The sequence below is a fragment of the Paenibacillus sp. 1011MAR3C5 genome (assembly GCF_003591485.1).
Taxonomy (GTDB): domain Bacteria; phylum Bacillota; class Bacilli; order Paenibacillales; family Paenibacillaceae; genus Pristimantibacillus.
This window is the reverse complement of sequence record NZ_QZCF01000002.1, coordinates 571,548-629,218: the sequence shown is the minus strand read 5'-3', so window position 1 is coordinate 629,218 and position 57,671 is coordinate 571,548. Positions and strand designations below refer to the sequence as shown.

The window sequence follows — 57,671 nt, the reverse complement described above, 5'->3', positions numbered from 1 at the left end:
CCGGCTCAGGGCTTGTATGCTTGTATGCTTGTATGCTTGTATGCTTATCCCCTTCTCTTCCGTTTCCACGGCGGTTCGCCATGCTCCTTCAAGCTCCTGGTGACGGCATTGAAGACAAGCGGGATGATGACCGTCAGTGCGGCGCATACGAAGCTTAATATTGAAGGCATCTGTCCGATCGTCGATAGCACACCTCCGCCCCCTTATCGTTTCTCCGTATTGTTGACCGATCCGATTCTTCTTATCTCCACATTCGTGACTACGTTAATTTCGCTTTGCGAAAAGGTATTGCGGCCGGTTTCCCATTCCTGCTCTAGCTGCTTCCACACCTTCGGATGCCATTCCTTCAGATGGTTGCCAAGCCCGAGCACATCCCGCTTCAATTGCTTCTGCGTTTTGTTAAGCGTCTCGTTCACGAGCCTCTGAACCGATTCCTTCACTCTTTCTTGAATTTCTTCGATAGTCGGCTGCTCCAGATAGTCCTTTCGCTCGAACGCCTCCAATATGCCTCCTTCCACCCAAAGCTGGATCGTAAACTTCGGTTGAGAAGGATCGGATAAATTTGCTTTCACTCTGCGGCTTACCTGTTCCACTTTATAAGCGACCAGATTATCGCCGACATCCACCTCCAGGACGCCTCCTTTAATCCCCTGCCGCAAAAAGTTGAACCCTGCCGTCTCCATTTCATCCATAAACCCGACCAGATTGTTTTTGACGCCATCCATGATGCTTCCGCCGATCAGGGAAATATAGCTGTCCTTGGACGTCACCTTCTGAATGACGAAGCTTTCCCGCTTAAGCAAATATTCGTGGATATCGCCTATTCTCGTCTCTGGAACCATCCGGTACGTATCCTGATTTTTGGAGATGGACTGAATGAACATGACGGGCGTTTTTTCGCCCTGCGGCATCGTGCTGAGAATGCTCTTGGCTTCTCCCTTCGCCACCATGACCGACACATTCCTCCTGGCGTCGTTGTTGCGGAGAAAGTAGTCCAGCACATTGGCAAAGCCATATTCCGATTGGGCGACCTTCTCTGAAATGACGATCAGCTTCAGATGCTCGAAGAAAGGCGTACGGCTCGTCATAGTCGACATCTTGGCGATAACGGACAGCATCGTCTTGCCCTCCAGTGTAATGTTGAAATAAGAATCGCCTGCAAGGGAGCTTCCGGAATTGCCATCCTGCTTCAGTCCGGCCGGTATAACCTCCTGAAACGTCACTTTGAAGCTTTGCTTGCCGTTCGTGTTCTTGTGATGGACCGGAGCGCTTCCTTCATCAATGGCAACGCCAATGACGAATCCCCGTTGCTCCAGCTCCATGCTGTCCCAGCAGCCCGCGAGCGGCAGCATGGCGGCCAGCAGCAGACACAGGACCGCACAGCGCTTACCCACGCGTCATCACCTCGCGCAGCTTGACCACAAGATAGAGAAGAACGGGGATAACCAGCGCCGTCACGATGCCCATATAGCTGACAAGCTTGCCCAGATTCGACAACTGCACTATGTTTTGCGGATACATGGATAGCAAGTATAGAATCGGAGCAAGCACGTACAACAGCTTCTTCTTGTCGATTTTGGTGAAGAAGCGCAAGGATTGGATCGACACGTCCAGTGCAATTGAGGTCGTCGCGAAGATGGAGACCAGCCAAAAGATCAAAAACAGGGACTCCAGTCTCTCGAAAAACTCGCCGGGCACGGTTACTTCACGCGCCAGCTCGATTGTGGGATACATGATGTTTTCAGTCACTTCATAGGAGAATACGGCAATCGTAAAGATATAGATCAACACATAGGTCACGATTGCGATTACGACCCCGATGATGGTCAGCTTCGGTGCTTTCTCCGGCTTGCGCATCAACGACGCATAGAAGAGCACACCCTCAAAACCAAGGAACGAGAAGATCGATTCCTGCACGCCGTTCATGATCGAACCCCAATCGGAATGCAGCACGGGCATCAGTTTTTTGAACTCGAACAAATTAATGCTCATCAGCAGGAAGATCCCCGTCACGAGCAGCACAAAGGGCAAGAACAGCACAGTCAAGCGGACCAAGCCGACCCTTGAGCCCGATACCGCATAGATGACCACCAGCAGGAAGCCCAGTGACACGACCTCCACCGGAGTCCGGTCGAACAAATATTGCTTCGTCAGCTCCGCAACAGAGCGTGTAATATATGAGGTGAAGGACAGGAAATAGATGAAAAACGCAATTCCGACTGCATATGCAACCGGCTTGCCCGTCTTATCCCCCACAAACTCCAGAAAGGTGCGGTTGCGGAACCGGATGCTCAGCTTAGCGACCAGCCATGCCATCAGCAGCGTAATTCCGCCTGCAATCAAGATAGATATCCATCCATCGGATGAGCTGGTTGCTTTTGCGACCGTACGCGGCAGCGTCAGGATGCCGACGCCGATCATCAGGGAGCTGATCGTAAAGACCGTTTCCTTCGGGCCGATTCGGTCATCCCCGTATTCCCATCTGCGCAGATTCGCCATGTCATCCCTCCTCTAATCGTACATTCTGTCTTCATCTTCCGTCTGTACCATCTGCGGCCGCTTTCTCAGGAACGTCACAGGTGCGCGAAGCACAAGATCCTTCCAATCGCGCGGCAGCATCGGCGAGATCGGAGCCAGGTACGGCACGCCAAAGCTCTTCAGATTAACAAGATGGATGCTTATCACCATGAACGCCAGAATGACGCCGAACAACCCCAACACGGATGCGGCCACCATGATGAAAAAGCGCAGGATGCGCGTGACTATTCCGAACGTGTAGGACGGGAGCGTAAACGAAGCAATGGCCGTGACCGCCACCACGATAACCATAACCGGACTGACGATCCCAGCCGATACAGCAGCTTCTCCGATTACCAGTCCGCCTACAATGCCGATGGTCTGTCCGATAGGCTTAGGCAGGCGAACGCCTGCTTCACGCAAAATTTCGAGTGTCGATTCCATAAGCAAAGCCTCGATAAATACGGGAAAAGGCACGCCTTCCCTTGCAGAAGCGATGGAGAAAGCGATATTGGACGGGATCATGCCGTGATGGTATTCGGCCAGCGCGATATAGAATCCTGGCAAGAAGGTTGCTACAAAGGCGGAGATGAAGCGAAGCAATCGGATCAGACTGGACACAAGCCAGTGCTGGTAATAATCCTCGGGAGACTTGAAAGCATCAGATATGCTGATCGGCATAATTAATTGAAAGGGCGTGCCGTCCACAATCAAGCCGATCCTCCCCTGCAGCAGCGATGCGGTGAACCGGTCAGGCCTCTCGGTATTCATGACTTGCGGAAAGGGGGACAAGAAGTTGTCGGTGATCCATTGCTCGATATATCCTGAGCCTTCAGTATCGTCAATCTCGATGGTCAACAGCCGTCGCTTAACCTCTTTGACCAACTGCGGATTTGCGATATCCTCCACATAGGCAACCATTACTTCACGCTTCGAACGCCTGCCGATCAAATAGGAATCCAATCGCAGATTCGGATCGACAAGCCTGCGCCTGATCAATGAGCTATTGGTTCGAATATCTTCAGTAAATCCGTCCTTCGGGCCTCTAATCGTCGATTCAGTCTGCGGCTCCTCAATCGATCGGCTAGCCCAGCCCTTTGATCCGATAACCAGCGCCTTTGCGGCCCCGTCCATGAAGAGACAGGTATCGCCGGACAGAATGGCAAACAACGCTTCATGCATCGCCGATATGGTGTGTATTTCCTCTAGCGGCAGCACTTCATCCTTTATTCGGATGATAGACGCTTGACCTTCCGACGGATCGAAAGCCGGGCCGTCATATTCCATAATGGGTTTCATTAGATGCTGATGGATCAGCGTCTTGTCGATCATTCCGTCAATATTGAGAATGACACAGGCCATTCCGGTTGAACCCAGTTCGAATTCCTTGGTCATGAGATCGCCGGGCGAATGAAGCCTGTTGTGGATATAATTAACGTTGCGCTGGGCTTCTGCCTCCAGCGGAAACTCGTCGCTTGTTTGGCCATCCTCGGGGATTCGCGTGATCTTGTTGCGCAAATTTCGTTTCATGGTGCGCCTCCTTTCCCTTGGCTTCCCATTCAGTTATTGCCTAATCCGGCGGAATTGAAACTACACATTTCGACAATACTCACGCTTATCTCTCTAAAAAAGCGCAAACCAGAGCTCCTATCATCCGCTCTGGCTTGCGCTATTCAAGAAAGTCACGATTCATTTTTTTGGCGGATAATGACGCATCAATCGGGTTTGCAAGCTTCGCGATATCGAGGCTGTCCACGATCGTTTTGTCGAAGTCTCTCTGAGTCGTATGAATCATAGACGACATGCCTAATTCCTATATTGTCCTTCTGTCCCGTTTATATGAATAAAGGTTTTCATTGCACCCTGAAATGAGTATAATCATATCTATTCATTCGCCTCAACCAAGGAGGAATCATAACATGGATTCAGCACATCAGCATGAAGGAAGCAGCTCGTATTATGCGGTTATTTTCACCAGCACTCGTACAGAAGGGGATAATGGATACGGGCGAATGGCGGACCGGATGGTGGAGCTCGCTGCCCGTCAGCCCGGATATATCGGAGTTGACAGCGTCAGAGACGCATCGGGTACCGGCATTACCGTTTCCTATTGGGAAAGCCTGGAAGCCATTCGCAACTGGAAGGCAAACGAGGCGCATCTGATCGCACAAGAGAAGGGCAAGCAGGATTGGTATAAGCATTATTCCGTCAAAATCTGCAAGGTTGAGCGGGAATATGGTTCAGTAGAAGGCTAGTGCTCCCCGTATATCTCAATAACGCCTGCCGGTGTCCAGCCCGGCAGGCGTTTGTATATAGAAGATAAGTCGTCGTCATGAGAACCTATGGCTTTATAATCTCAGTACTCCCGCTTGCGCTTGAACTTGCATCCGTCTCAACCGGCAGGAAGATGGAGAAGCGGCTTCCCTTTCCCGGCTCTGACTCCACCCGCATATAGCCGCCTTGTTTCGTTATAATATTGCGCGCCAAGTACAAGCCAAGCCCGACGCCTTCCGTCTGCTTCACTTCCCGTCCCCGATAGAAGCGCTGGAAGATGCGGTTATGCTCCTCCTCCGCAATTCCTATGCCTTCATCTTCGATATCCATTCTGACGAACAGCTCGTACTTCACCATCGACAGGCTGACTTGTCCGCCCGGCTCGGAATACTTGATTGCATTGTCCAGCACATTGACGATCGCTTCGGCCGTCCACTTGGGATCATGACTGAACGTAATATCGGCGCCGCCTCGATAGACAAGCTCAATGCCCTTAACCTCCGCAGCCGAATACACCTGCTTGATGGCGGATAAGGCCGTTCCGGCTAGGCTATGCTCCACGCCATGGATCGCAATAATGCCGCTCTCGAGCCTCGACATTCGGATCAGGCTGTCCAGCAGCCAGGTCAGCTTCTCGGTCTGATCCGCAAGTGTAGTATTCACTTCGCGGCGCTTCTCATCCGACATCCCATGATCCGCAAGCAAGCCAACATACATATTCAGATTGGCAAGAGGGGTCTTAAGCTGATGAGCAATATCGGATATGAGCGATTTCACTTCCTCGCTCTCCTCCTTACACCGCTGCTCCCTCCGTCGAATCATCCGGGACAGCTTTATAATCTGGTCCTGAAGCTTGGACAACAGACTGTCCTCGAATTCGGGGAACAGCCCTCTCTCCTGATGATCCATAAGCGATTGGATTGTCTCGGACAACCGATAGACAATGCTGTTCATTTGTTTTCGTACCGCCAGCATGAACGATACCAACAGCAAGGCCAAGATGACGGCGAATCCAATAGCTGTGAGTAACACTTCAGTTCGTGCATTATAGTGGATCAGCAGCACAAAAAACAGGCTGCATGCCATAACATACAACCCCGTGCATATCCCTATAGTCCGGGCAAAAACGTTTATCATCCTTTAGTCTCCCCAGGTGTAGCCGATGCCAAAGACCGTCTTGATATAGACGGGATGCTTCGGATTGTCTTCGATCTTGGCACGCAGCCGTCTAATGTTCACGCTCAGCGTATTCTCATCGACGAATAACCCATCCATATCCCATAGCTTCTCCAGCATGATCTCTCTGGTCATCACTTGCTTGCTGTTCTTGGCCAGCATAGCGAGAAGCTTGTATTCACTCGTCGTCAGCTTCAGCTCTTCCTGATGCTTGAACACTTTCATTTTATCATAATGAATCGTCAAGTCCTTGTACGTGAACAGCTCGGTGTTGCCAGGCGCTCCCCCTCTTCGCAGAACCGCCTTGATTCTCTGGCTTAACACCGCCATACTGAAGGGCTTCGCTATATAATCATCGGCGCCGGACTGAAAGCCGGCGATCATATCCTCATCGGTGTCCTTCGCTGTCAAAAATATAATCGGGACCGAAGACATCTTGCGTATTTCTTCGCACAGTACCCTACCGTTTTGTCCCGGCAAATTCACATCAAGAAGCAGGAGGTGAATGTCATGGCTGCGAAAGAGCTCCAGCGCTTCTTCGCCGGAATAAGCCGTTATCACCTCAAACAGCTCTTGTTTTAGGGCATACGCCAGTCCTTCGTTCAAGCTGCGGTCATCCTCCACAATTAATACTCTCGCCACGCCATTCTCCCTCCCTGTTCTGATTTAAGAGGCTTCTCTTAACCGTTCGACAATTGTTAGCCGCTTGAATTTCTGATAAGCCATTAGCGGAACCGCCATACATACCGCAAGAACTAGCACAAAGGCAAAGCTAAGCGGAAGGTATGGGTACGTAAATACGGCATAGTCGGCTTCCATGCTGAACAGCCGGAATGCCCCATAGCCTAGCAAAGTTCCAAGCGTAGAGATCAATAAAATCGACAGGAATGCATATCCTGCGCCTTCCCATACGAGCAACATTCTAAGCTGTTTCTTGGTCATGCCGATGCTTTCCATCACTGCCAGCTCCCGCCCGCGCACATAGACATTTGTGAACATCGTACCTACAAAATTAAGCAGGCCGATCAGCGCCAGGATAAGCGACAACGCACCGCCAAGCACATACATGGTCGTCTTAGCAGACTTCATCATAGACGCCCATTGCTGCTTCGAGGAAAGCTCCAGATTGGACATGCCTCCGGTCATGCGCTCCAGATTGGCCTGAATGGCAGGCCAATGCTCTTTTTGAGCCGACAGGCTCATTTTATAAGCAATAGGATCTTCTATCAACTGTTTCATGAATATATCGCTAACATAAACGCCGGGCGCAATCCCGACGGATGAAGTAAGGAATAACGAAGGAACTGTACCGCCAATCTCCAGCGCGTGCTCACCCGACTCCTGCAGCTTCATACCGAATGAATCGCCGTTGGAAAATGAAGCCGTATCGCTCCCAAGCAGTGCAATTTCCCCTTTTTCGAATCGTTCAACGTCGATAGCTGAGCCTGTTGTCGCATTCAGCTCCCTTACATAATCACTGTCTATGCCCATTAGCTTCGTCATGAACATGCCGTCTCTGCTTAAGGTTTCGTCCGTTGGACGGTCAGTGCGGTAGTTGCTGGCGAAAGCGTCGATATGACGTCCGAATACGGCCGGGTCGTATTCAAGCTCCACATATTCCATGAAAGTCGTACGAATATCAGTAATCCCCTGCATAGCCCGGATCTCTTCCATGATTGCCGCTGTTATGCGCTGCTTGGTCTCTCCTTGATATCCTAGTTCAAGTGTGCCGTTTGTAACCGCAAAATCATCCTCTACATATTGCTCAATGAAATTATCGGTATTCATGCTGATAATAATTGTATTGACGACCAGAAACGTGCTGAGTCCCAAAAATAGCGATGTAAACACTGTGAAAGCCCGCTTCTTGTCGCGGAAAATGTTGCGCAGAGCCATACGATGCAGCTTCGCGCCATGCCCGCCGCGTCGAACGGTCGCCCGCTCATACTTAGAGGCTTCGATTGGCGAAATTTTGGCTGCGAGCCGGGCAGGCTTCCGGTAGCCCGCCAAAGTCGTCAACAGCGCGAAAACGGCGGAGAAGCCGTAGATAGCGGGATGGAACGACAACTCCGCCTCTGTCTCCAGCGCAAGCATGTCCAGAAACGCCGGTACAGCCAGCAGCGAAGTAGCCGCGCCTAAGACCAGACCGCCTGCGATGCCGATCCAGGCCAAGCGGAGCGCTTCCCCGTTCACCATTCTTCTGATTTGCTTCCCTGTCATGCCAATCGTCTTCAGCAGACCGTAATACTTCGTATTCGTCGTAATCGAAATATACAGCATATTATAGATCAGCAGATATCCGCTGAACATGACAAATAGGATTAGGCCGATGACCCCGGCTGTTGTAGCCATCGCAGATGCGGAGTCGTTGTATTCTGCATGGCGATAGCCGGACAGGACTTGTCCATCACTTGGAGCAAGCTCCTTCTCCAGTCTCTCTATGTTGCGGTCCGTGCTTGCTCCCTTCCCGAAGAGCACGGAGGCAATTCGTACGTAGCTGGACCCTTCACCAGCAGTTACGAAGTCACTCGCTACAAGAATAGCTCCAGGTCGATCCGACCTGATTCCCGTATAATCGTCATACCATCCAGCCAGTTTCAACGTCTCGCTTTGCTCGACTTCTTGACCGCCATCCATATACCGATAGGATACCGGAATGTCCATCCCAATGAGCGGCTTGTCAATCCCCATCTGCTGAAGTACCCACGCCGGGAATATCGCTCCCCCCCGCTTCGACGGATAGTCCTTGGCATGCTTGCCTTGCAATGGCGCCTTCAGCGCCTCCCACTCTTCGGCGTCGTAGCGATGAAAGGCCGCTTCGAACCGCCCTTCCGATTCGGGTCCGTGAATCAACATGGCAACAACCGTATCCAATCCGACATTTGTTACATAAGGCAGCTCCTCTAGTTTGGCAAGCTGTTCCGCGGTTGGATTTGTAATATAGGCATCCGCTTTCGTCCCTATCAACCGCAGCTCTTGCAGCTCGAAGGACTTCATATAGCTCATGCCGATGCTGAACACACTCGTGAGCAGCCATGTGGTCAGCATGACCGCTAATATAATATAGCGGTTTCTGGATCGATTGAACTTTATGTTTCTACGGATCAGCTTCCGAATGATTGCCGCATTCGAATTTGGAAACATCATGGCCTGCTGCCTCCGATCACTTGACCGTCTCCAATTCGGATGACAGAGTCAGCCAATTGCGCGATTTCCTCATTATGCGTGATCATGACCATCGTCTGATTGAATTGCTTGCTCGTCAGCTTCAGCAAGCCGATGACATCCTGACTTGTACGGCTGTCCAGATTGCCGGTCGGCTCATCGGCCAGAATGATAGACGGCTTGGTGGCCAGCGCTCTAGCGATCGCAACTCTCTGCTGTTGGCCGCCGGATAACTGGCCGGGCAGCTGGTCAAGCTTGCCGGCCAGGCCAAGCGTCTTTACCAGTTTGTCGAGGTAAAGCTTGTCCACCCTGTTGCCGTCCAGCTCAATTGGCAAAGTGATGTTTTCATATACGCTCAGTATAGGGACAAGATTGTACTGCTGAAATACAAATCCGATTTTCCTCCTTCTAAAGACAGTAAGCTCGTCATCATTCAGATCGAAGATAGACCTTCCATTGATTATGACCTTTCCGCCTGTCGGACGATCCAAGCCGCCCAGCAAATGCAGAAGCGTTGACTTCCCGCTTCCCGATGTACCTATAATCGCAACAAACTCGCCTTCCTCCACTCCAATATTGACGTCATCCAGCGCCGGCACGCTTTGTGCTCCTCTCCCATATATTTTCGTCAATGCTATGGTCTCCAAGATAGCCATGAATTTGCTCTCCTTTATAAATCAATATGATACTAGAATTGTAATCTTCACTTCTTACATTCTTGTGACAACAATATTCCTTGACAGGAATATTCCTTATGAGGTATATTGGAATCACAACAAGTTCACGCTAGTTCTGGAAGAGAGGTGAGCGAAGTCGGATGAATACGACGACATTCAGCGCACTAGCCGAACCGAACCGCCTGCATATTGTAGAGCTGTTGATGGATGGCCCTCTGCCCGTAGGCGATATTGCGGAGAAGCTGTCGCTTAGGCAGCCGCAAGCCTCCAAACATCTTCGCGTCCTGCTTGAAGCGGGTCTCGTCGAGGTGCAGGCTGAAGCTAACCGCAGGCACTACGGGCTGCGAATGGAGCCGCTGCGCGAGCTTGACGCATGGCTCGACTCCTACCGCCGGCTGTGGAACGAGCGCTATGACAACTTGGACCGATACTTGGAATTCCTGCAATCCAATCCAAAAGACAACCATTAATCAGGAGGCGTTACCCATGACAAGCAAAATGAAAACTAAAGTTGAAGGCAATGTACTTACCGTTGAACGCGAATTCAATGCGCCGCGCAGTCTCGTATTCCAAGTATACTCCGATGCAGAGCATCTCAAGCAATGGTGGGGTCCTCGCGGCTGGGAGCTGACCGCATGCCATGTTGATTTTCGCCCGGGCGGCGTATGGCATTACTGCATGAAGTGCATCGACCGCAATCAAGGCGACTTCTACGGCATGGAATCATGGGGCAAGGGCGTCTACAGCAATATCGTGCAAGACGAGAAGATCGAATATACGGATTACTTCTCCGATGCCGAAGGCAATGTGCCGGAGGATATGCCGGCGTCGGATATTACACTGATCTTCGAGGAGCATGACGGGCGTACGAAGCTGATTAACATTGCGCGCTATGTATCCGCCGAAGCGTTACAGTCTGTGCTGGATATGGGAATGGAGCAAGGCTTCTCCGAGACGCTGGACCGTCTGGAAGAGCATCTGAACAACATCAAAAGCTAATTGGACTCATCACCAAAAAACCGTTCGCAAGCTGCGAACGGTTTTTTGGTATGGCTGTCATCCTATTCCGCATAGATCGTATGGATATTCCCTCGGGATCAGAGAAAAAGGCGGTCATATGTCCCCATGGCATCACGGTCGGCTCCTTGACCGCACCGGCACCGCAAGACAAGAGATGCGAATAGGCCGTGCGAACCGACTCAGGCGATTCCAGTCGGAAGCATAACTCTACCGCTTGTCCGGAGGGTGAAATCATGTAAGTCGGATGCCCTCCGCTCTGCTCCGTCATCAGATCTCTAGAGCTTAAAGAAAACCTCGTCCCTTCGTTCTCCAGCTCGGCATAATGCTCGGTGTCGACAGCAACCGCGAAGCCAAGCGCTTCTCGGTAGAAACGAGCCATCCCCCGCACATCGCTCGTAATCAACGTAACAACAGTCAGCTGCGCTTTCATGCCGCCTCTCCTTTCGCCGCCTTCGGCCCCGTATCGGATGCGTGCAGGAGGACGACTCCGCCCACAATCAGCGCAAAGCCGGACAACGTAAGCAAATTAAACGGATCCCTCCATAGAAGGACGCCGATGAGCGCCGTCAGCGCCGTACCTACTCCTGACCATATCGCATAAGCCATCGACAGCGGAATCGTGCGCAGGCAGATGGACAAGCTGTAGAAAGCGACACCAAAGCCAATCAGGACGCCAATGGACGGCAGCAGCTCCGTAAATCCGTGCGACAGCTTCAGCATGGTTGTTCCGAACACTTCAAATATGATCGATATGGATAACGCCACATACCCTTTATTCATGGATGTCCCTCCTCAGCTCATGTCCGTAGACAGCTTCATTATGATTACGCCTGTAATAATCAATAGAATAGCAAGCACCTTCTTCACATTCAGCGCTTCCTTCCATAACACGACGCCGACCACAGCCGTTAGGGCTGTGCCAACGCCGGACCATATTGCATATGCGACGCCAAGCGGCAGCTCCTTCAGTGTCTGCGACAGGAAGAAGAAAGCGGAGCTCATCCCCAGCAAGACGCCGATACTCGGCAGCCATTTCGAAAAACCTTTGGACAATTTAAGCATAGAGCTCCCGAATACCTCGCTTATAATTGCGAGCATGAGCAGGATGTAAGGATTCATGTGGTCTCTCCCTTTTCTGTCAGCTTCATCAGCCGGTCGATCACGGCGTCCAGATCTGCATCGGCCAGCGGCTTGATCTTGTACATATCGGAATAATAAAGTCCGTCTATCGCAAGTCGGATCAGGTTGACGGTGATGGGATCAAGACCGTCCTCGCTCATCTTTCCGAACCAATAGGCATAGCTGTTGTTCAAACTCTCCACGAATAGCGGCTCCAGAAGCGCCGCAGACATTACGCCGACGTTCAGAATACCGTCATGCTTCTTCAAATCCTGTCTAGAGGCTTGTATATACGCTCTGCACCATTTGCCGTGCTTGCGGCTGTCCTGATCCGCATAGGAATGGAACATCTCCGTGTACTGGTCAAAGATATGGACCGTTATGCCCTGCAGCAGCGCATCCTTGCTCGGAAAATGGTACAGCAGTCCGCCTTTGCTGACGCCCGCTTCCTTTGCTACGGCATCAAGCGTCAACGCTTTGAAGTCGACCGTTAAGATTAACTGCATCGCGGATTTCAAAATATGTTCCCGTTTGGACCTCGCCTTGGCACTCACCCGTTTTCCCCCTCCAACTTAATGTACCGTCTGGACGGTTTTTTATATGAATACTATACCGTCTGGACGGTTTTATGTCAAACCATTCATTTGTGCTTTCTAAAAGACCAAAAAACCTATGAAGGAAGTCCCCGCGACTTCTTCCATAGGCTCATCTCAGCTATCCTAATACTGATTTTATATTACGAGTGACTTGATTGTCCTCCGTCCACATGAAGCACTTGCGCCGTCACATATCTGGAGTCGTCCGATGCCAGGTAGACGAAGGTAGGCGCGAGCTCGAACGGTTGGCCCGACCGCTCCATTGGCGTCTCTGTACCGAAGGTAGCGACACGATCGGAAGTGAAGCTCGCCGGAATAAGCGGTGTCCAGATCGGTCCGGGAGCGATGGCATTCACGCGTATCCCTTGGCTAGCAAGGCTTTTGGCGAGCGCTCGCGTGAAGCCGACATTGGCCGCTTTGGTCGCAGTATAGTCAATCATGTATTTCTCGCCGACATATGCGACGACCGACGAGGTATTAATGATGGAGCCGCCTGCCTTCATATGGGGCAATGCAGCTCTTGTCGTATAGAAATGGGAATAAATATTGACCTTGAACGTATCGTCGAACTGCTCATCCGTTATATCCAGCAGACTGGTTTGCTGGAATTGAATGCCGACATGATTGCACAGTACATCAAGCCGCCCGAACGTCTTGACCGTTTCTTCTACAATCGCCGCACAGTGCTTCTTGTCACGGACGTCTCCGGGAATCAGCAAGCAACGCGTGCCGATCTCCTGAATTCGACTGCATGTTCGTTTTGCATCCTCATGCTCATTCAAGTAGGAGATCGCCACGTCGGCTCCTTCCTTCGCGAATGCAATGGCCGCCGCTGCCCCCATCCCGCTATCGCCGCCCGTAATTAGCGCTGCCTTTCCCTTCAGCTTCCCGCTGCCTGTATAGTGAGGATTTTCTACTATCGGCTTTGGCACCATAAAGCCCTCGTGTCCAGGCTGCACCAATTGCCGCTGTTCCGGATAAGGGAGCGGGATGTCCTTGTACTGTGTAATTCTCCCGTAATTCGGATACATCGGATAAGGCTCCGTCTTCTTCGCTTCTTCGAATAGTTGCTGGTAACGCCTGATCTCATCCAGTTGTTGATCGTTATTCATAACTTCCTCCCGTTGGCTTCATCATGAAATACGATATGTAAGATGGGCTAATGCCGTGCATGAATAAACACCTTGCATCGGTAATGGTACTGGCTCAGTACGATGCCATTGAACGTATGATGAAGGCATACATCTCGTTAAGGAGGATACGATGAATCCCATTCTATTCAGCCCAACCGTGCAGGTGTTGCTTCAGCCGCAGTCGAATGCAAGGCTGCCCATGCTGTACGATTCCAATCCTTATACATGGCCTGTGCCAGTAACCGGAATTAGGCCACCCTACTTCACGAATCCGCGATACGGCTGGAACTTCCCTGCCGCATAACGACTGTCCATCGAAAGAAGTCCGGCAATCTGGCTTATAGATGCCCGGGCTTCTTTTTTGTTATCCAGGCCCTTATCCCTTCCGGAAAAACCGTGTGTCAGCTGTTCGCCATATGGTAGAATAGCTTTTTGAAGGGAGATAACCATGATGTCAACACTACATGATAAACTGGCTGACTATATGAAATCATACACCGAACAGTATCCATTCAGCGGCAGAATTCTTCTTGCTCTCCACAATGAGCCTATCTATGATCAATCATTCGGCTACGCAAGCAAGGAGCATGGTGTACCCATTCAACCGGAGACGAAATTCGGCATATGGTCCGTCACCAAATCGTTCACTGCGATGGCAGTCGCCATGTTGGCTGAGGAGGGCCTGCTACGCTTCGATGACCCCGTCAGCGATTATGTTCCGTCGCTTAAGGCACATGGGCCTATGACCATTCGTCAGCTTCTGCAGCACCGCTCGGGGCTGCCCAACTTTACGAACATGCCAGAATACAATAAGCAGCTCAACAAATGGCCGCTGGACCTGGATCGGACACTGGCATTGCTGCGGGACAAGCCGCTCGATTACCCGTCCGGCGATTCATTCGCTTATAATAATACAGGTTATTTTATGTTAGGCCTTATCATCGAGAAAGTATCGGGCATGACCTTCGAATCCTTCGTCGAAACCCGTATCCTGCAGCCCCTCGGCATGATGGATACGGGCGTGAACAACGGGCGAAGCGTCATTCCGAATTTGGCATCTGCTTATTCCTCCAGCGGAAGAGCGCTGGCGCCGGCCGAATATATCGATATGAGCACCGTCACCTCAGCCGGAGGCATGTATGCGACCGCCGCGGACTTGCTCAAGTGGGATCAAGCGCTGAACAGCAGCCGGCTGATCAGCAAGGAGCTGACTGACCAGGCGTTCGGCTTTACTGAAGACGGGTATGAGCTGGGCTGGTTCCTGGACAGGAGGAATGGCCGGAGAAGAATCTCCCATAGCGGAGCCTACCGCGGCTTCAAGAGCGAGCTTCACCGCTATCCCGATGATGGCATAACGGTCATTCTGCTTACCAATTATGATTTTGTCCCGTCGACGAAGCTTGCTGGGTCCCTAGCCGATCTAATGCTTGGCGAAGAGGCAATCATACCATTACAGCCTCCTCGCTATCCCATGAAGCCGGAGGAATTTGAGCTGCTGAAAGGGGTCTATGAAGGCTTCGGCTGCAGGGCAGAGGTAGACTCGGATACGGAGGGCTGCTACTTTATATGGAACAACCGGGAAAAGCATGAGCTGTATCCGGTATCGCCTACGGAGTTTCGGCATAGCTGGCATGATCTCTCCTATGCCTTCAAGCACAAGGATAACGGAGTATGGACTTTTTTGGGGATGAAGAAACGCGCCTGACGGACTGCCCTCCCATCGGGTCATAGATTGTTCACATGTGCCCAGTTTGGCTTCCATGCAATCTTGCTATAATTAGGCCATAACAATCCGGTACGGGAGAGAACCAGCATGAACGTCACGAGCATTCAGCAAGACCTCTTGGAGCAAGCGTCCGTGTTTATCCGCCAATGCTATGCGGAGCTTGGAAAGTCCGAGCAGGACCTCAGCGAGCGGCTTGAGGTAATAGAAGCAGAGATTGTGCTGCGGGGGCACTATGAGCATACACCGGAGGAGCTGGCGCACGGCGCCAAGATGGCATGGCGCAACAGCAACCGGTGCATCGGCCGGCTGTTCTGGGACAACCTGTCCGTCATCGATGCCCGGCATGCCGTTACGGCCGATGAGATGGCCGAGGCGATCTGGCGGCATATCGGCTCCGCAACAAACGGCGGCAAGATTCGGCCATTCATGACCGTCTTCCCAGCATCGACCGTTCTGCCGGCGCATCCCCCGCGCATCTGGAACCATCAACTGATCCGTTACGCAGGGTATGTCTTGGACGATGGCAATACGATTGGTGATCCCGCCTCCGTCTCCTTCACAAGCCTGTGCCGGGAGCTCGGATGGCAAGGCGCCGGTACGCCGCACGATATTCTTCCGCTTGTTCTCAGCATAGGCAGCAACGAGAAAAAATGGTATGATATACCGAAAGAGCTTGTGCTTGAAGTGCCCCTCTCCCATCCCGATATTCCAGCCTTCGAAGAGCTGGGTTTGCGCTGGTATGCCGTTCCTTTCGTGTCGGACATGCTGCTTGAGATCGGGGGCATCCATTATACGGCGGCGCCGTTTAACGGCTGGTATATGGGCACAGAGATCGGCGCTCGCAACCTAGCTGACAAGGATCGTTACAACATGCTTCCCGAGGTCGCCCGAATAATGGGGCTGGACACCTCCAGCAACGCCTCGCTCTGGAAGGACAAAGCGCTGGTAGAGCTGAATCTAGCCGTTCTCCATTCCTATAAGGCTCACGGCATTACGATTGTAGACCATCATACCGCAGCCCAGCAATTCATGCGCTTCGAGCGCAATGAACGGGAAAGTCACCGTGAGGTGACCGGACGCTGGTCTTGGCTTGTTCCGCCGCTCTCCCCTGCGACGACGCATATCTTCCATCAGCGTTACGAGGACCGCATCGTTTCACCCCAATTTTTTTATCAAAATAAGTCGTAAGGCCCTTTACCGGGCCTCCTCTTTTAGGACAAGCCACAATACAAATATTAGTAAATTTACACAATTTGCAAGAAATACTCGTAATATTGAAATTAAACCTCATTAAAAATGATGCAATAGGGGGAAAATTTGATTAAAATAATAATTCCCCTCCACAATCTCCTTTTATTCCCCTATACTAGACACATCTTCAACAAATCCTTAACGATCACCCGATTTACCGCTCCAAGTCAAATCATATGATTGCAAAAGCGTTTGCAATTCCTTCGTTCCGAATTTGTTTCAATCTCTGCTCTTCACCTGCAACTTCAATCAGCAACCAACCTTTTACCATCAGCAACTTGCATCCAAGACCAACTGGCGGCTTTTTCACTTGCGTGTATAAGCTCTTCTTTGAGTTTATATAAAACCTCAAGGGAAAGGAGATTGCTTTATACGTTATCAGAATATTTAGGTTATTTAAGCTTCCCTAAGATTGTCGGCAGTACCTGCAATGTCATCAACCAGAACCGCATAATGGTCTAATCGATCCACTCTACCACTATTAGGAGGTTATCTACCAATGACACTGCTTCAAAACCCGCGTCAACTGTTCGTAAAGGCTTTGCTCGCCAGCGGCTTCGCACTCGTACTGGTGGCAATCATGACAATTATGGCCGACAGAGTATCCGCTCATGGATATGTTGAATCTCCAGCGAGCCGGGCTATACAGTGCAAAAACGGGCTAAATACGGACTGTGGCGCAATTGTGTACGAACCGCAAAGCTTGGAAGCGCCTAAAGGCTTCCCTGCTGCAGGTCCTGCTGACGGCAAGATTGCCAGCGCAGGCGGAGCATTCCCTAAGCTTGACGAGCAATCCAGCACACGTTGGAGCAAAGTAGCACTCTCCGGCGGCCAACAAACGTTTACTTGGAAATTTACAGCTAACCATGCTTCAACTTCTTTCCGCTACTTCATTACGAAAGCAAACTGGAATCCAAATTCCCCGCTGACTCGCGACCAATTCGAGTCCACTCCGTTCTGTACGGTGAACTATGGCGGCGCTCAGCCTCCGTTTAGCTATTCCCATACTTGTAACGTTCCAACTGACCGCTCCGGATACCATGTGATCCTGGCAGTCTGGGATGTGGACAATACGGCAAACGCTTTCTACAACGTCATTGACGTGAACTTGAGCGGCACGAGCAATGGCGACACAACAGCTCCTACTGCTCCGTCCAATCTAAGCGTTTCCAATGTTGCTGCGACTAGCGCTACAGTATCCTGGTCCGCTTCCGCTGACAACGTCGGTGTTGCCGGCTACCGGATCTTCAACGGAGCGACTCAAATCGGCTCCACAACTGGTGCGCTAACGTATAATTTGACGGGACTATCCGCCAATACGGCTTACAATATTACCGTTAAGGCTTACGACGCGGCCGGCAACGTATCGGCAGCGAGCAGTGCCGCAACCTTTACGACGCCGAACATCTCCGGACCGGATACGGCTGCGCCAACTGCTCCAGGCAGCTTGCATGTCATGGGCAGCGCAACGCAAAACTCCGTACCTCTGATGTGGAACGCATCGACAGACAATGTCGGCGTAACTGGCTACCAAATTTTCCGCGGCACTACTCTGGTTGCTACGGTTTCGGGCTCTACGCTTGAATACCTGGTAACTGGCCTGTCCGCGAACACTGCCTATACGTTCACGGTCAAAGCGGTTGACGCTGCTGGCAACGTATCCGCTGCAAGTAATGCGGTCAACGTTACAACGCCATCTGCGCCAACTACTTTCCCGGCTTGGAGCTCGACTCAAGTCTATCTTGGCGGAGACAAAGTAACGTATAACGGCGTCAACTACGAAGCTAGATGGTGGACGCTTGGCAACATCCCTGGCACTCCTGCAGGTGATGTGTGGAAAGTCATTCCTTAAGACCCGATAGAACCTATCATCTAGTTCGCATTGCTCACAACAAGCTGGTGCCGATCCCGATCGGTAACAGCTTGTTTTTTTATTCTTTTCCCCTTTGCCCTACGGCGCACAGACTATAGTCCCGAAAAAACGTTTACAACTCTATGCGATTGCGGTAAAATTCTCAATAGAGAACATCAAAATTCTCTATATTGTACTAGGGAGTGGATCCAGTTGAAAACCTTGAAACGGGTCATCGCATGCGCCACGCTCCTCACCTTGCTCGCCTTCCCGGCATCCGCATTCGCCTCCGGTAAGTCTTCCGGCTATGAAGCCGACGGGAACAAAGGATTGCTAGCATCTATCTCCTCCCTCTTCTCCTTCTTCGGGGGCTCCAGCGGCAAAGACAAGAAGGAAGATACATATGACTATGACAAGCATTACAACGACAAGAAGAGCGGCAAAGGGGGTCTCTGGGACTGGCTGCATGATCGCAGCTGGTGGGATGACTTCAGTTGGTGGAAACAGCATGAGGGCGACTCATGGAAATTATGGGAGAAGTATTATTGTTACTAAAAGGCAAGGGCTGGCCCGCGACCATCGTCGCAAGCCAGCCCTTGTCCCTTTATTGTCTGACGTTATACGCCGGCAGCGGAGCCGGCAATCACTTTTTTCACGTCGTACATTTTGACAGTGGTGCTAAGGATATAGCTAGGAGGCGCATCGTTGCGCTTCTCGCGATGTCCGGCAATATGGGCGGGACTCTTCTCCCAGTTTTTCCAAGCTTCCTCGGATTCCCAACGGATCATCGCGATAACTTCTTCAGATTCTTTATTTTTGCGGCTGACCATTACCGTCCGGTCGATCAGACCCGGCATCTCATCTATCGCGCCGGTGGAACCGAATCGCTCTGCCACCTGCTCCGCATGGCCTGTCTCTACAACTATTGTTCTCAATTGGATAAACATCGAATCACCTTCGTTATCGTTTTCTCTTCATCATATCGATAACGATTATCAATGTCAACATCTTATTCATAGTGCTTCAGTCGATACCGATAGCCGCAGAACGAACATTTGAACACAATGCTGTCTTCCCCAATAACAAAGCTGAAACGGTCATCATCCTCAAGCTCGATAAATTCACGGCCATGCTCATCCCGGTCACCCGTAGCGAACAGATTGGTACGATTGCCGCATTCGCATTCCATATGTATCATGAATAAGCTCCTTTCTTCCGTCCCCGTATACCAGCAAGCAGCAGTGCGGCCGAGATTACAATCAGCCCCGCGCTATAACCGGCAAGTACATCCGATATGTAATGAACATGAAAATAAATCCTGCTTGCGCCCATTAACACGATCAGCAGAGCTACAAGGACAGAAATGACGGATTTTAACCATCCGCTCCATCTGCTCTCTTTTAGCAAAATAACGATAATCATGCCGAACATCACCATGCCAAGCATTGCATTGCCGCTCGGAAAGCTGGCCCCATCCGCCGTCAATTCCCATGCTGAACCGGGTCGAACGCGACCGAACAGGTTTTTCAGCAGCGTATTCAAAAGATATCCGGCCAGCACGCTGCCGATCAGCATGCCTGAATACCGCCAGCCATGGCGATACCCGAACCAGGCTGCCGCGAGAAGTGTAATCGCGACAATGACAGCGGTTGAGCCAAGTACGGACATCCATTTTAGAAAGGAGGTAAGCCCCTCGCTTCTCCACTCCGTTAATCCATCATGCGCCCATTGATCAAAGGCGTGACCTCCGTTATCCGGCACCGTTATAGCCGCAATGGCAAACCCGATGATGCCGATAACGAGCATAATGATCCAAAAGCTCCGTTCCTTGCGAATAAAAACCGCCTCCATTGGTAAGTTTCATTGCTTAGTTTTCCCTGCTTCGTTATAATAATCGATGATATTAATATGTGACAAGACTAGAGTCAAGGAAGGAAAGACGAATGATGTACATAGCAGATAAATGGACGGACTACGAGGTTATCGATACAGGAGAAGGAGACAAGCTGGAGCGTTGGGGGAATTACGTCCTCCGCCGGCCGGACCCTCAGATTATTTGGCCGATTGCAGATGAATCGGGACCATGGAACAAAACGGATGGCTACTATCACCGCAGTTCGTCTGGCGGCGGCCAATGGCAGATGTCTCCAACGCTGCCGGAGAGATGGACAATTACCTATGGAGAACTCTCCTTTCATATAAAGCCTACCAATTTCAAGCATACCGGCTTATTCCCCGAGCAAGCCGTCAATTGGAGCTGGATGATGGACAAGATCCGCAATGCCGGACGTCCAATTCGCGTATTGAACCTGTTCGCCTACTCCGGCGGAGCTACAGTAGCCGCAGCCAAGGCCGGGGCCGAGGTCTGCCATGTCGATGCCGCCAAAGGCATGGTGCAGTGGGCGAAAGAGAATGCACAGCTGTCGGGTCTTGAATCGGCTCCGATTCGCTATATTACAGACGACGTATTCAAGTTCGTCCAACGCGAGCAGCGCCGCGGGCGCCAATACGATGCGATCATTATGGACCCGCCTTCCTACGGACGCGGACCGAACGGCGAGACCTGGAAGCTGGAGGAGAATTTGTATCCGTTCCTCCAATCGTGCACAACCATCCTGTCGGACAACCCGTTATTTCTGCTCATTAATTCCTATACGACCGGCCTGTCTCCAACCGTTCTTCATAACATGCTTCACATGACCATGAAGGCCAAGTACGGCGGCACGATCAGCTGTGGCGAGATCGGATTGCCGATTACGAGGTCCGGCCTTAATCTGCCATGCGGGATTCTTGGGCGCTGGGAGTCGAACTAATGCGGATCCCCGTATTATATGAAGACAATCATTTGCTTGCGGTCGTGAAGCCGCCGGGGGTGCCTTCGCAGGAAGATGAAACCGGCGATCCGGATATGCTCACGCTGCTGAAAGCGGATCTGAAGGAGCGGCATGGCAAGCCTGGCAATGTATTTCTAGGACTCGTTCATCGGCTTGACCGGCCGGTCGGCGGAGCGATGATTTTCGCCAAGACGTCCAAGGCGGCCTCCAGGCTGTCCGAAGCCGTACGCAGCCGTTCCTTCGGCAAAACCTATATGTGTGTCGTACAAGGCACTCCAGCGTCTCCTGCGGCCACATTAAAGCACTATCTCTGGAAGGATCAGAAGCGCAATCAGGTTACCGTATTCCAAACACCGGAAGCGAATGCGAAGGAAGCGATACTGGCGTACAAGGTTGTGGCGGTCCATGAACGGTTCAGCTTGATTGCCGTTAAGCTACATACGGGCCGATCGCATCAAATCCGCGCACAGCTGGCCCATATCGGCTGTCCGCTTGTCGGGGACTTGAAATATGGCGCAGCCAAGCAGCCGGGTATTGCAAATATTGCACTTTGGTCAACTTCAGTGTCGGTTCCCCATCCCATCTCCAAAGAAGAGGTTGCTTTTCATTCCCTGCCGGAGGCGGCTGCTCCTTGGAGCTGGTGGGAGCAAGATCAGCTGGAAGAAGCAGCCAAGTATTATATCTAGTACATCAATGGGAAGCGCAGGCTAGAGCCGGCTTCCCATTGATTATGAGAGGACGAATAGGAGCCCTATGCGACGCAAGACCGTCTTAATTCCCATCATTCTTGTATTAAGTGTTCTATCCATCCTTATTTTTTATCTGCTTGCCCAGACAATAGGTGATAAAATCGCCACTCACAAGGATGGCAATCAAGAGCTGATATCCGCTGCTCCTTCGGAAGCTGCATCCACTCCCCCTCCTACACCGGAACCGACGCCAGTCGAACCGGTATTCACGGAGGCAGTCTGGGTCGGTGTCGGAGACATCATGAGCCACTACCCGCAACTGCCCGGCGCGTACGATTCGAAGCTCGGCAGCTACGATTTCAATCCTTTTTTCGCAGAGGTGAAGGATATATTAGGCCAAGGCGACTGGATTATGGCCAATCTGGAGACGCCCATTGCCGGCGCTGACTTCGGCTATTCCGGCTATCCGACCTTCAATGCGCCGTACGAGCTTGCAGAAGCGCTGAAGAACGCCGGCTTCAATCTCCTCTCCACAGCAAACAACCATTCCCTGGACAAAGGGGAGCGCGGGCTGCTGAATACGCTCCAGCATTTGAAAGAGCTGGATCTGCAAGCGATCGGCACCGCTTCCTCGCAGGAAGAAGCCGATGCGCTTATCCTCGCGGAACAGAATGGCATCCGTATGGGACTCCTGGCTTACACCTATGGCACCAACGGCATTCCGATCCCGCAAGGCAAGCCTTATCTCGTTAACCTGATTGATGAGGAGAAGATTAAAGCAGACATTGCCCGGCTGAAAGACAACGGTGCCGATCTCGTTACGGTCGCCCTCCACTTCGGCAATGAATATCAGACAACCCCTTCCGAAAGCCAGAAATCGCTGGCGCGGTCGCTCGTAGCGGCTGGTGCCGATATTATCGCCGGGTCGCATCCTCACGTGATACAGCCATATGAGGTGATCGAAGGCTATGATGATAACGGCAACGAGACACGTTCGCTCATTATTTATTCCATGGGCAACTTCATCTCCAACCAGCGTGGAGATTCCAAGGATTACGGTGTCATCTTCAAGGTCGGCGTCCGCAAGAATGTAACGGAACAAACGACAACGCTGACCGATATCGAAGCCATTCCGACTTGGGTTCATCGCTACAAGCCGGACCGAGCCTTCCGGTATCGTATTCTTCCCGTGGAAGAGACGCTTGCTGCGAGAAACGATAGCCTTCTGAAAGCCGGAGAATATGACCAAATGCAAAAAGACTTCGACATGCTCCTGCAGCGGCTAGAGTCCATGAAATAACAAATAGGGTCGCTTCCCGTTCAGGAAGCGACCCTATCTATTATGAATTGGCAACCTTGCCTAGCAGATAGACAAGAAGCTGCTGATTATGCGTCGAGATGCGATCGAGCGACTGCTCAATCATGCCATTGCGTATGCCGCGTCCCCGCTCGGCTTCCGACAGCCCTTTCTCCGTCACGGATATCCATACGATGCGGCGGTCATTGTCGTCTCTGGTGCGCGCGATAAGCCCGCCTCTCTCCATCCGGTCCAGCAGCGTCGTAATGGCGGCTGGCGTCGTTGACAAATACTGAATAAGATCAGACGGTTTCATCGGCTGAGACTCCAGCAGAAGCTCCAGTACATTCAGTTGACCTTCTGTGAGCGGAGCAAGCGCCTGCTCCAGATTGATCTTCCACTCGCGCGACAGCTTGGTCCACACCCGAGTAAAATCTTCAGAAATCAAACTTCCCACCCGCTTTCTGTCCTATTAACCTCTTCTATGTCTATTATAGCAATTGCTTATGTCGAATAAAAGGTTAACCCAATTAATAGTTTGCGTCATTAATCGCTATAATAGCGAACCGTTTGACAGCAATTTACATATAATGTGGCGACAGCCCAGCCTCGCGGGCGAAATTCCACTATCCTTGACGACAAAGAAGGAGCGTGATCCCTTTGGACACCAGAAAGGCTGAAGTCATGGAGCGCATTCGTGCATACGGCATTATAAAAGACCCGCATTGGCTTGACCGCCCGGATGAGCTTGTGCCAATGTGGGTCATGCTGGAAGCCTTTCTTGAATTAATTGAACGGCTCGATCCGCCTAATCGGCCTTTTGATTAAGCTCCGGTACGTTCCGAACAAAGGTCGTAACAATGCTGTCGTTCTTCTCTACAGACAGCAGACCCTTGCCGACTGACTTGCGTTCATCGATTGGCGCTTTCTCCGAATCTAGCGTCAGCTTGGCGCCACCGGAGGTAAGAACCACAATCTCGATCGGCTGTCTGCAATAGTAGGCAGCCGCCAGCTTGTCGCCATTGGACCGTACTCGCTTGCCTTCCTTGAATTCGAACGTCTGAACACCTCGTCCGCCTCTGCCCTGGATTGGATAATCAAGGAGCAACGAACGCTTCGCATAACCGATATCGGAGATGACAAGCACTTCTCCCTCGTCATCCGACACCCACAGCGCGGAGACCAGCTCGTCATCCTCCTTCAGCTGCATGCCTCTTACGCCAGCCGCTACGCGGCCCATCGGATTCACTTCCGTCTCTGAGAAGCGGATGCTCATGCCGTTGCGGGAGACAAGCAGCAGCTGCTTCTGGCTGTCGCTGACCGTAACGCTGATAACCTCGTCGTTATCTGCAACCTTGCAAGCGGCGACTGCTGTTGAGCGCGTTGTCGCATACTCCTTCAATTCCGTTCGTTTCACCTGACCGCGCTTCGTCACGAAGACTAGCGACAAGCCCGATTCCCCTATATCCTTGACTGGAATGACGCTAATGATGGCATCGTCCTTCGGCAGTGGAATAATATTGACGACTGCCGTACCCGTGTCCTTCCACTTGAAATCCGGTATTTGATGCACCGGCAGCAAGTAGTATTGTCCCTTGCGGGTGAACAGCAGCAAGTTATCAATTGTGTTCACTTGCAGCAAGTCCCGAATGACGTCCCCGTCCTTCACGCCTGCGCTGTCCAGCTCGCCGCCCGAGCGGGTGAAGGACATCATGCTTGTCCGCTTCATATAGCCGTCTTGGCTAAGTGTCACCAGCACATCCTCAGGGGTAACCAGAACCTCCAGATTCACCTTCAACTCTTCCACTTCGCCCTGAATATCCGATCTGCGGTCAACACCGTATTTGTCCCGGATCTCGACCAGCTCGTCGCGGATCACGCCAATCAGCTTCTTCTCGCTTTCCAGAATAGAGCGCAAGTAAGCAATTTTCTTCTGCGCTTCCTTCAGTTCCTTCTCCAGCGACGTAATCTCCAGATTTGTCAGCCTGTAGAGCTGGAGCGTTAGAATCGCATCGGCCTGGCGTTCCGTGAAGCCAAACTTTGCAATCAGGTTATCCTGAGCGTCAGCCCGGTTTTTCGACGCTTTAATCGTCTCGATGACCTCATCCAACAGATTAAGCGCTTTGGCAAGCCCCTCCACCACATGCGCGCGGTCTTCCGCCTTCTCCAGCTCGTACTTCGTGCGGCAGGTGACCACTTCCTTCTGATGCTCGATGTACGCTGACAGCATCGGGAGAAGTCCCAGCTGCTGCGGAGCCTTATTCACAATTGCAACCATATTGAAGTTGTATGTGACTTGAAGATCTGTCTTCTTGAGCAAATAAGCCAATATCCCGTTTGCATCCGCTTCTTTTTTCAGCTCGACGACAATACGCAGACCATTCCGGCCGCTCTCGTCCCGCACTTCCGCAATGCCTTCGACCTTCTTCTCCAGACGGATCGTCTCCATCGCTGTCACCAGACGCGACTTCACGACCTGATACGGAATCTCCGTAATGACAATCTGCTGCTTGCCGCCACGCATATCTTCGATCGCCGTCTTGGAGCGAAGATAGATACGGCCTTTTCCTGTTGAATACGCATCGCGGATGCCTTCCTCGCCCATGATGAGACCGCCTGTCGGAAAGTCGGGACCTTTCACGATCGTCATCAAATCTTCAAGCGTGGAATTCGGCTTCATCATAAAAGTAATGCACGCATCGATCACCTCACGCAGGTTATGCGGAGGGATTTCAGTTGCAAAACCAGAGGAAATGCCGCTTACGCCGTTAACCAGCAGATTGGGGTACCGGGACGGCAAGACAACGGGTTCTTTGGTCGTATTATCGAAATTGTCCTTAAATTGAACAGTCCGCTTGTCAATATCGCGCAGCAGCTCCAATGCAATCTTTGACAGACGCGCCTCCGTATAGCGCATCGCCGCAGCCGGATCGTCATCTTGAGAGCCCCAGTTGCCGTGGCCGTCGATCAGCGGATGCCCCATCTTCCATGGCTGGGCCATTCTCACCATCCCTTCATAGATGGAGGAATCCCCGTGCGGATGGTAATTACCCATTACATCGCCTACGGTTTTGGCCGATTTGCGGTATGGCTTGTCCGGCGTGTTGCCCGCATCGTACATGGCGTACAGAATACGGCGTTGTACCGGCTTAAGCCCGTCTCGTACGTCGGGGATCGCCCGATCCTGTATGATGTACTTCGAATAGCGTCCAAAGCGGTCGCCTACGACCTCCTCCAGAAACGCCGGCAGGAATTGTTCCAGGATACTCATGCTAGCTCCCCCCTATTCTTCATATTCGGTAAAGTCTACGTTTTCAATGATCCAGCGTTTGCGAGGATCGACCTTGTCTCCCATAAGCGTCGATACGCGGCGTTCCGCCTTGGCCGCATCTTCAATCTGCACCTGCAGCAGCGTTCTGGATTCCGGATTCATCGTCGTCTCCCACAGCTGATCCGGGTTCATCTCGCCAAGTCCCTTATACCGCTGAAGCTCATAGCCTTTTCCGTATTCCTTCAAATAATTTTGAAGCTGCTCATCCGTCCAGGCATACCGAACGGTCTCCAGCTTGCCCGATTTTCTCGTGATCTTATAAAGGGGCGGCTGAGCAATATAGATTCTGCCGGTATCAATAAGCGGCTTCATATAACGGTAGAAGAAGGTCAGCAGCAATACCTGAATATGCGCACCGTCCGTATCCGCATCCGTCATAATAATTATTTTATTATAGTTGCTTTCCTCAGCCTCGAATTCCGGCCCTACACCGGCTCCGATCGCAGAAATAATCGCTTTGTATTCATCGTTCTTCAGAATATCGGCCAGCTTCGCCTTCTCCGGGTTCATCGGCTTGCCCTTAAGCGGCAGAATAGCCTGATGCTTGGAATCGCGGCCCTGCTTGGCAGAACCTCCGGCGGAGTCGCCTTCCACAATGAACAGCTCGTTGCGCGTATAGTCCTTTGATTGCGCAGGCGTCAGCTTGCCGCCCAGATTGGAGCTTTCGCTCTTCTTCTTGCCGCTGCGGATTTCCTCGCGCGCCTTCCGGGCCGCTTCACGCGCCTTGGACGCCTGAACCGCTTTCTTGAGCAGCGACTGGGCAATCTGCGGATTCTCCTCCAGGAAAACCTGCATTTTATCCGTTACGACCGCGTCGACCGCGCTTCTCGCCGAAGCGCTGCCGAGCTGATCCTTCGTCTGGCCGACAAATTCCACCTCGGACATCTTAATATTGATGACCGCCATCATGCCCTCGCGGAGATCGTTGCCCTCCAGATTCTTGTCCTTCTCCTTCAGCAGTGCTGCTTTGCGGGCATAGTCATTCATGACGCGCGTATAAGCGGTCTTGAAGCCCGTCTCATGCGTGCCGCCGCCTCTGGTTGGAATGGAGTTAACGAATGAAGCGATCGTCTCTGTATAGCCGTCATTGTATTGCAGAGCTACCTCAACCTCAATATCGTCACGGTCGCCGGCAAAGTGGATAACTTCATGCAATACCGTCTTGTTTTCATTCAAATATTGAACAAACTGGCTTGCGCCGCCCTCATAATGGAAAACATCGATTTTGCCGCTGCGATCGTCCTTGATCGTCACTTTCAGCCCCGAGTTCAGGAATGCAATCTCCTGCAGCCTCTCGGCGAGCGTGTCATAGTTGAAGGAGGTTCCGGTCTGGAAGACGCGTCCGTCCGGCTTGAATGTCACCTTCGTCCCCGTCCGGTTCGTATTGCCAATAATTTCAAGGCCCGTTACCGGATCGCCGACATGCTCCTTGCCTTTGTCGTCGATCCAGTATTCGAAGCGCATTTTATGTATTTTGCCATCGCGGTAAATTTCAACCTCCAGCCACTCCGACAGCGCATTCGTTACCGAAGCGCCAACGCCATGAAGGCCGCCGGACTTCTTATATCCCCCGCCGCCGAACTTGCCGCCCGCATGCAGAATCGTAAAGACAACTTGCGGCGTAGGAATGCCGGTCTTATGCATGCCGGTCGGAATTCCGCGCCCGTTGTCATAAACGGTGATGGAACCGTTCTTATGCAGCGTCACATCGATCGCGGAGCAGAACTTCGCCAGATGCTCGTCCACCGCATTATCGACGATTTCCCATACCAAATGATGCAAGCCGGAAGTGCTGGTGCTGCCGATGTACATGCCCGGCCGCTTGCGTACGGCGGTCAAGCCTTCTAATACCTGTATATCATCGGCCTCATAGTTCCGGTCTGCGGCCGCTGTGCCTGCGAAAAAATCCATTTGCTCAGCCATGAGCTTCCCCCAATCCGTATCTGCTTTCATTCTCGTACTCGTATCTTCAAGCTATTTTAATTCAAGATGTCCCCTTTCGTAAAGACGCGAAACGAAACGATCAACCCCGCCGTTCCCCATGCAGCCAGTACAGCCAAGGAAAAAGGAAGCGTCATGCCCTCAATGGGCGGCGGAGTTCCTTCCAGATAGCCGGTCAGCTTCAGATTGACCGAAAATAAATATTTCGCGCTCCTCCAGGAAGAGGACATCGAGGACAAAATCGTACCGGCAATGATCGCCGACATCATTGTAACCAAGCTGGCCGCCGTACTGCGAATCAGGACGCTTACCATAAGGCCAAGCGCTGCGACTGTCATAGCGGAAAACCAGCTTAGACCAGCCTCCATAAGTAAAAAGCGCCATTGCGGCACCGCATGAACCGCCGAGCTGTCGATGGTCGAGCCCTCGATCCGGAATCCGGTCAATATTGGTGCCGTCCAGCCTTCATAACCAAAAACAAAGCCGGATATAAGGTAACACAATATAACCGTTACCGCAATGGTTAATGAGACATAAAGCGTAAGAGCGCATAGTTTGCTGAATAGAATCTTCCACCGTTTGACCGGTCTCGTCAGCAGCATCTTAATGGTACCGCTTGTTCTCTCGCCCGAGACGATGTCCGAGCCGATAGCCAGCACCAGCATCGGGATGAACAGCGTGATTGAATTGCCCAGAAACTCTCGCGTGAACTGCACGCCGCTCGGCTCGCTGGGATTGATATCATGGTCCAAATAATAGTGAAGCTGCTGTACGGCGATGCGCCTGCCGCGCTTCCATTCCTCCGGAATCCGGTCGCTTGCTAGCGTGTTCTCCATATCCGCAATTTGCTGCAATACTTGATTCCGCCAATCCGCGAAGTGCTTGGCTTGATTGCTTACAACTTTATGCTCGGCATAAGTAAACACCGGGATCAGGATCAACAGAATAAGGACGATAACGATAAAACGCTTCTTCATCCACAGCTTGAGCGATTCATTCTGAATAAGCGCCGCCAGCTTAAGCAAGAGACTCGCTCCCTGTCAGCGCCAAGAAAAGCTCTTCCAGCGTCGGCTCCGCCTGATAGACAGCAGTAATGCCGATCCCCCTGGCAGACAGCCTGTCGACCGTGTCCGCAATGATTGACTCCGGCATGGCCGCAACGACGGTATCCCCCGGCTGGCTATCGGCTGTTGTCCCGCTCCGAATCTCGATTCGAGGGTCCCTGCCCAGCTCGGCCAAACCTTCCTCCCTATTGTCGAACCGCCAATAGACATAACCGGAAGCGCCTTGGATCAGTTCCTCGATTTTGCCTGTTGCGATCACCCTCCCACGGTCCATTATGAGCACTCTATCGCACAGCATTTGAACCTCGCTTAACATATGACTGGAGATAAGCAGGCTTATCCCTTCCTCCGCAAGCTTGTGGACAAATGCCCGCAGCTCCTTAATCCCTTTCGGGTCCAAGCCGTTGGTTGGTTCATCGAGAATAAGCAGCTTGGGCCGCCCGAGCAGCGCTTGAGCAATGCCAAGCCGCTGACGCATGCCGAGCGAATACGTCTTCACTTTATCATGAATTCGTTCCTGCAGCTTGACGACTCCCGTCACTTCCCGGATTCTCTCCTCATCCACTCCCTCTGCCATACGCGCAAAATGCTCCAGGTTCTGCCAGCCCGTCATATAGCTATAGACTTCAGGATTCTCAACAATACAGCCGACATGCCGAAGCGCCTGCTCCGGGCGGCGCTGAACGTTATGCCCGCATATTTCGACGGTGCCTCCTGTCGGCTTGATCAAATCAACAAGCATGCGAATCGTTGTTGTTTTCCCCGCTCCATTAGGACCGAGAAAACCGAATTTCTCTCCTTTTTGGATGTCAAAGCTCATCTTCTCGACGATTGTGCGTCCTCTGATCGACTTGTGCAGGTCCTTCACGCGTAGCACGGGCACATCCTTTCCTTCCATAGAAGTCTTCCTCCTTTCGTCAATCCAGCGACTCCAGCATACGGCCGGCAATCCGCTCGTAGCCCTCGCGGTTCGGGTGAAAATGATCGGATGACAGGTATTCTCCGATACGTCCCTCAAACAAATCGAAGGTTGGCACCATCATCATATTAGGATACGGGTGAATGGCCGCGTAAGCTCCTGTATTCCACTCTTGCATGCTTATACTCGCTCCCCGGAGCTTGTCCAAATCATAGAAGGGATTATAGAGTCCCATATACACGACTTTTGCAGCAGGATTAAGACGATACAACGTATCTGCCACCTTGCGGAAGCGTTCCAGCGCCTCCTCAATCCCTTGCGCAAGCCCGTCCACACCGAGCGTCTCCCAATCCTTCTGCGCCATTCTGGCACGCGCCGACAGGAACAGATCATTACCTCCGATCGTAAGCAGGATCAGATTGGCTTGCTTCACGGCGTACTGATAACCTGTATCCCCAGACAAGCGCTCGACCAGTTCAGACGCCTGCATGCCGCCCACAGCCAAATTGTTCAAGACATGAACCGGCTTATCATATTTCTTCTTCAAGCCTTCAACCACATGATAGACATATCCCTTGCCCGTGGTATCCCCGGTGCCTTTCGTCAGTGAATCGCCCAAGGCGACGATCCGAATTTCCTTGGCGCTGGCGAGGGATGCCTCCTGTCCCGGAGGAGGCTGGGATGAAACATCAGGCGCCGGCCTCTGAGCCAAGACTGCGGGTGCAAGCAGCATGTCGTTGATCACGATGCCCAGCCCTGCTAGAAGCATTCCTGTTGACAGAAGGGAGCAAGCAGCAATCCAGCCCCATAATAATCGGTTTCTCCTCATTTCGGAACCCTCCCCGCCGGCTTGATCGTCATGACCGGCACCTTTCTTCTATCGTGTCAGATGTTACCATGGTTTGCATTTCCGCCGCGCCTTATGCCATGCGAACGAAAAAAAAGATGCGCAAAGCGCATCTTGCAGAAGCATCATCCGCTTGTTGAATCCAATCATCGGCAGGCGTTTTTCTCCCGTTATTGCGTGATTGCAACCCGCATAATGCTGGATGCTGCATCGTAGATTCGGTCGTACTGCTCGAGAGGAAGCGGGTTGGTCCCTCTGCCTAGCTCGATCGTAAATCCCGGCCTCCGCCAATCCTGAATGAACCAGTCCTTATAGCCGGCCTTGCTGTCCACATTCCGAACGGACTCGTAGCCGCTCGCTTCCGCGAAAGCCGCAGCCAATGCTTCCGACTCCGGCGGCTCCAAGCCTTCAAAGCCCCAGAAGAAAACTTCCCCTTGCGTATGGAAGGCCACTACCCGCGCGAACGAATCCCTTCGGGTCAGCTCCGCCAGCGCCTGCACCTCTGGCTCAGTCAGCGGCGATGTGCCCGAGAAGTCCCGCGGAGCAGGGGACTGGGGCCCAGCGGCTGCATCACGTTCCCACAGAGCCGGGAATTGTTTGTTCAGATCGACGCCTCTTATGTTGGCCTTCCAGCCGCTAAAGTCCATGCTGCCTTCATTAATGGCAAGCACCTCACTGCGGACCGGCTCGGCTTCCGGCAGTCCGCTGACTACCAAATCCACCCCGTCGGGATTCAACATTGGAACCACCGAAAGCGTCACAGCCAAATACGGGGCGTACATGGCTATTCCGTTCCAGTCTGTACTATTCGTAACAGCCATTGCGTATTCGTTCAGAAACTGGACAAGCACCGGAGTCGTAATCCATTCATTCGCATGAATGGAACCGTTCGCGTGCATCATCCGCTCGCCGCTGCCGATCCTGATTTCCGTTATAGGCTTGCCCATTACGCTGTTGCCGATCGAGGAGCGTCTGAGGAACGGATAGACCGCAACCAGTCTGCCGAGATCCTCTTCCAGCGCAGCAACATTATAAGTGCGCTGCGGATTGGTAACCAGCTCCGTGACACGTCTTGGCAGCCGTATCGTTTCGCCCACCTGCAGGTTGTTGCTTTGCAGTCCCGGATTGGTCTGCAGCAGCAGCTCCGCCGATATGCCGTTGCGCGATGCGATACGCCATAACGAATCTCCGCTTGCAATGCGGTATTCTAGCCATTCGAATCCCGGTATTTGAACGGTTTGGCCGATGTACAGCGCCTCCGGTTCAATCCCCGGATTGGAATCCACGATTAGACGAAAGGGTACACCGAAGAGAATGCTGTACTTCCATAACGAATCTCCGTTTCTTACCGTAACCTGCATGACGCTGACTCCTCCTTCATCCCCGCCTGCTTTCATTAGAATAAAGTATGGGCCTGTGCCCCGATTGGTTCCTTGGCACAAAGAAAGCCCCCCGCACGATGGCGGAAGGCTCACGATCTCATTTATATTTGCTCCAGTTATTGTCGCTGTTCTCCAGCAAGTAAGAGAAATCATTTTCCAGACGCTTCTTCTCTTGCTTCTTCGCCTCTTCCTCTTGCAAGCGCTGCTGCTCCTTGCGCTTAGCCTCAGCCTGCTTCAGGTCCTCTGCCTGTGCTTTCAGCTTTTGCAGCGTATCTGCGCCCAGCAAATCCTTCAGCGTAGCGCCTGAAGTCTCCGAATGCGCTTGCTCGCCGCTGCGTCTCGGCTGCGATTGCTGTTGCTTGCCCTTCTTTGCCATGTTGCTTCACCTACTCGTTCTCGTATTGAATATGCAGCGATTCCGCCGCCCTGCGCGCAAGCGCACGTGCCGACTCCGTATCGGAAGCCGTGCTTAGAGCTACAGCCATGCGCCGGCCAACCTTCGTCTCCGGCTTGCCGAACAAGCGGACTTGCGTATTCGGTACAGCCAGTGCGTCCTCCAATCCGCCGATGCGAAACGATTGCGATTCGCGATCCGCTTTGAGCGTATGCGAAGCGCCCGGCGACAGTAGTCGGATCGTCGGAATCGGATAGCCCAGTATCGCCCGGATATGCAAGGCGAACTCCGACAGATCTTGTGTCGCCATCGTAACCATACCTGTATCATGCGGACGCGGTGATACCTCGCTGAAGAGGACGCCGTCCTTCGTCAGGAACAGCTCGACACCATATAAGCCATAGCCGCCCAGCTCTTCCGTAATGCGATACGCAATCTCTTCCGCTTGGCGGATCTGCGTGACTGTCATGTCATGCGGCTGCCATGACTCGATATAGTCTCCGTCCTTCTGCACATGTCCGATTGGCGCACAGTAGCTGGTGCCGTTCACCGAACGAATCGTCAGAAGCGTAATCTCGGACTCAAACGTCACGAAGCCTTCTACAATTATACGGCTCTTCTTGGCGCGGCCGCCTTCCATCGCATAGTTCCAGCAGCTCTCCAGCTCGGCTTCGGAACGGCATACGCTCTGTCCTTTGCCCGAAGAACTCATAATCGGCTTAATCACGCACGGATAACCAAGCACGTCAGCCGCTGCTCTCAGCTCCTCCAACGTATCGGCAAAGCGATAGGGCGCTGTCGGCAAGCTCAGCGTCTCGGCAGCCAGCCGGCGGATTCCCTCACGGTCCATTGTCAATCGCGCCGCCCGGGCAGTCGGAATGACGCGGTGACCTTCACTCTCCAGCGCAAGCAGCGTCTCGGTCGCAATAGCTTCGATCTCCGGCACAATAAAGTCCGGCTTCTCCTGCTCGATGATACGGCGAATGCCATCACCGTCAAGCATATCAACCACATAGCTGCGATGTGCAACCTGCATGGCCGGCGCGTTCGCATAACGGTCTACCGCGATCGTCTCTACGCCCAGTCGCTGCGCTTCAAGAACGACCTCCTTGCCTAATTCTCCCGATCCCAATAAAAGCACTTTACGAGCATTCGATGTTAAAGGTGAGCCATACATATAAGAAAAGAACCTCCTGGAACATCTTCGTCTGCTTTCCCTCGAAATAGCGAGAACGGCTTCAGACAAAAACGGTTTTCTTCCATTGTGGAGGTTCTTTTGCGAAAAATCAATATAAACAAACAGATAAGTGCTGAATCGTTCGGACTTTCGAGCTATAAATAGCGATATTGTGCTTCAATCAAGCCATGATATACGCCTTTTTTCATCATTAGCGCTTCATGATTGCCTTGTTCCACAATTTTGCCGTGATCGAGCACAATAATATCGTCGGCATGGCGAATCGTAGACAAGCGATGTGCAATCATAAAGGATGTGCGGCCGGCCAGCAGCGTCTTCAACGCTTCCTGAATTTTCAGCTCTGTCTCCGTATCGATGCTTGCCGTCGCTTCATCGAGTATCAAAATCTGCGGATCCGCCAGCAATGCGCGAGCGAATGACAGCAGCTGCCGCTGTCCCATAGAAAGCATATTGCCCCGCTCCTCGACCTCTGTCTCATACCCGTCAGGCAACGACATAATGAAGTCATGGGCGTGCACGGCTTTCGCCGCATCCTCAATCTCCGTATCGGTCGCGTTCAATCGGCCGTACCGAATGTTGTCGCGTATCGTACCCGCGAAGATAAAGGTGTCCTGCAGCACGATACCGACCTGCGAGCGAAGGCTCTCAATCGAGACATCGCGAATGTCGATTCCATCGATAAGCACCCGGCCTTGAACGGGATCATAGAATCGGCATAGCAGGTTGATAATCGTACTTTTGCCGGAGCCGGTATGGCCGACGAGAGCGATCGATTGCCCCGCCTTTACGTCGATGCTTACGCCCTTCAGCGCCGGTCTGTCTTTCTCATATTCGAAGATGATTTGATCGAACTTGACATCGCCCTTGATCGCAGGAAGCGGCTTTGCGTCCTTACGCTCCGCTACCGTCGTCTCCTCATCAATAAATTCGAAGATCCGCTCCGAGGAGGCCATGGCGATCAGCAGCTGAGAATACATCTGGCCCAATCGGTTGATCGGCTCCCAGAAGTTGCCGATATAGTTGGCGAAAGCGAACAGGAGGCCAATCGTAATGACGTTAGTCTGGATGAGATGAGTGCCATACCAGAACAGGATGCATGTGCCGATCGCGGCTGTCACTTCAATGACGGGACCGAAGGCCTGGTTCAGTGCGGATGCTTTGTTCCAAGACTTGATATTGTCCGTGTTCATATGGTTGAAGAAGCCCATGTTGTCTTTCTCTTGAACGTAAGCTTGCGTGACCTTCATCCCTTGAATACTTTCGTTCAAATGGGCATTGATCCTCGATTGCTTCATCCGTACATCTTGCCAAGCGAAGCGGATGCGCTTGCGCAAGGAGGTCGACACGATGAACATAATCGGAACGGTAATCATGACGGCCAGACCCAGCTTGACGTTCAGCACCAGCAAAATAATGACGATACCCACGAGCTGGATGCAATCCATCAGAAGATTGACAACACCGTTCGTGAACAAGTCTTGCAAAGCATTGACATCATTCGTGACACGAACGAGAACGGAACCTGCCGGACGCTTGTCATAGAAGCGGAAGGACAGCTTCTGTATATGCTGGAACAAATGGTTGCGCAGATCGTAGATGACCTTTTGCCCGATGATGCTTGTATATTTGATCCGGTACCGGTTGGACGCCCATTGCACAATATACAGCGCCAGCATAAGACCGCCGATTACCGCCAGCATGCCAGTGCTCTTGGAGCCCTTTTCCGCATCCAGTATGCTGTCGATGACATAGAGCATCAGGAAAGGAATGGCAAGCCTGGTCAGCGTACCGATGATCATCATCACGATGACAGGCATCAGCTCTCGCTTGTACGGTATCATGTACGTATAGAGACGGCGCAGCTGCGCCCAGTTAAACGGCTTTTCGATTGCTTCGTCGTCCTGGTAGACGAAGCGTTCATTACGGCTTCGCCCTTTGGCGGATGCTTTTGCACTCATTTTGCGTTGCTCCTTCTCCGGTCTTGAATATCAATCACGGCGTATTCACTTTCTTCGTCATTCACGTAGTCCGCGTATTGGATTTTATACGTTTCGCGGTAAGGACCCTTCTGGGCAATGAGCTCAGCATGGCTGCCGCGCTGTACGATATGCCCTTTGTCGAGCACGATAATTTCATCAGCGTGACGCAAGGAGGAGATGCGGTGAGCAATAATGAACGTCGTGCGTCCCGCCATCAGTTCCTTGAAGCCCGCTTGTATCTCGTGCTCCGTCTCCATGTCAACTGCGCTTGTCGCATCGTCCAGAATCAGGATCCGAGGGTTCTTAATCAGCGCGCGCGCAATGGCGATACGCTGCTTCTGTCCGCCGGACAAGCCCATGCCCCGCTCCCCGACAATCGTATCGTAGCCCAGCGGCAGCTCCATGATGAAATCATGCGCTTTGGACAGCTTCGCGGCATACTCGATTTGCTCTTGCGTCACATCCCGGATACCGTAAGCGATATTGTCGCGGATCGATGCCGAGAACAGGAACGTCTCCTGGAAGACCGGCGCAATCTGGCGTCTAAGCGACGCTACATCCAGATGTTTGATGTCCATGCCATCCAGCGTAATGCGGCCATTTTTCACATTATAAGCACGCATGAGAAGCTGTATGATCGTAGATTTGCCCGCCCCTGTGCCGCCCAAGAGACCAATCACCGATCCCTCTGGCGCATCAATGTCAATGGATGTCAGAGCTGCGGATTTGTCCGGATAATTAAAGGTGACATTTTCGAACCGGACATGTCCTTTCACGCTGCGTGGGTCGAGCTCTATGGCATCCTTAACGTTTTTCACATGCACATGCTCGTTCAGAAGGCCCAGCACGCGTTCCCCCGACGCTTTGAACTGCGTGTAGTTATTAATATGGAAGCCGAGTCCCCACATCGGGCCGATAATGTACCAGATCAAGCTGAAGAAGGCTACGAACTCACCCAGCAGCAGCGAACCGTTAATGACCATGATTCCGCCAGTAATGAGCAGGATCACTGCACTCATGTTGGCCACAAGCTCCATGACCGGGAAGAATTTCGCCCAGATCCTCGCTGCCCCCACCTGGTTCGTCTGATACGCTTCGCTGCGTACAGAGAATTTCGTCACTTCATGTGTTTCGCGGGCGAAAGACTTGACTGTGCGCACACCTGTTATATTCTCTTGGACAGCCGTCGTAAGGTTGCTCATCGCTTGGCGCATCTCGCGGAACGCCGGATGAATAAGCTTCTCGAAGCGAAGCGCCAAAATCGCCAAGATCGGGATCGGAACCAGCGTAATCAGCGTCAGCTGCCAATTCAGGTACAGCATCATGGCTCCGCCAAAGGCAATCATGAGCACCATATTCAAAATTTGAGCGAAGCCGAATCCGATAAAGTTGCGGATCGCCTCCAGGTCCGCTGTAAGCCGCGACATCAGATCGCCTGTCTTTGCCTTGTCATAATATTGAAAGGATAAGGTTTGAAGCTTATCGTACAAGGCATTGCGCAAGCGGAAGGCAACCCTGTTGCCCAGTCTCCCGCCAAAAAAGCCGTGCAAGAATTGGTTGAGCGCTTTCAAAGAAATGACTCCCACGACAATGAGCGCGAGCTGCGGTACAAGCTCGAACTTCTTCGGTGTAATGACATCATCGATCAGATAACGCAATAGATTCGGATAGACAAGCCCGAGCGCCGTTGCGACCATCAAAAATAAGATCGATGCAATTAAGTACTTTCTCTCCGGCATATAAAAAGCCTTTAATTGCCTCAGTACGTCCAACGAAATCCATCTCCCCATCTCTGTTATGTAAGCATGAATGAATCTTATCAGCATCGGTATAGAGGAGCAAATTCGATAATTTTGCGAATTTTTAAGTAGAAGCGCTTAAAGTCGCTCTAGCTGTATTGGAAACGGTTAAAGCTCCCAAATCGTCCCGAATCGATACCATAATGTGCGTATTACTCCGTTTTTGCATATTTTCACACTAAATGGTGAAAACTTTTTTCCAGTTCAGGTAATGGTCTGCGAAAAAAAGAATGCTTTCCCGGAAAAGAAATTCCGAGAAAGCATTCCATGAAACGGATGGGACAATTACACTCCCCTCCTTATGCTTGAATCGCAGCAAGCTTCGCATGAAGCTTCTTTAACTCTTCCAATTGTCCGCTGTCCGTGAGCGTTGCGCGCTTCCCATCGGCAAAGGCTACCATATCCTTCTTCAAGTAGCCGCCAGCCTGCCCGGCAGCCTCTTGCCAAACACGCTCATAATGAACGGTCCAATCCGCAATGACGCCATCCATCCAGCGTTGAAGCTCAGGTGCAATCAGCGTCTCCAGCTCCTTGCGCAGCTTAGTCTTGCCCTCTCCTTCGAAGAACTGTCGAGGCGATTTGAATCGGCTCCACAGCCACTTCGCATCCATATCCTCCGCTTCCCAATCCTTCGCTTGCTGAGGAGTCTGCACGTTCTCAGCCGGGTAAGGCGCCGGAAGGTAATCCGCAAGCAGCGCAGTCAACTCATCGCTGCAGCGATCGTATTGCTTCTTCAGAGCGGCATGCAAGGCGCGCTCCATTCGGAGCGTTGTGGCCAGCAGCTCCTGTGACAGCTCGCGCTGCATCAATCTTTGCAGCTCCAGCCATGAAGTCCATACGACGCGTCGCAAATCACGGCCATCGTCCTGCAAGGAAGCTGGATTGTAAGCCAGATGATAAAATTCCCCGAATCGGTATTGAAGCCTCTGGATGACATAATAGAGCAGTTCGTTAATTTCCTGCTTCAATCCTTGCGGGATATCACTTTCAGCCATAGTGTCGACAAGCGCCTCGGATTGCCGGGCCGCATCGTCCAGCTGGCGCAGCTGCGCTTCGCGCTGTGAAGCGTCGCCTTCTGCTCCACGCACCCAGCCGCTTACTGTACCTATCGTACGAGCCAGCTCCTGGTATGCGGATTCCACCGCGAGCCGTCCGAGATCATTGGTAATAAAAGATAGGAAAGCCGATTCCAATTGCGGCATGCGAGACCGGCTCTGCAGCCCCTGATCGGCATCCATCTTGCCGTCAAGCGCTTCGATACTGGATACCGGGAACAATCTCGGCGAGCGGATTGCATGCTGCAGCAGGTTGGCTTCCACATGCGCAAGTACGCCCTCCAGCTCCTCCTCATCTGCGGCCAAGTCCGCCGCATTGACGACGAAAAACATTTTATCCAGCTCAAACTGGTCCTTCACACGTCCCAGCTGATCAAGGAACTGGCGATCCGCTTGCGAGAACGCATGATTATAATAGGTTACGAACAGAACTGCGTCAGCGTTTTTAATATAATTGAAGGCCACACCTGTATGGCGCGCATTGACAGAGTCTGCCCCTGGCGTATCGACCAGCACAATGCCTTCGGCCGTTAATGCGCATTCGTAATGAAAGTCGATCTCGCTAACGAAGCAAGAACGGGATTCTTCAGCGACATATCTTGCATATTCCGCCCGATCGGTCTTCAGCTCCTTGCCGAGCAGCTGCTCATGCTGCTCCCAGCCCTGTCGCGCCGCGCGCAGGAAGCTGTAATGAGGCCGACCTCCTGCGCCGATGGACTGCGGCGTCAGCTTGTCGATCGCCTTCAAGATGGATGCTGCATCCGGCATCTGAGCTTCGGAGGCTTGCTCGCCGAGCAGCGCTAGAGAATAGCGCAAGTCGGCTAGCACAGCCTCCCTGCTCTTCATGACAACACGCGCTTCACCGTGGCCGTATTCCGCTGTAGGCGGCATCAGCCGGTTAATCGCCGCCGTCGTCGGATTCGGAGACACCGGCAATACGGCGTCGCCGATCAAAGCGTTCGCCAGCGATGACTTGCCGGCGCTGAATGCGCCGAATAACGCAACTGTAAACCGGCTGCTCTGCAGGCGTTCTGCCTTCTCGCGCATCGCAAGGGCAGCCGAACGAAGCGCTGCTTGCCCAGAGATCAGTTCAGCCGCTTGGATCAGCTTGCCCGCCGCTTCTCCCTGCTTGGACCGAACGGCTTCCTTACTCGCTCCTGGCGCAGCCTCGCGGCTAAGATGCACACCTGCTTCCAGCGTCGCCGCCACTTGGCTTGCTGGATGTTCCGTGTCAGGGCGCGAGGCAGCAGACGTTGCCTGCGCATGCGCCCCCTTCACAGCAGCAGAGCCGTCAGGCTGGGCAGATGTGTCGCCGCTATTCGTTGGTGTGAGTGACTCTGCCGCAGCAGGCTTAGGCAGCACAGGCGCCGTTATCGGGGCTGGCAGCATCCGCCGCATCCCTGCTGCATCCAGCTCCAGCTTCTCAGTCATGCTCTCCAGCTCATGGATCGCCTTGGCTTGGCTTTGTACTTCCGCGAGGCGACGCTCCGCCTCTGCGCGCTCCGCCTCGCTAGCCGCAGAAGCGCTGACAGCCAGCTCGTCAATGACGTCAAGCGCGCGCTGCCGATAGACACTCTTGATGTCTGCTGCTAAGTCCTTGCTGAACGTCATCGTATATTCGTTCCCCATCACAGCTCCAGCCTTTACCCTGCCGATCAGCCAATTGCCGTCCGGCGTCCAAGAAAGCTCCGACGCCAGATTAGCCTCCAGCTTCTCCTGGTTATAGCTCGCGGACTCTGCAGCTTTGCGCAGCAGTTGCTTGACATGCCATTCGATCGACGCGCTCACAAGACTGGACAGTTCCGCCCGGAAGGCTTCCAGCCTTCTCTCCTGCTCGGCAGCCGTCTTCGCGCCAGCGAATAGAAGCCCCGTCTTAAAGCCAGGCTTGCGGCTCTCCAGGAAGGCATGAGCCAAATCGCGCAGCGGCGCCGGCGTAATATTCGCATTATCCAGCAGCGATTGAAGCTCCACTCGCAATTTCGTCCGATACACCTCTTGCTGGGCAGCAAGGTTATCGATTCGCGCTCGAAGCTCCTGCAGCTCGCCAGACACTGCCGCCATAGCTTCTTCACCGCCGGCCTCTGCAATTAGACGCTCGCGCTCCGGCTCCTGGCACTCCTCGCGCCACTTCAAGTGGGTCTCAGCCAAATGTCTCAGCGAAGCGTCCACGCTATAGGCGCATAGCTCCTCGCGCTGCTCGGCAAGCCTGCCAATCAGCCCAATAAGCTTATGCCATTCATGATGGGGATGCTCCGGTTTTCTAAGCGACAAATACAGTATCCCGGCGGGCTCCAAATGCCAAGCCTGGAACGCTTCTTCTACGCTATTGCGATATTCAGAGAAGCTAAGCTCCCTGTCACGATGCTTATCGATTTGATTGACAATAAAGTATAAGGGTTTGCCCCAATCCTTCAATTCCTTGGCAAACGCAAAGTTGATTTCGGATTGGACATGATTGTAATCCATCACATAAAAGACGACATCCGCCAAATGCAGCGCCGATTCTGTAGACATCCGGTGCGCAGCGTCTGTCGAGTCGATGCCTGGCGTATCAAGCAGCACCGTCTTATCGCCCAGCAATTCGCTTGGGTAGACAATCGATACTGACGTATATTGCTCGCCATCCACGCAATATTGGTCAAGCTCGCCAATTGGAACTTCTGCTTGAATTGTAGTACCGTCTTCCGTTACTTTCTCAACTTCCGCATAAGCCCGCTCGCCGCCCCGAATGGAAACGACGTTAGCGCTGGTCGGAATCGGGCTGGATGGAAGCAGCTGAGCCCCGCAAAGCCGATTGACCAGCGTTGATTTACCTGCCGAGAAATGACCGCATAACGCAACAGTAAGCCGACCTTCGGTCAGCTTACTCGTTAACTCACGCGCCTGCCGCGCGCGTATAGGGTCTCCTGTCTCGGCCATTGCGGCGCTTGCGGTCCGAAGTGCTTCCGCTATGCCTTGTACCGTCATGACTGTCATCTCCTGAGAATCCTAGACGGCTTCCTCTTCGTCAGTCGGCAGGCAAATTTCAAATACATTGCCATGCTGGAGAATCATAATGTTGCGTTCCTTCTCCTTCATGACGACAACCTCTGGCTTCGTGCGCATACGATCAATATATTGATCAGGCACATCGCCCGAGCCGCTTACCGTAATGCCTTCGATTACGATATCTTCGTTTTCTTGCGGCGGAGATTCAAGCACTTGCTCATAAATATCGGAAAAAAGCTCAAAGTTGTTCGTGTACACGGAAATGCATTTCATGATTCATCATCCTTCATTGGCTAATTTAGTTTTTTTACCTTTATTTTTGGTCTTAACCGCTGGCTTCATACGCGCTTTTCCTTCTTTGCATATATCCAGCAAGGGACATACGGGACATTGCGGGTTTTGTGCCTTGCAATGATATCGTCCAAAAAAAATGAGTCGGTGGTGGGTAATCGTCCATTCCTCTTTCGGAACAAGCTTCATCAGCTTCTGTTCGACAGCGAGCACCGTATCATCAGGCTTGGCTACAGCAAGCCGCTTTGACACTCGTTCAACATGCGTATCGACCGCAATTGCCGGTACGCCGAATGCATTGGACATTACGACGTTAGCTGTCTTGCGCCCAACGCCGGGAAGCTCAGTTAATCCTTCGTGACTGGCAGGTACCTCACCCTCATACTTATCAATCAGTATGCGGCACAACTTCTGTATATTGGAAGCCTTGCTTCGGAACAACCCGATTCGGCGAATATCGCCTTCCAGCTCCTCCAGAGGCACGCTCAAGTAATCCTCGGGCGTCTTGTACTTCTGGAACAACCCTGCCGTAACCTTGTTGACCGTCTCGTCTGTACACTGAGCAGAAAGCAGCACGGCGATGGTCAGCTCGAACGGATTGTCATGAATAAGCTCGCAATGCGCGTCCGGGAACATCTCCGCTATGGTATCCAATATATGACGCATCTTCTGCTTCGCACTCATGATCTGCCTCCAGTTTAACACTATCGTTCAAAGTGTAGCGAAATTTGACACGCTACGCAACCATAAATCCGCATAATTCCATAAAAAAACTGCCCATAGGGGCAGTTTTTTTCACAAAACGTTCCTCCTTTTATAGGAATTATGGCTTAAGCGGTGTTTTTCCTATCCGTTGGAGGTTGTTGTTGCGCTTTGCAGCTTCTCCAGCGTCGAACCTACAAACGTTGCATTGACTTTATCGCCAGCCTTGAATTGGCTGAACGCGCCTTTCGTACCGTCGGCTTTGAAGATATCAATGGTAGCTGTAGACAAATCGAACGCCGCTTGCGTTCCTGTTTTGACTTTCAATTTTTTGTTCACCGAATCTACAGACACAATTTCGTATTGGATGTTCTGATGGATTTTGATTTGATAGATTAGGAATTGATCGTATTCCAGATCAAGCGTTATCGTTGCGCCTTTCAACAAGTCGCTCAGGCTAGCAGTCGGCTTGTCTTTCAGCTCAACATTAGATTTGGTATAAGGAACCGTAATCAGCTCACCACTAGCAATCTTGATTGTCACCTGCTGGTCCGTCTCATTCAAAGTCACAAGTTCACCAACATACTTGTCCACGAACTCCAGAATGATAATGTTATTATGGGAGTAGCTGACAACAATGTTCTTGAATTGATTGATCATTGTCATTCCTTGGTCGCGCTTCAAAGTCTCGCCACGATAGACGAATTTAGTTGCGTCCGTAATGTAAAGCGCCTGCGCATTATTGCCGTTGGAATCTACTATCGTTAATAGTTTATCATCCTGGGCACGGTTCACAATTTGCGCCGCAGTTATTTTGTTCATCTGGCGGTTCTGAACTTTAATGGAGACAACCTGCTCATTTGCATTGATTGTAAGCTCCACGACGTCCACCTTCGCGATCAAATCATTGACAGATGTGTTCGGCAATCCTTCAATTTGAACTGTAACACTCTTATCGAGGAACTTGGACACCAGAGTTTTGCCGTCTTGCAAAATCGTAATCGACTCTTTGTCCAGATTCTGCACCATTCCGCTAATCGTTGTCGTATTCGGAGCGACTGCCGTCGTGAGCTTAAGTGTGCGCGGTTCTTTCCGGAAGCTGTCCTGTACAATTGTCACTTTCGCATCGCGCCTAATCGTATCGATCGCTACCGTTTTGCCCTCGGCATCTTCAACTAGCAAAGACTCGTCATAGCTGAACAACTGCGCTTTGTTGTCGATCCATACATAAAACGTTTTGTCCGCCGCATTGAAGCGATCGAACGTTCCCGATACCGTCTTCGTATGCTGCGTATCGCTCTCTACCTCAACGTATTGCGCTACGCCGTCCTTCCCGATCACCGTCACGTCGCCATACTCAAGCAGCTGGTCCTTCGTGATCGGCTTCTCGGAATTGAAATGGAAGTATACCGTACTGGAATCCAGCGTATATGTCGTTTCTTTCCCATCCTGGTGCACAGTCAGTCCTGTAGGGGTCAGATCGGATATAACACCCGAAAGCTGGCCTTCATAGTCGACCGGATAGCTGGACTGTGCTCTGCTGAACAGAGTAGCCAAGCTGGCGCGTGTAATCGTCTTGGCAGGCTCGAAGGTTGTCTCTGTCATTCCTTTGACCAAGCCAAGCTGGAATGCTGCGTTTACAAATCCTTTATAGCGGGTACTAATGGATGAAGCATCCTGGAAATGCGAGCCCGCATTTTGCAGCTGGTTCGCTACTGCTTGCTGTCCGATTGCTTTTACGATCAATTTCGTGACCCATTCGCGGCTGGCAGGCTTGGAGCCCCACGCGTTTTCGGTATCCGCTTTGGCTAGCGCGTATTCCTCTTCGCGATCAAGCAGTCCTTCTGTAAAGGCCAGCTCGATATACGATTTGAAGAATTCACTAACTTCAAAGGATTGATCGAAAATAATCATCGAGTTGGTAGGCGCTTTGTCTATCAATCCCGCAAAGCGCAATGCCATCAATACCGCTTCCTGCTGGGACACGCTTTTCTCCGGCTTGAACGTCGACGAGCCGTCCGCCGTATTTTTATAACCGTCAATAATGCCTTGGAAATATAGCTTGGCGATATGCTTCTCAGCCCAGTGCCCGGCATTCACATCTAGAAACGGCGTTGATGCCGTAATTGCAGCGGCATGCACAGCGATAGGTGATGATAAAACGGCAGAACCGCTTCCCGTTACGAGTGTAACAGCAAGCGCTCCGGTAAGGATTTTTTTCCAGGATAATTCGATTGGCATTCAGGTCGTCTCCTTTGTCGTTATCAATATAATGTAAGTGATATGGCCCTTATCGAAGAATGGGATGCTCCAGATCGACGTGGCCCATCATGCTCTCAACCGCTTCCCCTACGACAAGGATGTCGATGCCTTCCACGAATGAGAATTGGAACAGCGTGCTCTTGAGCGTCTCGACCATCTGAAGCTCGCCGGGCGCGCCCAGTCGGGCTTCGTCCGGAATATGAATGTCCACCGTTACGATGCCTTCATTCAGATTAGCGGCCAATATATGTACGTCCTTCCATAGAGAGACGCTGCCGTCGCCGGCATCCTTTTGCAGTTCAGCTAATGCAGATTTCACAATATCCGCTTCTCCTGCATTCGGAATCGCGACTTTCCTCTCCAGCGTTTTTTCCAGTTCGGCGTCTGTTGCGTAGATCGTAATTTCCATTTGATCCGCGGCTGCGCTGGAAGGAACCGGAGTCGGCTCATTCGCGCTTTCCTCCGGTTCGTTATCCTGCTTGCCGCTCGATTCATTAGCTGTAGGGGATGCCCCGACGCCGCCTTGCGTGTCCACGTTAGTCTTCTCTTGAGCACCGCAGCCCGAAAGCGCGGCTAATACAACAAATGAAGCGATCAACACTCGAAAGGCTTGTCCGGTTTTATGCATCAGCCAGAACCTCCGCTCTCTATTTCAATTTCAAATATGCTTTAATTCCCTTGGCGACTTCCGCTCCGAACTTGTCCTGAGTGGATTCGGTAAATAGAGCTTTCGCATCGCCATCATTGGATAGGTATCCGGCTTCGATCAGTACGGCTGGCATAGTCGTCTCCTTGATAACCTTGAATGCCGCTTTCTTCACGCCGCGGTCATTCAAGCCGGTTCCGGCAAGCACGTATGGATGCAGAAAATCCGCCAGCGCCTTGCTGTTGTCCCGGTAATAGTAGGTCTCGGAGCCGTTTACGCTTGTCTTGTCATAGCTGTTGGCATGAATCGAAATAAACAAATCGGCCTTATGATCCTGCGCAAACTTGATACGGTCAGCCAGCTCAATAAACGTATCGTCTGAACGAGTCATCAGCACGTTGATGCGCTTGTCCTTCTCCAGCTCGGCCTTCAGCTTCAGCACAGCGCTCAGGTTGAATTCCTTCTCCCAGCGAGTCATCGACTTGCTGTATGCGCCCGGGTCCTTGGCGCCGTGGCCAGCATCAAGCACCACAGTGAATGGAGCTCCATTGCTGTCATCTGGCGGCGTTGTCACCGGTGGTTCTGGCTCAACCGGCGGTTCTGGTTCGGTAGGAATTTCTGCGGTTGGCATCAACGCGATATGAATGGCGTTCTCCGATTCCGACAGCACGTATCCCGTATCCTCGCCAATATTGATGACCAGTCTCGCTGTAAGCGGGTTCAATTGGAACTGGGCGTACTTGTAACCCGTGAGCAGCGGGTTGTCGGCCACTTCCACTCTTGTCTCCCCATTGAAGTAAGGCTCAAACGTCGTGTTTTTGAAATCAAAAGCAAGACGCTTAGGGTTCTCCAGCACAAGAGGTTTGACCGGCTTCTGAACATCGGTGTGGATGATCGTAATGATGGACTGCTCGTCCATCGAAACTCCTGTTATGTACCCTGTCGGCAATGGCTGCTCTGGCTCTACCGGATCAGGCTCAGCAGGCGTTTCCGGCTGAATGCGGAACATATGGACTTCCCGCTCGGCGGCTTTCCATTCAAACTCCAGTCCAAGCAGCTCGCCAACTGCTCTAACCGGCACCATCGTCCTTTGATTCATCAGCTGCGGCTTGGCGGCTATGTCCATTATGACGTCGTTTACCTTCACCATTGCTTCGCCGATAATCAGCTCGATGACAGTGCTGTCGTTCTTGACGGTCACTTTCTTCATGACGGGCTCCCATTCCACTTCATAGCCCAAACCCTCGGACAAAATGGCCAGCGGAACGAGCGTCGAACCGTTCTCGATCTTCGGATCCACATCCGACAATAACTGCGTGCCCTCCAGGAACAACTTCGGAGGCACACTGGCAGCATGTCCGACGGACGCGAACATCGTGAACAACAACGACATCAACAACATAATGGATACAGACTTTTTCATTTCCCACCTCGATGACTGAATTTCCTTCATCGAATGTGATCATTCGACATACAAGGACAATTGTATAGACGCACAGTGTCAGAAAAAGTTGCGTATAGAGGAAAAAAGAGGACAACCTCCCTCATCAGTCGGTATGTCCTCTTTGCCGGTGTGTATTAGCCTAAGCGAGCAACGTGCTTTTGCTCGTATGCTGAGATTTTGTCTTCGTGCTGAAGCGTCAGGCCGATATCGTCCAGACCTTGCAGAAGGAACTGACGACGGTGCTCGTCAAGTTCGAAAGAGAGGTCGAGACCGTATTCGTCAGTCAGCTTCTTCTTCTCCAGATCAACGTTCAGCTTGTAGCCTTCGTGCTTCGCCGTGCGCTGGAACAGATCCTCTACTTGCTCTTCGCTAAGCTTGATCGGCAGAATGCTGTTTTTAAAGCAGTTATTATAGAAGATATCTGCGTATGAAGGTGCGATAATAACCTTGAAGCCATAGTCCAGGATCGCCCACGGTGCATGCTCGCGGGACGAGCCACAGCCGAAGTTCGCTCTGGAGATCAGAACGGAAGCGCCTTGGTAACGCGGCTTGTTCGGTTCGAAATCGGCGTTTACTTCGCCGCTTTCGTGGAAGCGCCACTCGAAGAACAGAAATTGGCCAAAGCCGCTGCGCTCGATGCGTTTCAGAAATTGTTTTGGGATGATTGCGTCTGTATCTACATTGACCCGGTCAACCGGGGCAACGATTCCTGTTAATTGTTTAAATGGTTCCATGGATGATAATCCCCTCTCCTGCGATATGCGCTTAGTTCAGCACTTCCGTCTTGATTTCCCAATCGCGAACGTCAGTGAAACGACCGTTGACCGCTGCGGCTACTGCCATTGCAGGCGATACAAGATGCGTTCTTCCGCCGCGGCCTTGACGGCCCTCGAAGTTACGGTTGGAGGTCGATGCGCAGCGCTGGCCTGGCTTCAGTACGTCCGGGTTCATTGCAAGGCACATGGAGCAGCCTGCATCACGCCATTCAAATCCCGCTTCGACGAAGATTTTATCCAGTCCTTCCTTCTCTGCTTGAATCTTAACGCGGCCGGAGCCCGGAACCACGATAGCCGTTACGCGCTCGCTGACTTTGTAGCCTCTTGCGATCTCGGCAGCAGCGCGAAGGTCCTCGATACGGCCGTTTGTGCAGGAACCGATAAATACATAATCGATCTCGATTTCCGACATTGGCGTACCTGGTTTCAGGTCCATGTATTCCAATGCTTTCTCAGCTGCTTTGCGCTCGTTCTCAGTCGGAAGATCAGCCGGATTAGGCACACTGGATGTGATATCTGTACCCATGCCCGGGCTAGTTCCCCAAGTGACTTGCGGAATCAGCGAATCTACGTCAAACTCTACAACTGTATCGTAAGCTGCGCCTTCGTCCGTTGTAAGCTGCGACCATGCCGCTACCGCTTCGTCGAAGTTTGCAGGCGCGTACTCACGTCCGCGCAGATAGTTGAAGGTTGTCTCGTCCGGTGCAATCAGACCGGCGCGCGCTCCGCCTTCGATGGACATGTTGCAGACCGTCATTCGCTCTTCCATGGTCAGGGAACGAATCGACTCGCCTGTATACTCAATCACATAGCCAGTTGCGAAGTCTGTGCCGTATTTCGCGATAACGCCCAGGATCATGTCCTTTGCCGTTACGCCTGGCTTGCGGTTGCCGATGAAGCGAACTTCCATCGTTTTGGCTTTGGACTGCTGCAGACATTGCGTAGCCAGTACGTGCTCAACTTCAGAAGTGCCGATACCGAATGCCAGCGCGCCGAACGCACCGTGGGTAGATGTGTGGCTGTCGCCGCAAACGATTGTTTTGCCCGGATGAGTCAGGCCAAGCTCAGGTCCCATAACGTGAACAACGCCTTGGTCAACGCTGTCCAGGTCGAACAGCTTAACGCCGAAATCCTTACAGTTCTGAGTCAGCGTGTCTACTTGCTGCTTGGAGATCGGATCCGTGATATTGAAGCGATCCTTCGTCGGTACATTGTGGTCCATTGTTGCAAAAGTCAGGTCCGGACGGCGAACCTTGCGGCCCGACAGGCGCAAGCCCTCGAACGCTTGTGGAGACGTTACTTCGTGAACAAGCTGCAAATCGATGTAAATAACGCTTGGTTTGCCTTCTTCTTGATGAATGACGTGATTGTCCCAAATCTTCTCAAACATTGTCTTTTTCGCCATTATGCTCACCCCATGATTTCATTATTGCTTGCCGCAATAATCTGCTTTATTAATTACTGCCATCATACCATGTCTTTCTTCATTGATCTAAGATATAATATCTATAAGGACTATAGTTATTAACTATAACTCGCGTTATTTCATTTGTATAGATCGAATTTATAGGGAGGTCCATCCGGATGGAACTGCGTCAATTAAATTATGTCATCCAAATCGCCAATGAAAAAAACTTCTCCCGGGCCGCGGACAAGCTGCATATTGCGCAGCCCTCGCTTAGCCAGCAGTTGTCCAAGCTGGAGCAGGAGCTGGGTGTACTGCTGTTCCGTCGTACCACTAACTCGGTTGAGCTCACTCAGGCAGGCAAGGTATTCGTCGAGAAGTCGCAGACGATATTGGATACCGTAGAGCAGTTGAAGCAGGAGATGGACGATATGGCGCAAATGCGCAGAGGGCGTCTTGTAGTCGGCACGCTCCCGATTACGGGTTCCCACGTTCTACCGCTTGTGCTTCCTGCCTTCGGCGCGCAATATCCTCAGATCGAGGTTGTGCTCGTGGAAGAAACAACGGCCAAGCTGGAGCAATTAACCGCAAGCGGCGGTACCGACCTGAGCTTGCTCTCCCTGCCGCTTATCGATAGCTCCCTCACCTACGAGCCTTATTTGGAGGAAGAAATATGGCTTGCCGTTCCACCTCAGCATAAGCTTGTCTCCCGTCAAGAGCCCATCGAAATCAGCGAGCTGAGCGCGGAGCCGTTCATCGGGCTAAAACGCGGCCAAGGCTTCCGCCAAATTACAGTTGAGCTATGCGAAGCCGTCGGCTTCACGCCGCAAATCGTATTCGAAAGCAGCAATATCGAGACGGTGCAATCGCTGGTAGCCGGCGGCATGGGCATTGCCTTCGTACCGCGCATGCTAACCAGAACTGGCGGCGACTTTGCTCCGGTATACTTGAAGCTGAAATCCCGCCCCACCCGAACGCTTGTCGTCGCCAGCCGCAAAGGACGCTACCTGTCCAAAGCCGCTCAAGCTTTTATCACCACCCTCAATGAAACGATTAGAGTGTATCGGGGATAGCAGGGGATGCTGTAGTAGACGCGGTAGCAGGGTATGACGTTTTTTAAGGTGTGGCGATGTATGGCTCAGGTTAGTTCGTTTGAGCGGTCAGCGGTGCATTCTCGCATAGGATTGGTTGGTGTATGTATGAGCTTGATCGGTTAGCAGGTGTATGTATAAGCTGAATCGTCGAAGTAAAATAGACAGCATATATGCACATGTAAGTGCCCATATTATTAGTGAACGCATAATCTTGATGAGATTGAAACTTTTACTTAACTTGATGCACGCATGAGCTTGACTCGGACATGTTCTTAAACTAACTCAGTCCCTTGATCAAGACACAGTTTAAGGATCAAAACTGTTAACCCTTTAACCATAACCGAAACCGTAATTTGCACGTCAAAAAATCGCATTCCTTCGAGCTGTCGATCAGCTTGAATGGAGTGCGATTTTTTAAATTGCACATCTACATATGAAAGTAGGCCTGTAAGCCGAATTTCTCGGCTTGCAGGGCCGATACGCTCGGCTGCGACGCTTCTAAGCCGAGTTTCTCGGCTTGCAGGCCGATACGCGCAGCTGCGACGCTTCTAAGCCGAGTTTCTCGGCTTGCAGGCCCGATACGCTCGGCTGCGACTCTTCTAAGCCGAGTTTCTCGGCTTGCAGGCCGATACGCGCAGCTGCGGCGCTTCTAAGCCGAATTTCTCGGCTTGCAGGCCGATACGCTCGGCTGCGGCGCTTCTAAGCCGAGTTTCTCGGCTTGCAGGACCGATACGCGTAGCAGCGACGCTTCTAAGCCGAATTTCTCGGCTTGCAGGACCGATTCGCTCGGCTGCGACGCTTCTAAGCCGAATTTCTCGGCTTGCAGGCTCCCCTTCCCATCAATCTAACCTTTAAAGTACAACTGAGGCCGGCGGTCTTCGAAGACCGGAATGCGGCTGCGCACCTCACTCACCAAATCCAGGTCGATATCCGCCCATAGGATGCCCTCTTCCTCGCCCGCTTCCGCCACGATTTCGCCCCATGGATCGATGACAAGCGAATGGCCGAAGAAAGTTGTCTCGCCGCTTGTACCCATTCGATTGCACGCAACCACATACATTTGGTTTTCGATTGCTCTAGCCGTCAGCAGCGTGCGCCAGTGGTGCAGTCGGGGATTCGGCCACTCCGCTGGTACGAACAGAAGCTTGGCGCCGTCCAGCGCCAGTGTACGGGCTAATTCCGGGAATCGGATGTCGTAGCAGATCATCATGCCTGCTTGCTCGCCCTCAATGACGAGTCGTCCCGGCTTCTCCCCGGCCTGCAAATATTTCTCTTCTTCCATTAAACGGAACAAATGGATTTTGGAATAATCACCGATCCGGTTGCCCTCTCTGTCAAAAGCATAGATCGTATTGTAGACGCCGTCCGGCTTCGCTTCCGCGATGGAGCCGCCTACGATATAGATGCCATGCTGCTTGCTGAAAGCCGACAGGAACGCATTCGTCGCTTCCCCGTTCGCATCCGCCAATTGCTCAATCTCCGTCAAGGCATAACCCGTATTCCACATTTCGGGAAACATCACCACATCCGGTTTCACCTCAGCTTGAACCGCTTCCTCCAGCAAGCTTTTGAGTTTGGCCAAGTTTTGGTCAGGAAATCCCGCTTCTATATTCATTTGCAGCAAAGCAAGCCGCAATTTCTTCGTCATAAGGTGAAGCCTCCCAGTCATGTTCTTTTTCACTAATGATACCTTCTCATGGTTCTCTGTCAAGATGGGCATCGTAACGATGAAGCCTTATTCAAGAAACTACACAATAAAGGAGTTTTTCTAATATGTTGCTAGTTCGTTATCAACGATTGCTGCTTATGGCGTTCGCCGCCATCATCCTGATTGGCTTTGCCGCTCCCGCTGCATCTGCAAATGGAAGTACCGGAATCGCAACCAGCCCTGAAACCGAGCTGCGTCCCGTCCAAGTGTTCGACGTTGCCGCAGGCCGAGTCGTGAGCACTCTGCCCAATGATAAGAAGTTCCAAAAGATGGCCCTCTCCTGGACCGAATCCATTACGGGGCTCGCGCCGCAAATAACGGCAGGCCAGAACTGCAGCTATGTCTATCGCGTGCCGCTTGCCAAACCCACGACGGTCGCATCCGGCGATATCAACATCAGCACAAGCGATCTTTTCCTGTTTTATTGCAAGGACGAAGCTCCGATGCTGCTCGTTTTTGATGAGCGCCGCAAACCGTATCTCTTCTTGTTCAAAGAAGACATCGGACCGTTCATCAAAAAAGTAGGTCTTCCCGCCTCATAAAATTATAGCGCCGGCAGCGCTCCCTGCTTCAATTCTCCTTTCATTCATGCTACATTAATGCTAATGTCTTCTCGGCAACGACTGACAAATCGCTATAGCAAGCAATTTCGGAGTGTGATGAAATGGAAGCAGGAGTAGAAAAACGGCGGATTCGGCCCGCTGCTCGCATGGAGGGTTTGCCGACGCAATTTTTCGCCAAGCTGGTAGGCAAGGCGAATGCGCAGATCGCCAAGGGCAAGGATGTCATTAATTTGGGGCAAGGCAATCCCGATCAGCCCACTCCCCCGCATATTGTAGCCAAGCTGCAAGAAGCCGCAACCAATCCGCTGTATCATAAATACCCGCCGTTCAGCGGGTTTCCTTTCCTCAAGCAAGCGGTTGCGAAACGCTACAAGGAGGATTACGGTGTAGAGCTTGATCCCGATACGGAAGTCGCCATTCTGTTCGGCGGCAAAACAGGGCTTGTCGAAATTAGCCAATGCCTGCTCAATCCGGGAGATGTCTGTCTCGTTCCCGATCCCGGTTACCCCGATTATTGGTCGGGCGTTGCGCTGGCAGGAGCGGAAATGACCTTTATGCCTCTGCTTGAGGAGAACGGCTACTTGCCTGATCTCAGCGCGATTGCGCCAGATAAAGCCGAACGCGCCCGGCTTATGTTCATGAACTATCCCAACAATCCGACGGGCGCTGTTGCGACGCCGGAATTTTACGCTGATGTGGTGGAGTTTGCGGAAACCAACGATATTGTGGTCGCCAGCGATTTTGCTTACGGCGCGATTGGATTCGACGGCAGCAAGCCGGTCAGCTTCCTGCAGACGCCTGGAGCCAAGGAAGTCGGCGTGGAATTCTATACGCTGTCGAAGACATACAACATGGCAGGCTGGCGCGTAGGCTTCGCGCTAGGCAACGCCGATGTCGTATCCATGATCAATTTGATCCAGGACCACTACTACTGCAGCCTGTTCGGAGGTATCCAGGAAGCGGCTGCCCTTGCGCTAACAGGTCCTCAGGACTGCGTGACAGCGCTGACGGCCATGTACGAGAGCAGAAGAAACGCCTTGTTCGAGGCGCTTGACCGGATCGGATGGAAGGCAGCAAAACCAGGAGGTTCCTTCTTCTGCTGGCTGCCAGTTCCGGAAGGCTTCACATCGGAGACGTTCGCAGACAAGCTGCTGCTGGAAGCCGATGTCGTCGTCGCTCCGGGTGTCGGTTTCGGCTCGCATGGCGAAGGTTATGTGCGCCTTGGTTTATTGTCCAGTGAAGAGCGCCTGGTCGAAGCGGTCGAACGGATCGGAAAACTTGGTCTTTTCACCCCGTAACCAAGCCATTATGGTGGGATGCCTTTCTTTACAGAGGCATGAGATCATGATATCCTTAATTTAGTTGAAACCAGAAACGTGATGACGGGACCAGTAAGCAGATTTGGCCTTGCCCAGAGAGTAAATTCCACCGGCTGCAAGAATTTACCTTAGGCCCTCTGCCGAAACCTACCTCCGAACGGCCGGCGACAAGCCGGACAGCGCCTCCTGTTACGAGGCTTCAAGATGGACGATGCTTATGCCTTGCGGCACATCGTCAACGAAGGTGGTACCGCGGAAGCAAAGACTTTCGTCCTTTAGAGGATGGAAGTCTTTTTTGCTGTCAGAAAACCAGTATAGGATGGGATGAATATGTCGGAGAGAATCGTGGTGAAGATCGGCAGCAGCTCGCTAACCTCAGAAGAAGGCGGATTGAATCGGGAAAGCATTTCCTTCTTCGCGTCAGAGCTCGCCTCGCGCCATCGTCAGGGAGATGCAGTCATGCTGGTGACCTCGGGTGCGGTTGCTGCAGGCTTCCGCCAGATTGGATACGCGTCCAGACCGAAGATTGTACATGAAAAGCAAGCGGCTGCGGCAGTCGGGCAGGCATTGCTGATGCAAGCCTATCAGGAGGCCCTCTCCCGTTACGGTATTATTGCAGCGCAAATCTTGCTTACGAGAGCGGATTTCTCCAATCGCCGCCGCATTCAGAACGCGCTTATGACGATCGAGGAATTGCTGAAGCAAGGCATTATTCCTATTATTAATGAAAATGACACCGTTGCGACCGACGAGCTGGTGCTCAAGTTCGGAGATAACGATAATCTGTCCGCGCTTGTTGCGGCAATGACCAAAGCTGCCAAGCTTGTCATCATTACCGATATGGACGGCCTCTACACGGAGGACCCGCGCAAAAACCCGCAAGCAACCAAAATTGAGCGCGTGGAGCAAATATCGGAAGAAATATTGAAGCTCGCAGGCGGTGCCGGCTCTTCCGTCGGAACGGGCGGCATGCGTTCCAAGATTGAAGCGGCCAGGGTTGCCATGCGCGGCGGTGTAGGCGCCTTTATCGGCAAGGTTCAGCTGGAGGGAGATCTGACTCGTGCCGTTGAAGGCATCGGACGAGGCACCTATTTCGATACGAAGCTGCACAGCCTGCCGATGAAAAAGCAATGGCTCGGATTCCACTCCATGCCGCAGGGACGAATTACGGTTGATGATGGCGCGGTGACCGCCCTGCTGATTGGCGGCAAGAGCCTCCTCCCCGCCGGAGTAACGGCAAGCGACGGGGACTTTCATCCGGGAGATGTGGTGGAGGTCGTGAATCGCCAGAATGAAGTGCTGGGCCGAGGCGTGGTCAATTATGCCGCATGGCAGCTGCAGGCTGCTGCCGGCCTTGGCTCGGAGGAGGTTGCCCGCAGAGTCGACGTTACCCGGATCGAAGTCATACACCGGGATGAATGGATTACGCTCAAATAGTACCGTATGATAAATGAACCAGGAGGGGAACTGGAATGATAAGTGAAGTGAGAGCAAAAGCAACACTGGCGCAAGAGGCCGCAGCAGCAATGAACAAGCTGACGACCGAGCAGAAAAATGCCGCATTGTCGGCGATGGCGGATGCCTTAATTGCAAGAGAAGAAGAGATTATTGCGGCGAATGCCGAAGACTTGCAGCGCGGCCGGGATAATGGCACCGGCACCTCCCTGCTCGACCGTCTTGCCTTGAACAGCGAGCGCATTGCGGGTATCGCGGAAGGGCTGCAGCAGATCGTGGAGCTTCCGGATCCAGTTGGCGAGCTGCTGGAATCGTTCCAGCGCCCGAACGGCATGAAGGTAGAGAAGCGCCGCGTTCCGCTTGGCGTGATTGGCATGATCTACGAAGCGCGTCCGAATGTTACTGTTGACGCCGCAGGCCTATGCCTCAAAACCGGCAACTGCGTCGTATTGCGCGGAGGCTCCGCTGCCCTGTCCTCCAACCGCAAAATTATAGAAATTTTGAAGGATGCCATGAGATCGACCGCCCTGCCGGTTGATGCGATCCAATTAATCGAAGACAGCGACCGCGCATCCGTCAACGAGATGCTGAAGCTGAACGGCCTGCTCGACGTCGTTATTCCGCGCGGCGGCGCTGCCCTCATCCGAAATGTAGTAGAGAACGCAACGGTACCTGTCATCGAAACCGGCGCAGGCATCTGCCATGTATTTGTAGATGATACGGCGAACATCGCTATAGCTTCCGATATTGCCTTTAATGCGAAAGTACAGCGTCCTTCTGTCTGCAACTCCATCGAAACGCTGCTTGTTCACCAGAGCATCGCAGAGGCACAATTGGCGGCGCTGGTCGAACCGATGCTCAAGGCCAATGTAGAGCTGAGAGGCTGTGAACGCTCCAAGGCACTATTGGGCGATATACGGACTGCAACCGATGAGGATTTCAGCACAGAGTACAACGATTATATTATAAATGTTAAAGTAGTAGACGGGCTTGACGAGGCACTGAGTCATATCCGCCGCCACGGAACGAAGCATTCCGAATGTATCGTGACTGAGACGGGCGAGCATGCCGATCGCTTCCTGCAGGAAGTGGATGCGGCAGCTGTCTACCATAATGTGTCTACTCGTTTTACCGACGGATTTGAGTTTGGATTTGGCGCGGAAATCGGGATTAGCACGCAAAAGCTTCATGCACGCGGTCCAATGGGCTTGCCTGCATTGACCTCTACAAAATATCGCATTACAGGCAATGGCCAAATTAGAGGCTAGCCTGATGCTTCGAAGCTAGATTTTTTACGGAAAACCTTTTTCAGGAGGAGACCAACCATGACTATACTTACGGAGACCGGTATCGCAGCTATGCGGATCTGCTTCTACGGCGCAGGTTCCATGGCAGAAGCGATTGCACGCGGCTTGATTCACGAGAAGCTTGTCGAGCCATCCAAAATCTCGATGTTGAACCGCAGCAACGAAAAACGGCTTGCGGAGCTTCATGAGCGCTACGGCGTTCAAACCGTCCTGCAAGGCTCATCCAATGATACGTATTTGCAGGAAGCGGATATTATTTTTTTAGCGATGAAGCCGAAGGATGCTGCTGAAGCGATCTCGGCTATCGCTCCCCTGCTCCATTCCAAGCCATTGATTGTGTCTGTGATTGCTGGCCTTTCCATCGCTTCGATGGAAAAGCTGCTTGGAGCGGATCAGTCAATCGTACGGACAATGCCTAATACGTCGAGCACGATTGGCCTTGGCGCAACCGGCATCAGCTATTCGTCGAAGGTTAC

Annotated in this window: 55 protein-coding genes (1 of these 55 only partly in view); 18 read left to right on the top strand and 37 right to left on the bottom strand. The window is 52.3% G+C overall.

Annotated features, from left to right (window positions below; all coding sequences use genetic code 11):
* Positions 1-44: 44 nt before the first annotated feature.
* From D3P07_RS26915 to D3P07_RS27440, 5 genes are all read right to left on the bottom strand, one after another.
* Entirely contained in the window at positions 45-191 is a 147-nt protein-coding gene (locus tag D3P07_RS26915) for a hypothetical protein (protein WP_182914248.1), read from the bottom strand.
* A gap of 12 nt (positions 192-203) precedes the next feature.
* A complete protein-coding gene (locus D3P07_RS07940) occupies positions 204-1,394 on the bottom strand; it encodes a Ger(x)C family spore germination protein (RefSeq protein WP_119799649.1) in 1,191 nt (396 codons plus the stop codon).
* On the bottom strand, positions 1,387-2,499 hold the full coding sequence (locus D3P07_RS07935) for a GerAB/ArcD/ProY family transporter (RefSeq protein WP_119799648.1): 1,113 nt from the start codon (positions 2,497-2,499) through the stop codon (positions 1,387-1,389). Before D3P07_RS07935 ends, D3P07_RS07940 begins: the two co-directional genes overlap by 8 nt.
* Positions 2,500-2,511: 12 nt before the next feature.
* Positions 2,512-4,047, bottom strand: coding sequence for a spore germination protein (locus D3P07_RS07930; protein ID WP_119799647.1), 1,536 nt, complete (start codon positions 4,045-4,047; stop codon positions 2,512-2,514).
* A gap of 139 nt (positions 4,048-4,186) precedes the next feature.
* The gene (locus D3P07_RS27440; protein WP_259391389.1) at positions 4,187-4,321 is read right to left on the bottom strand and encodes a hypothetical protein; all 135 of its coding nucleotides are present in this window, start codon (positions 4,319-4,321) and stop codon (positions 4,187-4,189) included.
* 115 nt (positions 4,322-4,436) lie between these two features.
* Between D3P07_RS27440 and D3P07_RS07925 the strand changes: the two genes are divergently transcribed.
* Positions 4,437-4,772 (top strand): antibiotic biosynthesis monooxygenase family protein, encoded by a 336-nt coding sequence (locus tag D3P07_RS07925; RefSeq protein WP_119799646.1) that lies wholly within the window; start codon positions 4,437-4,439, stop codon positions 4,770-4,772.
* A gap of 85 nt (positions 4,773-4,857) precedes the next feature.
* On the opposite strand, the gene D3P07_RS07920 is transcribed toward D3P07_RS07925, so the two are convergent.
* The 4 genes from D3P07_RS07920 to D3P07_RS07905 are packed head-to-tail and all read right to left on the bottom strand — an operon-like array spanning position 4,858 to position 9,788.
* The gene (locus D3P07_RS07920; protein ID WP_119799645.1) at positions 4,858-5,928 is read right to left on the bottom strand and encodes a sensor histidine kinase; all 1,071 of its coding nucleotides are present in this window, start codon (positions 5,926-5,928) and stop codon (positions 4,858-4,860) included.
* Between the two features lie 3 nt (positions 5,929-5,931).
* Entirely contained in the window at positions 5,932-6,609 is a 678-nt protein-coding gene (locus tag D3P07_RS07915; protein ID WP_119799644.1) for a response regulator transcription factor, read from the bottom strand.
* Between the two features lie 24 nt (positions 6,610-6,633).
* Entirely contained in the window at positions 6,634-9,114 is a 2,481-nt protein-coding gene (locus D3P07_RS07910; protein WP_119799643.1) for an ABC transporter permease, read from the bottom strand.
* The gene (locus tag D3P07_RS07905) at positions 9,111-9,788 is read right to left on the bottom strand and encodes an ABC transporter ATP-binding protein (RefSeq protein ID WP_119799642.1); all 678 of its coding nucleotides are present in this window, start codon (positions 9,786-9,788) and stop codon (positions 9,111-9,113) included. Before D3P07_RS07905 ends, D3P07_RS07910 begins: the two co-directional genes overlap by 4 nt.
* A gap of 161 nt (positions 9,789-9,949) precedes the next feature.
* Here D3P07_RS07905 and D3P07_RS07900 point away from each other — a divergent pair, with 161 nt between their 5' ends.
* Positions 9,950-10,279, top strand: coding sequence for an ArsR/SmtB family transcription factor (locus D3P07_RS07900; RefSeq protein WP_119799641.1), 330 nt, complete (start codon positions 9,950-9,952; stop codon positions 10,277-10,279).
* Between the two features lie 16 nt (positions 10,280-10,295).
* The gene (locus tag D3P07_RS07895; protein WP_119799640.1) at positions 10,296-10,808 is read left to right on the top strand and encodes an SRPBCC domain-containing protein; all 513 of its coding nucleotides are present in this window, start codon (positions 10,296-10,298) and stop codon (positions 10,806-10,808) included.
* On the opposite strand, the gene D3P07_RS07890 is transcribed toward D3P07_RS07895, so the two are convergent.
* From D3P07_RS07890 to D3P07_RS07870, 5 genes are all read right to left on the bottom strand, one after another.
* On the bottom strand, positions 10,798-11,259 hold the full coding sequence (locus tag D3P07_RS07890) for a VOC family protein (protein ID WP_119799639.1): 462 nt from the start codon (positions 11,257-11,259) through the stop codon (positions 10,798-10,800). The genes D3P07_RS07895 and D3P07_RS07890 overlap by 11 nt on opposite strands.
* A complete protein-coding gene (locus D3P07_RS07885; RefSeq protein ID WP_119799638.1) occupies positions 11,256-11,609 on the bottom strand; it encodes a DMT family transporter in 354 nt (117 codons plus the stop codon). The genes D3P07_RS07890 and D3P07_RS07885 overlap by 4 nt, the downstream gene beginning before the upstream one ends.
* 12 nt (positions 11,610-11,621) lie before the next feature.
* The gene (locus D3P07_RS07880) at positions 11,622-11,948 is read right to left on the bottom strand and encodes a DMT family transporter (RefSeq protein ID WP_119799637.1); all 327 of its coding nucleotides are present in this window, start codon (positions 11,946-11,948) and stop codon (positions 11,622-11,624) included.
* Complete coding sequence (locus tag D3P07_RS07875) at positions 11,945-12,502, bottom strand: TetR/AcrR family transcriptional regulator (RefSeq protein ID WP_119799636.1); 558 nt, start codon at positions 12,500-12,502, stop codon at positions 11,945-11,947. The genes D3P07_RS07880 and D3P07_RS07875 overlap by 4 nt, the downstream gene beginning before the upstream one ends.
* 182 nt (positions 12,503-12,684) lie before the next feature.
* Positions 12,685-13,656: an SDR family oxidoreductase gene (locus D3P07_RS07870; protein ID WP_119799635.1), complete on the bottom strand. Its 972-nt coding sequence runs from the start codon at positions 13,654-13,656 to the stop codon at positions 12,685-12,687.
* Between the two features lie 151 nt (positions 13,657-13,807).
* Here D3P07_RS07870 and D3P07_RS26910 point away from each other — a divergent pair, with 151 nt between their 5' ends.
* The 5 genes from D3P07_RS26910 (at position 13,808) to D3P07_RS07850 (ending at position 19,061) form a co-directional block, all read left to right on the top strand.
* Positions 13,808-13,981: a hypothetical protein gene (locus D3P07_RS26910; protein ID WP_182914220.1), complete on the top strand. Its 174-nt coding sequence runs from the start codon at positions 13,808-13,810 to the stop codon at positions 13,979-13,981.
* A gap of 144 nt (positions 13,982-14,125) precedes the next feature.
* On the top strand, positions 14,126-15,382 hold the full coding sequence (locus D3P07_RS07865) for a serine hydrolase domain-containing protein (RefSeq protein WP_119799634.1): 1,257 nt from the start codon (positions 14,126-14,128) through the stop codon (positions 15,380-15,382).
* A gap of 108 nt (positions 15,383-15,490) precedes the next feature.
* Complete coding sequence (locus D3P07_RS07860; protein ID WP_119799633.1) at positions 15,491-16,591, top strand: nitric oxide synthase oxygenase; 1,101 nt, start codon at positions 15,491-15,493, stop codon at positions 16,589-16,591.
* A 562-nt stretch (positions 16,592-17,153) separates the two neighbouring features.
* Positions 17,154-18,506, top strand: coding sequence for a lytic polysaccharide monooxygenase (locus D3P07_RS07855; RefSeq protein WP_119799632.1), 1,353 nt, complete (start codon positions 17,154-17,156; stop codon positions 18,504-18,506).
* Positions 18,507-18,719: 213 nt separating this feature from the next.
* Positions 18,720-19,061: a YjjA family protein gene (locus D3P07_RS07850; protein WP_119799631.1), complete on the top strand. Its 342-nt coding sequence runs from the start codon at positions 18,720-18,722 to the stop codon at positions 19,059-19,061.
* A gap of 62 nt (positions 19,062-19,123) precedes the next feature.
* On the opposite strand, the gene D3P07_RS07845 is transcribed toward D3P07_RS07850, so the two are convergent.
* The 3 genes from D3P07_RS07845 to D3P07_RS07835 all read right to left on the bottom strand — a co-directional run bounded on the left by D3P07_RS07845 (position 19,124) and on the right by D3P07_RS07835 (position 20,357).
* Positions 19,124-19,453 carry an antibiotic biosynthesis monooxygenase gene (locus D3P07_RS07845; RefSeq protein WP_119799630.1) on the bottom strand — a complete coding sequence of 110 codons (330 nt, stop codon included), beginning with the start codon at positions 19,451-19,453 and terminating at the stop codon, positions 19,124-19,126.
* 62 nt (positions 19,454-19,515) lie between these two features.
* The gene (locus tag D3P07_RS07840) at positions 19,516-19,704 is read right to left on the bottom strand and encodes a hypothetical protein (RefSeq protein WP_119799629.1); all 189 of its coding nucleotides are present in this window, start codon (positions 19,702-19,704) and stop codon (positions 19,516-19,518) included.
* Complete coding sequence (locus D3P07_RS07835; RefSeq protein ID WP_119799628.1) at positions 19,701-20,357, bottom strand: phosphatase PAP2 family protein; 657 nt, start codon at positions 20,355-20,357, stop codon at positions 19,701-19,703. The genes D3P07_RS07840 and D3P07_RS07835 overlap by 4 nt, the downstream gene beginning before the upstream one ends.
* Before the next feature lie 95 nt (positions 20,358-20,452).
* Between D3P07_RS07835 and D3P07_RS07830 the strand changes: the two genes are divergently transcribed.
* The 3 genes from D3P07_RS07830 (at position 20,453) to D3P07_RS07820 (ending at position 23,329) form a co-directional block, all read left to right on the top strand.
* Positions 20,453-21,319, top strand: a complete 867-nt coding sequence (locus tag D3P07_RS07830) for a class I SAM-dependent methyltransferase (RefSeq protein WP_119800005.1) — start codon at positions 20,453-20,455, stop codon at positions 21,317-21,319.
* Positions 21,319-22,026, top strand: coding sequence for an RluA family pseudouridine synthase (locus D3P07_RS07825; RefSeq protein WP_259391388.1), 708 nt, complete (start codon positions 21,319-21,321; stop codon positions 22,024-22,026). The genes D3P07_RS07830 and D3P07_RS07825 overlap by 1 nt, the downstream gene beginning before the upstream one ends.
* 67 nt (positions 22,027-22,093) lie before the next feature.
* The gene (locus D3P07_RS07820; RefSeq protein WP_119799626.1) at positions 22,094-23,329 is read left to right on the top strand and encodes a CapA family protein; all 1,236 of its coding nucleotides are present in this window, start codon (positions 22,094-22,096) and stop codon (positions 23,327-23,329) included.
* Between the two features lie 40 nt (positions 23,330-23,369).
* Here the strand turns inward: D3P07_RS07820 and D3P07_RS07815 are convergent, their stop codons facing one another.
* Positions 23,370-23,774, bottom strand: a complete 405-nt coding sequence (locus tag D3P07_RS07815) for a MarR family winged helix-turn-helix transcriptional regulator (protein ID WP_119799625.1) — start codon at positions 23,772-23,774, stop codon at positions 23,370-23,372.
* Between the two features lie 212 nt (positions 23,775-23,986).
* Between D3P07_RS07815 and D3P07_RS26905 the strand changes: the two genes are divergently transcribed.
* Positions 23,987-24,154 carry a hypothetical protein gene (locus tag D3P07_RS26905; protein ID WP_182914219.1) on the top strand — a complete coding sequence of 56 codons (168 nt, stop codon included), beginning with the start codon at positions 23,987-23,989 and terminating at the stop codon, positions 24,152-24,154.
* Here the strand turns inward: D3P07_RS26905 and gyrA are convergent.
* From gyrA to leuC, 18 genes are all read right to left on the bottom strand, one after another.
* Positions 24,135-26,597, bottom strand: a complete 2,463-nt coding sequence (gene gyrA, locus D3P07_RS07810; protein WP_119799624.1) for a DNA gyrase subunit A — start codon at positions 26,595-26,597, stop codon at positions 24,135-24,137. The genes D3P07_RS26905 and gyrA overlap by 20 nt on opposite strands.
* Positions 26,598-26,609: 12 nt before the next feature.
* On the bottom strand, positions 26,610-28,580 hold the full coding sequence (gene parE, locus D3P07_RS07805; RefSeq protein ID WP_119800004.1) for a DNA topoisomerase IV subunit B: 1,971 nt from the start codon (positions 28,578-28,580) through the stop codon (positions 26,610-26,612).
* A 56-nt stretch (positions 28,581-28,636) separates the two neighbouring features.
* Positions 28,637-29,623 carry an ABC transporter permease gene (locus D3P07_RS07800; protein ID WP_119799623.1) on the bottom strand — a complete coding sequence of 329 codons (987 nt, stop codon included), beginning with the start codon at positions 29,621-29,623 and terminating at the stop codon, positions 28,637-28,639.
* On the bottom strand, positions 29,616-30,560 hold the full coding sequence (locus D3P07_RS07795) for an ABC transporter ATP-binding protein (protein WP_119799622.1): 945 nt from the start codon (positions 30,558-30,560) through the stop codon (positions 29,616-29,618). The genes D3P07_RS07800 and D3P07_RS07795 overlap by 8 nt, the downstream gene beginning before the upstream one ends.
* Before the next feature lie 19 nt (positions 30,561-30,579).
* Entirely contained in the window at positions 30,580-31,410 is an 831-nt protein-coding gene (locus D3P07_RS07790; RefSeq protein ID WP_119799621.1) for a GDSL-type esterase/lipase family protein, read from the bottom strand.
* 188 nt (positions 31,411-31,598) lie between these two features.
* The gene (locus D3P07_RS07785) at positions 31,599-32,870 is read right to left on the bottom strand and encodes a M14 family metallopeptidase (RefSeq protein WP_310732538.1); all 1,272 of its coding nucleotides are present in this window, start codon (positions 32,868-32,870) and stop codon (positions 31,599-31,601) included.
* 37 nt (positions 32,871-32,907) lie between these two features.
* A complete protein-coding gene (locus tag D3P07_RS07780) occupies positions 32,908-33,186 on the bottom strand; it encodes a YqkE family protein (RefSeq protein WP_119799619.1) in 279 nt (92 codons plus the stop codon).
* Between the two features lie 10 nt (positions 33,187-33,196).
* Positions 33,197-34,381 (bottom strand): formate-dependent phosphoribosylglycinamide formyltransferase, encoded by a 1,185-nt coding sequence (gene purT, locus D3P07_RS07775; protein ID WP_119799618.1) that lies wholly within the window; start codon positions 34,379-34,381, stop codon positions 33,197-33,199.
* A gap of 155 nt (positions 34,382-34,536) precedes the next feature.
* Complete coding sequence (locus tag D3P07_RS07770) at positions 34,537-36,360, bottom strand: ABC transporter ATP-binding protein (RefSeq protein ID WP_119799617.1); 1,824 nt, start codon at positions 36,358-36,360, stop codon at positions 34,537-34,539.
* A complete protein-coding gene (locus D3P07_RS07765) occupies positions 36,357-38,153 on the bottom strand; it encodes an ABC transporter ATP-binding protein (protein WP_119799616.1) in 1,797 nt (598 codons plus the stop codon). Before D3P07_RS07765 ends, D3P07_RS07770 begins: the two co-directional genes overlap by 4 nt.
* 326 nt (positions 38,154-38,479) lie before the next feature.
* Positions 38,480-42,202, bottom strand: coding sequence for a dynamin family protein (locus tag D3P07_RS07760; RefSeq protein ID WP_259391387.1), 3,723 nt, complete (start codon positions 42,200-42,202; stop codon positions 38,480-38,482).
* A 21-nt stretch (positions 42,203-42,223) separates the two neighbouring features.
* Entirely contained in the window at positions 42,224-42,496 is a 273-nt protein-coding gene (locus D3P07_RS07755; protein WP_119799614.1) for an NAD/NADP transhydrogenase alpha subunit, read from the bottom strand.
* Between the two features lie 6 nt (positions 42,497-42,502).
* Positions 42,503-43,198, bottom strand: a complete 696-nt coding sequence (gene nth, locus D3P07_RS07750) for an endonuclease III (protein WP_119799613.1) — start codon at positions 43,196-43,198, stop codon at positions 42,503-42,505.
* Between the two features lie 162 nt (positions 43,199-43,360).
* Positions 43,361-45,457, bottom strand: a complete 2,097-nt coding sequence (locus D3P07_RS07745) for an S-layer homology domain-containing protein (protein ID WP_119799612.1) — start codon at positions 45,455-45,457, stop codon at positions 43,361-43,363.
* Positions 45,458-45,506: 49 nt separating this feature from the next.
* Entirely contained in the window at positions 45,507-46,106 is a 600-nt protein-coding gene (locus D3P07_RS07740; RefSeq protein ID WP_119799611.1) for a GerMN domain-containing protein, read from the bottom strand.
* 19 nt (positions 46,107-46,125) lie between these two features.
* The gene (locus tag D3P07_RS07735) at positions 46,126-47,547 is read right to left on the bottom strand and encodes an N-acetylmuramoyl-L-alanine amidase (protein ID WP_182914218.1); all 1,422 of its coding nucleotides are present in this window, start codon (positions 47,545-47,547) and stop codon (positions 46,126-46,128) included.
* A gap of 155 nt (positions 47,548-47,702) precedes the next feature.
* Complete coding sequence (gene leuD / locus D3P07_RS07730) at positions 47,703-48,302, bottom strand: 3-isopropylmalate dehydratase small subunit (protein ID WP_119799609.1); 600 nt, start codon at positions 48,300-48,302, stop codon at positions 47,703-47,705.
* Positions 48,303-48,333: 31 nt separating this feature from the next.
* Positions 48,334-49,749 carry a 3-isopropylmalate dehydratase large subunit gene (leuC, locus tag D3P07_RS07725; protein ID WP_119799608.1) on the bottom strand — a complete coding sequence of 472 codons (1,416 nt, stop codon included), beginning with the start codon at positions 49,747-49,749 and terminating at the stop codon, positions 48,334-48,336.
* Between the two features lie 179 nt (positions 49,750-49,928).
* Between leuC and D3P07_RS07720 the strand changes: the two genes are divergently transcribed.
* A complete protein-coding gene (locus D3P07_RS07720; RefSeq protein ID WP_119799607.1) occupies positions 49,929-50,822 on the top strand; it encodes a LysR family transcriptional regulator in 894 nt (297 codons plus the stop codon).
* 865 nt (positions 50,823-51,687) lie between these two features.
* Here D3P07_RS07720 and D3P07_RS07715 read toward each other — a convergent pair.
* Positions 51,688-52,491 (bottom strand): carbon-nitrogen family hydrolase, encoded by an 804-nt coding sequence (locus D3P07_RS07715; RefSeq protein WP_119799606.1) that lies wholly within the window; start codon positions 52,489-52,491, stop codon positions 51,688-51,690.
* A 125-nt stretch (positions 52,492-52,616) separates the two neighbouring features.
* Here D3P07_RS07715 and D3P07_RS07710 point away from each other — a divergent pair, with 125 nt between their 5' ends.
* From D3P07_RS07710 to proC, 5 genes are all read left to right on the top strand, one after another.
* The gene (locus D3P07_RS07710; RefSeq protein ID WP_119799605.1) at positions 52,617-53,093 is read left to right on the top strand and encodes a hypothetical protein; all 477 of its coding nucleotides are present in this window, start codon (positions 52,617-52,619) and stop codon (positions 53,091-53,093) included.
* A gap of 122 nt (positions 53,094-53,215) precedes the next feature.
* Positions 53,216-54,412 carry a pyridoxal phosphate-dependent aminotransferase gene (locus D3P07_RS07705; RefSeq protein ID WP_119799604.1) on the top strand — a complete coding sequence of 399 codons (1,197 nt, stop codon included), beginning with the start codon at positions 53,216-53,218 and terminating at the stop codon, positions 54,410-54,412.
* A 351-nt stretch (positions 54,413-54,763) separates the two neighbouring features.
* Positions 54,764-55,870, top strand: a complete 1,107-nt coding sequence (proB, locus tag D3P07_RS07700; protein WP_119799603.1) for a glutamate 5-kinase — start codon at positions 54,764-54,766, stop codon at positions 55,868-55,870.
* Positions 55,871-55,905: 35 nt separating this feature from the next.
* Complete coding sequence (locus tag D3P07_RS07695) at positions 55,906-57,156, top strand: glutamate-5-semialdehyde dehydrogenase (RefSeq protein WP_310732537.1); 1,251 nt, start codon at positions 55,906-55,908, stop codon at positions 57,154-57,156.
* Positions 57,157-57,213: 57 nt separating this feature from the next.
* Positions 57,214-57,671 carry the 5' portion of a pyrroline-5-carboxylate reductase gene (gene proC / locus D3P07_RS07690; RefSeq protein ID WP_119799602.1) on the top strand. 412 nt of this gene lie beyond the right edge of the window, so only the first 458 of its 870 coding nucleotides appear in the window; it begins with the start codon at positions 57,214-57,216; the stop codon falls past the right edge of the window.

What these genes read in the sequence shown, in the direction of transcription:
- D3P07_RS07930 (WP_119799647.1), bottom strand. Translation starts at nt 4,047, where the DNA reads ATGAAACGAAATTTGCGCAACAAGATCACGCGAATCCCCGAGGATGGC.
- D3P07_RS07925 (WP_119799646.1), top strand. Translation starts at nt 4,437, where the DNA reads ATGGATTCAGCACATCAGCATGAAGGAAGCAGCTCGTATTATGCGGTT.
- D3P07_RS07905 (WP_119799642.1), bottom strand. Translation starts at nt 9,788, where the DNA reads ATGGCTATCTTGGAGACCATAGCATTGACGAAAATATATGGGAGAGGA.
- D3P07_RS07890 (WP_119799639.1), bottom strand. Translation starts at nt 11,259, where the DNA reads ATGAAAGCGCAGCTGACTGTTGTTACGTTGATTACGAGCGATGTGCGG.
- D3P07_RS07740 (WP_119799611.1), bottom strand. Translation starts at nt 46,106, where the DNA reads ATGCATAAAACCGGACAAGCCTTTCGAGTGTTGATCGCTTCATTTGTT.
- D3P07_RS07870 (WP_119799635.1), bottom strand. Translation starts at nt 13,656, where the DNA reads ATGAATAACGATCAACAACTGGATGAGATCAGGCGTTACCAGCAACTA.
- D3P07_RS07720 (WP_119799607.1), top strand. Translation starts at nt 49,929, where the DNA reads ATGGAACTGCGTCAATTAAATTATGTCATCCAAATCGCCAATGAAAAA.
- D3P07_RS07745 (WP_119799612.1), bottom strand. Translation starts at nt 45,457, where the DNA reads ATGCCAATCGAATTATCCTGGAAAAAAATCCTTACCGGAGCGCTTGCT.
- leuC (WP_119799608.1), bottom strand. Translation starts at nt 49,749, where the DNA reads ATGGCGAAAAAGACAATGTTTGAGAAGATTTGGGACAATCACGTCATT.
- D3P07_RS07790 (WP_119799621.1), bottom strand. Translation starts at nt 31,410, where the DNA reads ATGAGGAGAAACCGATTATTATGGGGCTGGATTGCTGCTTGCTCCCTT.
- D3P07_RS07780 (WP_119799619.1), bottom strand. Translation starts at nt 33,186, where the DNA reads ATGGCAAAGAAGGGCAAGCAACAGCAATCGCAGCCGAGACGCAGCGGC.
- D3P07_RS07865 (WP_119799634.1), top strand. Translation starts at nt 14,126, where the DNA reads ATGATGTCAACACTACATGATAAACTGGCTGACTATATGAAATCATAC.
- D3P07_RS07705 (WP_119799604.1), top strand. Translation starts at nt 53,216, where the DNA reads ATGGAAGCAGGAGTAGAAAAACGGCGGATTCGGCCCGCTGCTCGCATG.
- proB (WP_119799603.1), top strand. Translation starts at nt 54,764, where the DNA reads ATGTCGGAGAGAATCGTGGTGAAGATCGGCAGCAGCTCGCTAACCTCA.
- D3P07_RS07825 (WP_259391388.1), top strand. Translation starts at nt 21,319, where the DNA reads ATGCGGATCCCCGTATTATATGAAGACAATCATTTGCTTGCGGTCGTG.
- nth (WP_119799613.1), bottom strand. Translation starts at nt 43,198, where the DNA reads ATGAGTGCGAAGCAGAAGATGCGTCATATATTGGATACCATAGCGGAG.
- gyrA (WP_119799624.1), bottom strand. Translation starts at nt 26,597, where the DNA reads ATGAGTATCCTGGAACAATTCCTGCCGGCGTTTCTGGAGGAGGTCGTA.
- D3P07_RS07860 (WP_119799633.1), top strand. Translation starts at nt 15,491, where the DNA reads ATGAACGTCACGAGCATTCAGCAAGACCTCTTGGAGCAAGCGTCCGTG.
- D3P07_RS07910 (WP_119799643.1), bottom strand. Translation starts at nt 9,114, where the DNA reads ATGATGTTTCCAAATTCGAATGCGGCAATCATTCGGAAGCTGATCCGT.
- D3P07_RS07920 (WP_119799645.1), bottom strand. Translation starts at nt 5,928, where the DNA reads ATGATAAACGTTTTTGCCCGGACTATAGGGATATGCACGGGGTTGTAT.
- parE (WP_119800004.1), bottom strand. Translation starts at nt 28,580, where the DNA reads ATGGCTGAGCAAATGGATTTTTTCGCAGGCACAGCGGCCGCAGACCGG.
- D3P07_RS07830 (WP_119800005.1), top strand. Translation starts at nt 20,453, where the DNA reads ATGTACATAGCAGATAAATGGACGGACTACGAGGTTATCGATACAGGA.
- leuD (WP_119799609.1), bottom strand. Translation starts at nt 48,302, where the DNA reads ATGGAACCATTTAAACAATTAACAGGAATCGTTGCCCCGGTTGACCGG.
- D3P07_RS07710 (WP_119799605.1), top strand. Translation starts at nt 52,617, where the DNA reads ATGTTGCTAGTTCGTTATCAACGATTGCTGCTTATGGCGTTCGCCGCC.
- D3P07_RS07695 (WP_310732537.1), top strand. Translation starts at nt 55,906, where the DNA reads ATGATAAGTGAAGTGAGAGCAAAAGCAACACTGGCGCAAGAGGCCGCA.
- D3P07_RS07770 (WP_119799617.1), bottom strand. Translation starts at nt 36,360, where the DNA reads ATGAGTGCAAAAGCATCCGCCAAAGGGCGAAGCCGTAATGAACGCTTC.
- D3P07_RS07795 (WP_119799622.1), bottom strand. Translation starts at nt 30,560, where the DNA reads ATGGAAGGAAAGGATGTGCCCGTGCTACGCGTGAAGGACCTGCACAAG.
- D3P07_RS07760 (WP_259391387.1), bottom strand. Translation starts at nt 42,202, where the DNA reads ATGACGGTACAAGGCATAGCGGAAGCACTTCGGACCGCAAGCGCCGCA.
- D3P07_RS07820 (WP_119799626.1), top strand. Translation starts at nt 22,094, where the DNA reads ATGCGACGCAAGACCGTCTTAATTCCCATCATTCTTGTATTAAGTGTT.
- D3P07_RS07715 (WP_119799606.1), bottom strand. Translation starts at nt 52,491, where the DNA reads ATGACGAAGAAATTGCGGCTTGCTTTGCTGCAAATGAATATAGAAGCG.
- D3P07_RS07835 (WP_119799628.1), bottom strand. Translation starts at nt 20,357, where the DNA reads ATGGAGGCGGTTTTTATTCGCAAGGAACGGAGCTTTTGGATCATTATG.
- D3P07_RS07895 (WP_119799640.1), top strand. Translation starts at nt 10,296, where the DNA reads ATGACAAGCAAAATGAAAACTAAAGTTGAAGGCAATGTACTTACCGTT.
- D3P07_RS07755 (WP_119799614.1), bottom strand. Translation starts at nt 42,496, where the DNA reads ATGAAATGCATTTCCGTGTACACGAACAACTTTGAGCTTTTTTCCGAT.
- purT (WP_119799618.1), bottom strand. Translation starts at nt 34,381, where the DNA reads ATGTATGGCTCACCTTTAACATCGAATGCTCGTAAAGTGCTTTTATTG.
- D3P07_RS07880 (WP_119799637.1), bottom strand. Translation starts at nt 11,948, where the DNA reads ATGAATCCTTACATCCTGCTCATGCTCGCAATTATAAGCGAGGTATTC.
- D3P07_RS07845 (WP_119799630.1), bottom strand. Translation starts at nt 19,453, where the DNA reads ATGTTTATCCAATTGAGAACAATAGTTGTAGAGACAGGCCATGCGGAG.
- D3P07_RS26910 (WP_182914220.1), top strand. Translation starts at nt 13,808, where the DNA reads ATGAATCCCATTCTATTCAGCCCAACCGTGCAGGTGTTGCTTCAGCCG.
- D3P07_RS07885 (WP_119799638.1), bottom strand. Translation starts at nt 11,609, where the DNA reads ATGAATAAAGGGTATGTGGCGTTATCCATATCGATCATATTTGAAGTG.
- D3P07_RS07735 (WP_182914218.1), bottom strand. Translation starts at nt 47,547, where the DNA reads ATGAAAAAGTCTGTATCCATTATGTTGTTGATGTCGTTGTTGTTCACG.
- D3P07_RS07855 (WP_119799632.1), top strand. Translation starts at nt 17,154, where the DNA reads ATGACACTGCTTCAAAACCCGCGTCAACTGTTCGTAAAGGCTTTGCTC.
- D3P07_RS07900 (WP_119799641.1), top strand. Translation starts at nt 9,950, where the DNA reads ATGAATACGACGACATTCAGCGCACTAGCCGAACCGAACCGCCTGCAT.
- D3P07_RS07840 (WP_119799629.1), bottom strand. Translation starts at nt 19,704, where the DNA reads ATGATACATATGGAATGCGAATGCGGCAATCGTACCAATCTGTTCGCT.
- D3P07_RS07935 (WP_119799648.1), bottom strand. Translation starts at nt 2,499, where the DNA reads ATGGCGAATCTGCGCAGATGGGAATACGGGGATGACCGAATCGGCCCG.
- D3P07_RS27440 (WP_259391389.1), bottom strand. Translation starts at nt 4,321, where the DNA reads ATGTCGTCTATGATTCATACGACTCAGAGAGACTTCGACAAAACGATC.